The 55097-nt window shown below is 72.9% G+C and carries 54 protein-coding genes and 1 other RNA gene (2 of these 55 cut by a window edge); 19 read left to right on the top strand and 36 right to left on the bottom strand.

Annotated elements, in window-relative coordinates:
* The 5 genes from rph to clpS form a co-directional block, all read right to left on the bottom strand.
* Positions 1-438 carry the 5' portion of a ribonuclease PH gene (rph, locus tag BF93_RS12165; RefSeq protein WP_038372937.1) on the bottom strand. Its footprint begins 321 nt before the window's first position, so 438 of the gene's 759 nt are visible here — the first part of the coding sequence; its start codon is at positions 436-438; the stop codon falls past the left edge of the window.
* Between the two features lie 41 nt (positions 439-479).
* Positions 480-1277 (bottom strand): MBL fold metallo-hydrolase, encoded by a 798-nt coding sequence (locus tag BF93_RS12160; RefSeq protein ID WP_038372935.1) that lies wholly within the window; start codon positions 1275-1277, stop codon positions 480-482.
* Positions 1274-2089 (bottom strand): glutamate racemase, encoded by an 816-nt coding sequence (murI, locus tag BF93_RS12155; protein ID WP_038372933.1) that lies wholly within the window; start codon positions 2087-2089, stop codon positions 1274-1276. The genes BF93_RS12160 and murI overlap by 4 nt, the downstream gene beginning before the upstream one ends.
* An 81-nt stretch (positions 2090-2170) precedes the next feature.
* Complete coding sequence (locus tag BF93_RS12150) at positions 2171-2818, bottom strand: DUF2017 domain-containing protein (protein ID WP_038372932.1); 648 nt, start codon at positions 2816-2818, stop codon at positions 2171-2173.
* The gene (gene clpS, locus BF93_RS12145; RefSeq protein WP_084148513.1) at positions 2818-3207 is read right to left on the bottom strand and encodes an ATP-dependent Clp protease adapter ClpS; all 390 of its coding nucleotides are present in this window, start codon (positions 3205-3207) and stop codon (positions 2818-2820) included. Before clpS ends, BF93_RS12150 begins: the two co-directional genes overlap by 1 nt.
* A gap of 112 nt (positions 3208-3319) precedes the next feature.
* On the opposite strand from clpS, the gene BF93_RS12140 reads away from it, so the two are divergent.
* A complete protein-coding gene (locus BF93_RS12140) occupies positions 3320-4699 on the top strand; it encodes a nicotinate phosphoribosyltransferase (RefSeq protein WP_038372931.1) in 1380 nt (459 codons plus the stop codon).
* Between the two features lie 34 nt (positions 4700-4733).
* Here the strand turns inward: BF93_RS12140 and BF93_RS12135 are convergent, their stop codons facing one another.
* On the bottom strand, positions 4734-6596 hold the full coding sequence (locus BF93_RS12135) for a DEAD/DEAH box helicase (RefSeq protein ID WP_084148512.1): 1863 nt from the start codon (positions 6594-6596) through the stop codon (positions 4734-4736).
* Between the two features lie 118 nt (positions 6597-6714).
* On the bottom strand, positions 6715-7095 hold the full coding sequence (locus tag BF93_RS12130) for a DUF3039 domain-containing protein (RefSeq protein WP_038372928.1): 381 nt from the start codon (positions 7093-7095) through the stop codon (positions 6715-6717).
* A 72-nt stretch (positions 7096-7167) separates the two neighbouring features.
* Between BF93_RS12130 and BF93_RS12125 the strand changes: the two genes are divergently transcribed.
* Entirely contained in the window at positions 7168-7569 is a 402-nt protein-coding gene (locus BF93_RS12125; RefSeq protein ID WP_051486898.1) for a VanZ family protein, read from the top strand.
* On the opposite strand, the gene BF93_RS12120 is transcribed toward BF93_RS12125, so the two are convergent.
* Positions 7553-9010 (bottom strand): NAD-dependent malic enzyme, encoded by a 1458-nt coding sequence (locus tag BF93_RS12120; protein WP_038372926.1) that lies wholly within the window; start codon positions 9008-9010, stop codon positions 7553-7555. The two genes, BF93_RS12125 and BF93_RS12120, sit on opposite strands and share 17 nt — an antisense overlap.
* Positions 9011-9086: 76 nt before the next feature.
* Positions 9087-12971 (bottom strand): ATP-dependent RNA helicase HrpA, encoded by a 3885-nt coding sequence (hrpA, locus tag BF93_RS12115; protein WP_038372924.1) that lies wholly within the window; start codon positions 12969-12971, stop codon positions 9087-9089.
* Positions 12972-13592: 621 nt separating this feature from the next.
* Here hrpA and BF93_RS12110 point away from each other — a divergent pair.
* The 3 genes from BF93_RS12110 to BF93_RS12100 all read left to right on the top strand — a co-directional run bounded on the left by BF93_RS12110 (position 13593) and on the right by BF93_RS12100 (position 16981).
* Positions 13593-14498 (top strand): hypothetical protein, encoded by a 906-nt coding sequence (locus BF93_RS12110; protein WP_156954138.1) that lies wholly within the window; start codon positions 13593-13595, stop codon positions 14496-14498.
* A 155-nt stretch (positions 14499-14653) separates the two neighbouring features.
* Entirely contained in the window at positions 14654-15718 is a 1065-nt protein-coding gene (gene tdh, locus BF93_RS12105; protein WP_038373008.1) for an L-threonine 3-dehydrogenase, read from the top strand.
* A gap of 42 nt (positions 15719-15760) precedes the next feature.
* A complete protein-coding gene (locus BF93_RS12100) occupies positions 15761-16981 on the top strand; it encodes a glycine C-acetyltransferase (RefSeq protein ID WP_038372922.1) in 1221 nt (406 codons plus the stop codon).
* A 12-nt stretch (positions 16982-16993) separates the two neighbouring features.
* Here BF93_RS12100 and BF93_RS12095 read toward each other — a convergent pair whose 3' ends face one another.
* From BF93_RS12095 to BF93_RS12080, 4 genes are all read right to left on the bottom strand, one after another.
* Positions 16994-17959: a phosphotransferase gene (locus BF93_RS12095; protein WP_198025424.1), complete on the bottom strand. Its 966-nt coding sequence runs from the start codon at positions 17957-17959 to the stop codon at positions 16994-16996.
* Positions 17960-18047: 88 nt separating this feature from the next.
* A complete protein-coding gene (locus BF93_RS12090) occupies positions 18048-18935 on the bottom strand; it encodes a prolipoprotein diacylglyceryl transferase (RefSeq protein ID WP_038372921.1) in 888 nt (295 codons plus the stop codon).
* A gap of 287 nt (positions 18936-19222) precedes the next feature.
* Positions 19223-20557: an MFS transporter gene (locus BF93_RS12085; protein WP_038372920.1), complete on the bottom strand. Its 1335-nt coding sequence runs from the start codon at positions 20555-20557 to the stop codon at positions 19223-19225.
* 145 nt (positions 20558-20702) lie between these two features.
* Complete coding sequence (locus BF93_RS12080) at positions 20703-21908, bottom strand: Gfo/Idh/MocA family protein (RefSeq protein ID WP_051486896.1); 1206 nt, start codon at positions 21906-21908, stop codon at positions 20703-20705.
* Positions 21909-22190: 282 nt separating this feature from the next.
* Here BF93_RS12080 and BF93_RS12075 point away from each other — a divergent pair, with 282 nt between their 5' ends.
* The 3 genes from BF93_RS12075 to BF93_RS19060 are packed head-to-tail and all read left to right on the top strand — an operon-like array spanning position 22191 to position 24905.
* On the top strand, positions 22191-23018 hold the full coding sequence (locus BF93_RS12075; protein ID WP_038373003.1) for a sugar phosphate isomerase/epimerase family protein: 828 nt from the start codon (positions 22191-22193) through the stop codon (positions 23016-23018).
* Between the two features lie 42 nt (positions 23019-23060).
* Positions 23061-23930, top strand: a complete 870-nt coding sequence (locus BF93_RS12070; RefSeq protein ID WP_051486895.1) for a sugar phosphate isomerase/epimerase family protein — start codon at positions 23061-23063, stop codon at positions 23928-23930.
* A gap of 42 nt (positions 23931-23972) precedes the next feature.
* Positions 23973-24905 carry an aminoglycoside phosphotransferase family protein gene (locus tag BF93_RS19060; protein WP_051486894.1) on the top strand — a complete coding sequence of 311 codons (933 nt, stop codon included), beginning with the start codon at positions 23973-23975 and terminating at the stop codon, positions 24903-24905.
* 32 nt (positions 24906-24937) lie between these two features.
* Here the strand turns inward: BF93_RS19060 and BF93_RS12060 are convergent, their stop codons facing one another.
* The 3 genes from BF93_RS12060 to BF93_RS12050 form a co-directional block, all read right to left on the bottom strand.
* Positions 24938-25147 carry a hypothetical protein gene (locus tag BF93_RS12060; RefSeq protein WP_038372918.1) on the bottom strand — a complete coding sequence of 70 codons (210 nt, stop codon included), beginning with the start codon at positions 25145-25147 and terminating at the stop codon, positions 24938-24940.
* Positions 25148-25282: 135 nt separating this feature from the next.
* A complete protein-coding gene (locus BF93_RS12055) occupies positions 25283-25489 on the bottom strand; it encodes a CsbD family protein (protein ID WP_038372917.1) in 207 nt (68 codons plus the stop codon).
* A gap of 113 nt (positions 25490-25602) precedes the next feature.
* Positions 25603-26196 (bottom strand): TetR/AcrR family transcriptional regulator, encoded by a 594-nt coding sequence (locus tag BF93_RS12050; protein ID WP_051486893.1) that lies wholly within the window; start codon positions 26194-26196, stop codon positions 25603-25605.
* Positions 26197-26388: 192 nt separating this feature from the next.
* On the opposite strand from BF93_RS12050, the gene BF93_RS12045 reads away from it, so the two are divergent.
* On the top strand, positions 26389-28047 hold the full coding sequence (locus tag BF93_RS12045; protein WP_038372916.1) for an MDR family MFS transporter: 1659 nt from the start codon (positions 26389-26391) through the stop codon (positions 28045-28047).
* A 75-nt stretch (positions 28048-28122) separates the two neighbouring features.
* On the opposite strand, the gene ssrA is transcribed toward BF93_RS12045, so the two are convergent.
* Positions 28123-28494: a transfer-messenger RNA gene (gene ssrA, locus BF93_RS19360) on the bottom strand.
* A gap of 231 nt (positions 28495-28725) precedes the next feature.
* On the opposite strand from ssrA, the gene BF93_RS12040 reads away from it, so the two are divergent.
* On the top strand, positions 28726-29286 hold the full coding sequence (locus tag BF93_RS12040) for a hypothetical protein (protein ID WP_038372915.1): 561 nt from the start codon (positions 28726-28728) through the stop codon (positions 29284-29286).
* A gap of 84 nt (positions 29287-29370) precedes the next feature.
* On the opposite strand, the gene smpB is transcribed toward BF93_RS12040, so the two are convergent.
* The 13 genes from smpB to BF93_RS11975 form a co-directional block, all read right to left on the bottom strand.
* Positions 29371-29880: an SsrA-binding protein SmpB gene (gene smpB / locus BF93_RS12035; protein ID WP_038372914.1), complete on the bottom strand. Its 510-nt coding sequence runs from the start codon at positions 29878-29880 to the stop codon at positions 29371-29373.
* Positions 29881-29986: 106 nt separating this feature from the next.
* Positions 29987-31282 (bottom strand): M23 family metallopeptidase, encoded by a 1296-nt coding sequence (locus tag BF93_RS12030; RefSeq protein WP_038372913.1) that lies wholly within the window; start codon positions 31280-31282, stop codon positions 29987-29989.
* 3 nt (positions 31283-31285) lie between these two features.
* Positions 31286-32203 (bottom strand): permease-like cell division protein FtsX, encoded by a 918-nt coding sequence (gene ftsX, locus BF93_RS12025; RefSeq protein ID WP_038372912.1) that lies wholly within the window; start codon positions 32201-32203, stop codon positions 31286-31288.
* Positions 32200-33711 (bottom strand): cell division ATP-binding protein FtsE, encoded by a 1512-nt coding sequence (ftsE, locus tag BF93_RS20300; protein WP_415749462.1) that lies wholly within the window; start codon positions 33709-33711, stop codon positions 32200-32202. The genes ftsX and ftsE overlap by 4 nt, the downstream gene beginning before the upstream one ends.
* A gap of 196 nt (positions 33712-33907) precedes the next feature.
* On the bottom strand, positions 33908-35026 hold the full coding sequence (prfB, locus tag BF93_RS12015; RefSeq protein WP_038372996.1) for a peptide chain release factor 2: 1119 nt from the start codon (positions 35024-35026) through the stop codon (positions 33908-33910).
* A 97-nt stretch (positions 35027-35123) separates the two neighbouring features.
* Positions 35124-36254 carry a glycerate kinase family protein gene (locus tag BF93_RS12010; protein ID WP_038372911.1) on the bottom strand — a complete coding sequence of 377 codons (1131 nt, stop codon included), beginning with the start codon at positions 36252-36254 and terminating at the stop codon, positions 35124-35126.
* Positions 36251-36658, bottom strand: a complete 408-nt coding sequence (locus BF93_RS12005) for a pilus assembly protein TadG-related protein (RefSeq protein ID WP_232226367.1) — start codon at positions 36656-36658, stop codon at positions 36251-36253. Before BF93_RS12005 ends, BF93_RS12010 begins: the two co-directional genes overlap by 4 nt.
* 68 nt (positions 36659-36726) lie before the next feature.
* Complete coding sequence (locus BF93_RS12000; protein ID WP_232226363.1) at positions 36727-37236, bottom strand: hypothetical protein; 510 nt, start codon at positions 37234-37236, stop codon at positions 36727-36729.
* Positions 37236-37682: a TadE family protein gene (locus BF93_RS11995; RefSeq protein WP_084148510.1), complete on the bottom strand. Its 447-nt coding sequence runs from the start codon at positions 37680-37682 to the stop codon at positions 37236-37238. The genes BF93_RS12000 and BF93_RS11995 overlap by 1 nt, the downstream gene beginning before the upstream one ends.
* A 1-nt stretch (position 37683) precedes the next feature.
* Entirely contained in the window at positions 37684-37965 is a 282-nt protein-coding gene (locus BF93_RS19055) for a hypothetical protein (protein ID WP_051486892.1), read from the bottom strand.
* 104 nt (positions 37966-38069) lie between these two features.
* Positions 38070-39014: a type II secretion system F family protein gene (locus BF93_RS11985; protein WP_038372908.1), complete on the bottom strand. Its 945-nt coding sequence runs from the start codon at positions 39012-39014 to the stop codon at positions 38070-38072.
* Positions 39011-39886, bottom strand: a complete 876-nt coding sequence (locus tag BF93_RS11980) for a type II secretion system F family protein (protein ID WP_038372907.1) — start codon at positions 39884-39886, stop codon at positions 39011-39013. Before BF93_RS11980 ends, BF93_RS11985 begins: the two co-directional genes overlap by 4 nt.
* Positions 39883-41106 carry a CpaF family protein gene (locus BF93_RS11975; protein WP_038372906.1) on the bottom strand — a complete coding sequence of 408 codons (1224 nt, stop codon included), beginning with the start codon at positions 41104-41106 and terminating at the stop codon, positions 39883-39885. The genes BF93_RS11980 and BF93_RS11975 overlap by 4 nt, the downstream gene beginning before the upstream one ends.
* Positions 41107-41393: 287 nt before the next feature.
* On the opposite strand from BF93_RS11975, the gene BF93_RS11970 reads away from it, so the two are divergent.
* The 6 genes from BF93_RS11970 to BF93_RS11945 all read left to right on the top strand — a co-directional run bounded on the left by BF93_RS11970 (position 41394) and on the right by BF93_RS11945 (position 48969).
* Positions 41394-42566: a YihY/virulence factor BrkB family protein gene (locus BF93_RS11970; RefSeq protein WP_051486891.1), complete on the top strand. Its 1173-nt coding sequence runs from the start codon at positions 41394-41396 to the stop codon at positions 42564-42566.
* A 59-nt stretch (positions 42567-42625) separates the two neighbouring features.
* Positions 42626-43399, top strand: a complete 774-nt coding sequence (locus BF93_RS11965) for an SOS response-associated peptidase (RefSeq protein WP_038372905.1) — start codon at positions 42626-42628, stop codon at positions 43397-43399.
* Positions 43400-43467: 68 nt separating this feature from the next.
* A complete protein-coding gene (locus BF93_RS11960; protein WP_051486890.1) occupies positions 43468-44751 on the top strand; it encodes a sensor histidine kinase in 1284 nt (427 codons plus the stop codon).
* Positions 44748-45437: a response regulator gene (locus BF93_RS11955; protein WP_038372903.1), complete on the top strand. Its 690-nt coding sequence runs from the start codon at positions 44748-44750 to the stop codon at positions 45435-45437. The genes BF93_RS11960 and BF93_RS11955 overlap by 4 nt, the downstream gene beginning before the upstream one ends.
* 215 nt (positions 45438-45652) lie before the next feature.
* Positions 45653-46429, top strand: a complete 777-nt coding sequence (locus BF93_RS11950) for an ABC transporter ATP-binding protein (protein ID WP_038372902.1) — start codon at positions 45653-45655, stop codon at positions 46427-46429.
* Complete coding sequence (locus tag BF93_RS11945; RefSeq protein WP_038372900.1) at positions 46426-48969, top strand: ABC transporter permease; 2544 nt, start codon at positions 46426-46428, stop codon at positions 48967-48969. The genes BF93_RS11950 and BF93_RS11945 overlap by 4 nt, the downstream gene beginning before the upstream one ends.
* A 43-nt stretch (positions 48970-49012) precedes the next feature.
* On the opposite strand, the gene BF93_RS11940 is transcribed toward BF93_RS11945, so the two are convergent.
* Positions 49013-49513, bottom strand: a complete 501-nt coding sequence (locus BF93_RS11940) for a hypothetical protein (RefSeq protein ID WP_084148509.1) — start codon at positions 49511-49513, stop codon at positions 49013-49015.
* 284 nt (positions 49514-49797) lie between these two features.
* On the opposite strand from BF93_RS11940, the gene BF93_RS11935 reads away from it, so the two are divergent.
* Entirely contained in the window at positions 49798-50046 is a 249-nt protein-coding gene (locus BF93_RS11935; protein WP_038372899.1) for a WhiB family transcriptional regulator, read from the top strand.
* A gap of 100 nt (positions 50047-50146) precedes the next feature.
* Here the strand turns inward: BF93_RS11935 and BF93_RS11930 are convergent, their stop codons facing one another.
* A complete protein-coding gene (locus tag BF93_RS11930) occupies positions 50147-51640 on the bottom strand; it encodes a sensor histidine kinase (RefSeq protein WP_038372897.1) in 1494 nt (497 codons plus the stop codon).
* Between the two features lie 102 nt (positions 51641-51742).
* On the opposite strand from BF93_RS11930, the gene BF93_RS11925 reads away from it, so the two are divergent.
* Complete coding sequence (locus BF93_RS11925) at positions 51743-52249, top strand: DUF2505 domain-containing protein (RefSeq protein ID WP_038372895.1); 507 nt, start codon at positions 51743-51745, stop codon at positions 52247-52249.
* Here BF93_RS11925 and BF93_RS11920 read toward each other — a convergent pair.
* From BF93_RS11920 to BF93_RS11910, 3 genes are read right to left on the bottom strand one after another with little or no spacing between them, the layout of a single operon-like run.
* Complete coding sequence (locus tag BF93_RS11920) at positions 52225-52677, bottom strand: DUF6912 family protein (RefSeq protein ID WP_038372893.1); 453 nt, start codon at positions 52675-52677, stop codon at positions 52225-52227. The two genes, BF93_RS11925 and BF93_RS11920, sit on opposite strands and share 25 nt — an antisense overlap.
* A 4-nt stretch (positions 52678-52681) precedes the next feature.
* Entirely contained in the window at positions 52682-53893 is a 1212-nt protein-coding gene (locus tag BF93_RS11915) for a CpaE/TadZ family protein (protein ID WP_038372891.1), read from the bottom strand.
* Positions 53890-54537, bottom strand: a complete 648-nt coding sequence (locus BF93_RS11910) for an SAF domain-containing protein (protein ID WP_038372890.1) — start codon at positions 54535-54537, stop codon at positions 53890-53892. Before BF93_RS11910 ends, BF93_RS11915 begins: the two co-directional genes overlap by 4 nt.
* A 246-nt stretch (positions 54538-54783) precedes the next feature.
* Between BF93_RS11910 and BF93_RS11905 the strand changes: the two genes are divergently transcribed.
* The gene (locus BF93_RS11905; RefSeq protein ID WP_038372889.1) at positions 54784-55026 is read left to right on the top strand and encodes a helix-turn-helix transcriptional regulator; all 243 of its coding nucleotides are present in this window, start codon (positions 54784-54786) and stop codon (positions 55024-55026) included.
* Between the two features lie 39 nt (positions 55027-55065).
* Here the strand turns inward: BF93_RS11905 and BF93_RS11900 are convergent, their stop codons facing one another.
* A protein-coding gene (locus BF93_RS11900; protein WP_038372888.1) for a hypothetical protein crosses the window boundary here: on the bottom strand, positions 55066-55097 show its end. Its footprint extends 517 nt past the window's final position; 32 of the gene's 549 nt are visible here — the last part of the coding sequence; its start codon lies beyond the right edge, outside the window; the stop codon is at positions 55066-55068.

The raw sequence follows: 55097 nt of genomic DNA, 5'->3' as shown, positions 1-55097 counted from the left end.
GGCGACGTAGGCGCCGGTGATCGCGGCGGTGCGGGTGCCGCCGTCGGCCTGGAGGACGTCGCAGTCCAGCTGGATGGTGTTCTCGCCGAGGGCGTCGAGGTCGATGACGGCACGCAGGGAGCGGCCGATGAGGCGGGAGATCTCGTGCGTGCGCCCGCCGATCTTCCCCTTGACGCTCTCGCGCGGGGACCGGGAGTCGGTGGCGCGCGGGAGCATCGCGTACTCGGCGGTGACCCAGCCGGAGCCGGACCCCTTCTTCCAGCGCGGCACGCCCTCGGTGAAGGAGGCGGCGCACAGCACGCGGGTGCGGCCGAACTCGATGAGCGCGCTGCCCTCGGCGTGGTCGAGCCAGCCGCGGGTGATCCTCACCTCGCGCAGCTGGTCGGGGGTGCGTCCGTCGACGCGGTCGCCGGTGGTCTGCGGGGTGGTCTCGCTCATCGGGTGCCTTCCTGGTGGGTGTCCTGCTTGCTGCAGCCGGCCTACTGCAGCTGGCGCTGCGCGGCCACCTCGAGGATAGCCATCGGCGCTGCCAGCTCGATCGGCCCGGGGTAGACGGCGCGGGCCTCGGCCAGCGGGACGGCCGGATTGGTCCAGGCGGGGATGTGGGTGAGCACCAAGCGGCGGGCCCCGGCGCGATCCGCGGTGAGCCCGGCGCGGCGACCGGTGAGATGGATGCCCGTGAAGCGGTCGTCGCGGCCCTCGATGTACCCGGCCTCGCAGAGGAACAGGTCGCAGCCCTCGGCCAGCTCGTCCAGGGTGGCGCACTCGTCGCAGTCGCCGGAGTACACGAGGACCTCGTCGTCGGCGGTGATGCGGAAGCCGTAGGTCTCCACCGGGTGGATCACGGGGCGCGGGGCGAAGGTGATGGGGCCGATGCTGAACGGCTCGCCGTCCACCAGCGTCCGATGGGCGAAGGGCACGGCCTGCACGCCGTCGGGCACGTCGCAGCTGCGGCCCTGGATGGCGCGCAGCTTGGCGGGGAGGTCCGCCGGGGCGTACAGCGGCAGCTGCGGCAGGTCGCACCGCTCGTTATAGGCCCAGAACACCTCGAGGCCGGTGAGGTCGAGGTAGTGGTCGGGATGCAGGTGGGAGATGACCACGGCGTCCAAGGAGGCCGGGTCGAGCACCTTCTGCAGAGGGCCGAAGGCGCCGCTGCCCAGATCCAGGAGGACCCGCCAGGTGCGCCCGGCGGCGTCCTCGTGCTCGATGAGGTAGCTGGAGGCGGCGCCCTCCGGGCCGGCGAAGCTGCCCGAGCAGCCGATCACGGTGACTCTCATACCGTCACCGCCGGGAGCGTCGCGGTCATCGGCACGGCCGGGCCCAGGAAGCGCCGGGAGAGCGGGCCGAAGGTGGAGGTCCCGCCCAGCTCGGTGCCGGTCTCGGCGAAGACGTGCCGCGGGGCGGTGACGTCGGTGCGCTCGAGGCCCGCCTGGCGCAGCTGGCGGTACACGTCCAGGGCGGTCTCCTCGGCGGAGGAGACGAGGGTGACCTCGGGGCCCATCACGTAGCTGATCGGGCCGGTGAGCATCGGGTAGTGCGTGCAGCCCAGCACGAGGGTGTCGACGCCGGCATCGCGCACCGGGGCCAGGTACTCCTCGGCGATCTCGACGATGTCGTCCCCGCCGACCTCGCCGCGCTCGACGAACTCCACGAACCGCGGGCAGGCCGCGGAGGTGATCGTGAGGTCCGGGGCGGCGGCGAAGGCGTCCTCGTAGGCGCGCGAGCCGATGGTCGCCTGGGTGCCGATGACGCCGACGCGACGGTTGCGGGTGGCGGCGACGGCGCGGCGCACGGCCGGCTGGATGACCTCGACGACCGGCACGTCATAGCGCTCGCGGGCATCGCGCAGCACGGCCGACGAGGCGGTGTTGCAGGCGATGACCAGCATCTTCACGCCCCGCTCGACGAGGGTGTCCATGATGTCGAGCGCGAGGGAGCGGACCTGCGCGATCGGGCGGGGGCCGTAGGGCGTGTGCGCGGTGTCGCCGATGTAGACGATCTCCTCGCGGGGCAGCTGGTCGAGCACCGCTCGCGCGACGGTCAGACCGCCGACGCCGGAGTCGAAGATGCCGATGGGCGCGTTGTTCATCCGGTCCAGGTTAGGCACAGCTTTCCTGGTCGGCAGTGATGCCGCGCTCACTGCGGGGCACATCACACGCGCCGGGAGCGCTCAGAAGGGCTCGAGCACGCGGATCAGGCTCTCCTGCAGCCAGCTCAGCAGCTCGTAGATCGCGATCATGACGTCCCCGCCGGCGGTCTCGGAGGACTCGTCCTCGCCCTCGGCCGCCTCGGGGACCCGCTCGCCGATCTGCTGGAGCATGCGGACGGTCTCGAAGTCGCCGTCCCGCTCCACGCCGAGGCGGTCGGCGACGACCGTGCGCAGGGTGGTCAGGGCGCGCAGCCAGTGCATCGCCTCGTCCTCGGTGAGCGAGACCTCGGTGGTCCCCGGGCCGGTGCGGTCGATGCTCTCGCACAGCGCCGCGAGGTCCTCGAGCTTGATGGCCACGAGGTCCTGCTGCCCGAAGCGGCGGAACTCGGCGGCGAGGGCCTCGTCCGGGGAGGCCTCGGGGAACAGGCGGCGCACGGCCGGGTCGCCGGGCTCGCGGGCCTCGTGGGTCGCGAACTGCGCCTCGAGCCTCTCGAGGGGATCGTCCGATGCGGCGGCGCGGCGCACCGCCAGGGAGTCCTCCGTCACCGCGAGGTCGAGGCGGACGAGGTCGGAGACCTCCTGCGCGACCTGCACGATGACCGCCTTCTCCTCCCCCTCGAGACGGCAGGCGAAGCTGCCGTCCGCGCGGGGCCGGAACGCATGCGCCATCAGTCCTCGCCCTCCTGCTCCATGGTGGCGTGCAGACCGAAGGAGTGCATGGCCTGCACATCGGACTCGACCCGCTCGCGCGATCCCTGGGAGACGATCGCCCGGCCCTCGTGGTGGATGCGCCGCATGAGCACGTCGGCATGCTCGCGGGAGTACCCGAAGTAGCGCTGCAGCACGAACACGACGTAGCTCATGAGGTTGATCGGGTCGTTCCAGACCACCGTGCGCCAGGGGCGGGCGGTGCCGGCCTCCTCCCGCTCCTGGAGCCCGGTGGAGCGGGAGCGCTCGGGCGCGCCCTCGGTCTGCGCGAGGGACGGGGCGAAATCGGGCGAGGGGGCGTGCAGCAGCGAGGGGCCCTCGCTGCGCGGCGTCGTCCCGTGCTCCGACATGCTCAGCTCCGTCCTCCTGATCCGGCCGGTCGCCGGGATCGCATCGATTCTACGGTCGCGCGCGGCAGCGCGGGGAGACGGCGCGCGGCCCCGCACCCAGTACCGTTGACCCGTGACATCCTCACTGATGACGGATCTGTACGAGCTGACCATGCTGCGCGCCGCGCGCCAGGCCGGGATCGCCGATCGCCGCTGCGTGTTCGAGGTCTTCGTGCGGTCCCTGCCCGCGGGGCGGCGCTACGGAGTGCTCGCGGGCACCGGGCGCGTGCTCGAGGCGATCGCCGACTTCCGCTTCGACGCGGAGGACATCGCCTACCTGCGCTCCCTGGACGTGCTGGACGAGGACACCCTCGCCTTCCTCGCGGACTACCGCTTCGGCGGGACGGTGCTCGGGTACGAGGAGGGCGAGCTGTTCTTCCCCACCTCTCCCGTGCTGCGGGTGGAGGGCACCTTCGCCGAGGCGGTGCTGCTGGAGACGGTGATCCTGTCGATCATCAACCACGACAGCTCGGTCGCCTCGGTCGGCTCGCGCATGGTCACGGCGGCCCGCGGGCGGCCCTGCATCGAGATGGGCGGTCGGCGCGTGCACGAGGAGGCGGCGGTCGCCGCCGCCCGCGCCGCGGCGATCGTCGGCTTCGCGGCCACGTCGAACCTCGCCGCCGGGCAGCGGTACGGCATCCCCGTCCGCGGCACGGCGGCGCATGCCTTCACCCTCCTGTTCGACCAGGAGCGCGAGGCCTTCACCGCGCAGATCACCGCGCAGGGGGCGGGCACGACCGTGCTCGTGGACACCTATGACGTCGCCGAGGCCGTCCGCACCGCCGTGGACATCGCCGGGCCCGAGCTCGGCGCGGTGCGCCTGGACTCCGGCGACCTCGCCGAGCAGTCCCGCGCGCTGCGGGCGCAGCTGGACTCCCTCGGCGCGACCGGCACGAAGATCACCGCCACCAGCGACCTGGACGAGTACCGCGTCGAGGCGCTGGCCGGGGTGCCGGTGGACTCCTTCGGCATCGGCACCCGCCTGGTCACCGGCGGCGGGCACCCCGCGCCGGGATTCGTCTACAAGCTCGTCGAGCGGGAGGGGGCCGATGGCCTCATGCACCCCGTCGGCAAGCGGTCGGAGAACAAGTCCACCCTGGGCGGGGCCAAGCGCGCCTTCCGCCTGGGCGCGGCCGGCACCGCGCGGGCCGAGCTGGTGCTCCCCTCGGCCGCGGAGATCTACGAGTTCGAACGCGAGCTCATGGACGAGCTGGACCGCCGCGAGGCGTCGCCGCTGTGGACGGAGGCCACCGTCCGCGAGCTGCAGGTGCCGCTCATCGTCGACGGCGAGCCCGTCGAGACGCCCACCCCCGCCGAGCAGGTCGCCCGGGCGCGGGCCCGCCACGAGGCATCGCTCGCGGAGCTGGGCCTGACCGCCGAGGACGGCCCGGACGGCCATCTCGCGATCCCCACCATCACCGACGGGCTCCTGGCCGCCGCCGTGCTGGACTGACTCCGGAGCGGGCGCCGATCGGGCGCGGCGGCGCTCAGGAGCGGCCGACGAACCAGCCGCGGACGGTGTCGATGCGGACCTGGATCTGCTCGGCGCTCGCCTGGGCGACCGCCGGCCCGCCCGAGCGGGTGCGCAGCGTGGCATGGATCTGGCCGTGCGGGATGCCCGATCTGCGCGACCAGGCCCCCACCAGCGAGGACAGCTCCTTGCGCAGCTCCATGAGCCGGCGGTGGTCGACCACCGCCGGAGCCTCCTGGGCCGCGGGGGCGGGGCCGCCGCCGCGGCGGGCCTGCTGATCCGCCTGGCGCTGCTGGAGGACGGTGCGCATCTGCTCGGCGTCCAGCAGGCCCGGGATGCCCAGGAACTCCTGCTCGTCCTCGCTGCCGACCACTCCCCCGGCGCCGTACTCGCCGCCGTCGAAGAGGACGCGGTCGAAGGAGGCCTCCGACTCGAGCGCCTCGAAGGAGAAGGCCAGCTGGTCCTCGCTGGCGCGCTCCTCCCGGTTGGCCGCCTCCAGGAGCTGGTCGTCCAGCCCCGTCTCCTCGCTTCCGGTGTCGGGGCGCAGGTCCAGCACGTGGTCGCGCTGGGCCTCCATCTCCGCCGCCAGGGCCATCAGCACGGGGACGCTGGGCAGGAACACGCTCGCCGTCTCGCCGCGGGTCCGGGAGCGCACGAAGCGCCCCACGGCCTGCGCGAAGAACATGGGCGTCGCGGTGGAGGTGGCGTAGACGCCCACGGCCAGGCGCGGCACGTCCACCCCCTCGGACACCATGCGCACGGCGACCATCCAGCGGTCCTCGCTCTGGGAGAACTCCTCGATGCGCCGGCCGGCGCCGGCGTCGTCGGACAGGACCACGGTGGCGGGCCGGCCCGTGAGCTCCTGGAGCGTCGCCGCGTAGGCGCGCGCGGCCTTCTGATCGGTCGCGATGACCAGACCGCCGGCATCGGGGACGTGGCGGCGCACCTCCGACAGGCGCCGGTCCGCGGCGGCGAGCACCGCCTGGATCCACTCGCCCTCCGGGTCCAGGGCGGTGCGCCAGGCCTGCTGGGTGATGTCCTTCGTCTCCAGCGCGCCGAGCTGGGCGGAGACCTCGTCGCCCGTCTTGGTGCGCCAGTGCATGCGCCCCGAGTAGGTCATGAACAGCACCGGGCGCACGACGTGGTCGCGCAGCGCCTCGCTGTAGCCGTAGGTGTAGTCCGCCTTCGAGCGGAGGAATCCCTCGCCGTCCTCCTCGTAGGTGACGAAGGGGATCTGCGAGTCGTCGGAGCGGAACGGCGTACCGGTCAGCGCCAGCCGGCGCCGCGCCGGCTCGAAGGCCTCCCGCACGCCGTCGCCCCAGGTGAGGGCGTCGCCGGCGTGGTGGATCTCGTCGAGGATGACGAGGGTGGGCTCCGCCTCGGTGCGGGCGCGGTGCAGGCCCGGGTTCATGCCGACCTGGGCGTAGGTGATCGCCACGCCCTGGTAGCCGGCGCCGTGGCGGCCCTGGGCGTTGGAGAAGTTCGGGTCCAGCGAGATGCCGACGCGGGCGGCGGAATCGGCCCACTGCGACTTGAGATGCTCCGTGGGGGCGACCACCGTGACGCGGCGGACGATGCCCTCGGAGAGCAGGCCCGCGGCGATCTGCAGCGCGAAGGTCGTCTTGCCGGCGCCGGGCGTCGCGACCGCGAGGAAGTCGCGCGGGTCGGTGCGCTGGTAGAGGTCCATGGCCTCGGCCTGCCAGGCGCGCAGCTTGGTCGCGGTGCCCCAGGGGGCGCGGCGCGGGTATGCGGGAGGGAGGGACTGCGCGGCCGCCGGCGAGGGGCGGCGCGGGTCCTGATGGGCGGAGGCGAGAGTCGGCTGGTTGTTCACGGCGTGCCCCACAGTACCGCCGCCCCCGGACCTCCGGAGGACCGGCATGCCCGGGATCGCGGGGCGGGAACTGTGAGGATTCTGGCGCGCTCGCGGCCGACGGGCAGGGCGCCCACCGGCCGCGCGTGCGGACGCGCCGGAGACCTCGGCGGCAGGGCCGCGCGGGTCAGCGGCGCCCGCCGAACAGACCGCGGAACCCGCCGCGGCCGGAACCGCCGGAGCCGCTGCCGGAGCCGCCGCCCTCGCCGTCGTTCGGCTCGCGGATGCCGTCGTAGATCTCCTTGCACTGCGGGCAGACGGGGTACTTCTTGGGGTCGCGCCCGGGGACCCACACCTTGCCGCACAGGGCGATCACCGGCGTGCCGTCCAGGGCCGCCTGGGTGATGCGGTCCTTGCGCACGTAGTGGGCGAACCGGTCGTGGTCGCCGTCGTCGGTGGTCGCCTCCTTCTCGGCGACCTGCCGGTCCAGCACGGCGGTCGAGCCGGGGGCGGCCCCGGGGTCGGCGCGGTAGGGGTCGAGACGGTCGGGATCGGAGGTCGACGCCATCGCAGGCTCCTCGCTGTCGCGGTCGGGACGGATGGACCGAGCCTAGCGCCTCGACCTCCGTACCATCAGGGCATGCGCCCGCAGCCCACGCCCGCCCGACTGGCCGTCCTCGCCCTCGCCCTGGTGGCGAACATCGGCTTCTACCTGCCGCGCGTCCCGGACCTCCCCGGCGGCGGCGATGCCCTGCCGGGGACCGACAAGCTCGTGCACATCGGGGTGTTCGCGCTGACGGTGTGGGCGGCCGGCCGCGTGCTCGCGCCGCGGCGCCGCTTCCCGATGGGCTGGGTGGTGGTGGCCGCCCTCGGCCATGCCGTGCTCATCGAGGTCGTGCAGGCGCTGCTCGCTCCTCTGCGCAGCGGCGATCCCGACGACGTGATGGCCGATGTCGTCGGGATCGCGCTGGGCGTGCTGCTGTGGTGGCTCGAGCGCCGGGCCGCGGCCCGGCGCCCGGCGGCGATCAGCCCTCGAGGGTGATCTCGTCGGCGTAGACCGCCTTCATGGTGCCGGTGATCGTGTCCACCGTGCCGGCCTCCTCGCGGGCCACCTGCTCGACGGCGGTGGCGACCGCCTTCGTCACGCCCTCGTGGAAGACGCTGGGGACGATGTACGTCGGGTTCAGCTCGTCGGGGTGGACCACGTCGGCCAGCGCCTCGGCGGCGGCCAGCAGCATGCGGTCGCTGACGTCGGTCGCATGCGCGTCCAGCAGGCCGCGGAAGACGCCGGGGAAGGCGAGCACGTTGTTGATCTGGTTGGCGAAGTCGCTGCGGCCGGTCGCCACCACCTCGGCGTGCTTGGACGCCTCGATCGGGTCGATCTCCGGGGTCGGGTTCGCCATCGCGAAGACGACCGACCGCTCGGCCATGGTGGCGACGTCCTCCGCGGTGAGGATGTTGCCGGCGCTGACGCCGATGAACACATCGGCCCCCGCGATCGCGTCCTGCAGCGTGCCGGTGAGGCCGCGGCGGTTGGTGACCTCCGCGATCCACGGCAGGCGGCCGTCGAGCTGCTCGCGGTCCTCGTGGACGATCCCGTGGATGTCGGTGACGACGACGTCGCGCGCCCCGGCGGCCCGCAGCAGGCGCAGGATCGCGGTGCCTGCGGCGCCCGCCCCCGAGAGCACGATGCGCGCCGACTCGATGTCCTTGGACACCACGCGCAGGGCGTTGCGCAGCGCGGCCACCACCACGATCGCGGTGCCGTGCTGGTCGTCGTGGAACACGGGGATGTCCAGCTCGGAGCGCAGACGGTCCTCGATCTCGAAGCAGCGCGGCGCGGAGATGTCCTCGAGGTTGATCCCGGCGAACACGGGGGCGATCGCCTTCACGTGGGCGACGATCTCGTCCACCGTGTGCGCGTCCAGGCAGATGGGGAAGGCGTCGATGCCCGCGAAGCGCTTGAACAGCGCGGCCTTGCCCTCCATCACGGGCATCGCGGCCAGCGGGCCCAGATCCCCCAGGCCCAGGATCGCGGAGCCGTCGGTGACGACCGCGACCGTGTTGCGCTTGATGGTCAGGCGCCGGGCGTCCTCCGGGTGCTCGGCGATGGCCTTGACCACGCGCGCCACGCCGGGGGTGTAGACCATCGAGAGGTCGTCGCGGTGGCGGATCGGGACCTTCGACTCGACGGTGAGCTTGCCGCCGAGGTGGGCGAGGAAGGTGCGGTCGGAGACCTTGCCCAGCTCGACCCCGTCGAGCTCCTTGAGGGAGTCCACGACCTCCATGGCATGGTCGTGGCCGGCGGTGAGGACGGTGATGTCCGCCCGCATGCGCTCGGGCCCCGAGGCGGAGACGTCCAGCGCGGTGACCGAGGCGCCGTGCTCCTCGATCCTTCCGGTGATGTCGCTGACCGCGGCCGAGCGGGCGGCGAACTCGAGGCGAATGGTGATGGAGTAGCTCACAGATGGCGTCGGTGACATGTCCCGATGGTAGCGGCCCGGCGGGCCGTCCCGGACCCCGACGGCGCACCGGATGCCGACCCGTCGGAGCGCGCCGTCAGAGCGCGGCGATCGCCTTGCGGATCCGGGTGTCGGAGACGGTCCGGCGCGTGCCCAGGGTCTGCGCGAACAGGCTCACCCGCAGCTCCTCGAGAAGCCAGGGGATCTCCCGGGCGTCGGGCTCGGCCCGGCGCGCCGGGGACAGCTTCTCGCGGGTGCGGGCCCACAGCTGCTCGAGGTCGGCGACCTGCCAGGCGAGCTGCTCGTCGCGGCGCGGGTTGTCCTGCATCTTCTCCAGCCGGATCTCGTCGGCCCGCAGGTAGCGCTCCAGGTCCCCGATCCGCTCGGTGCCGGTGCGGGAGATGAACCCGTCCCCCAGCAGCGCCTCGGCATGGGCGCGGATCTGGGTGAGGCGGTCCAGCAGGGCGAGGGAGGACACCCGGGAGACGGACCGCTGCAGCCGCGCGTTGGCCGCGAGCGCCGCGGCCGCGCGGCGCACCGTCTCCGCGGCGAGGTCGGTGTGCTCGGCGCGGATCCGGGCGAGCGCCGCGTCGAAGGCGGCGCGGTCGCGGATCGGCTCCTGGCCCAGCAGGGCGTCGACGGCCGCGCGGGAGGCATCGGCCAGCAGCGCCGGGGTCGAGGGGTAGGGCGAGGACGCCACGGCGAGCTTCGTCGGGTTGGGCAGGGCGCCCAGCACCTCCCCGAGGTCCGGGTGCAGCTCCCGGTCGATGAGTGCGATCACGCCGTCGCGATGCTTCAGCGCCTGCTCCTCGGCGCTCGCGAGGACCTGCAGGTCCACGCGGTCCACGCGGCCGTCCGCGCCGCGCCGGGCCACCAGCGCCGGATAGCCGGTCACCGTCATCCCGCCCACGCTCGAGCGGTGCACCGCCGGGACGCCGTCGGCCGGGAAGGCGTCCAGCGCCGTGCGGGCGAGGTCGTCGCCCGCCTGGGAGACGGAGGTGCGCACACGCTGGGCGAGGCGCTTCTTCAGGGCGGCGAGGTCATCGCCGGTGCCGATCTCCTTGCCGCGGGAGTCCACCACGCGGAAGTGCATGCGCAGGTGCGCGGGCAGGCGGGACAGGTCGAACTCCCTGCCGTACAGGGGCAGGTCCTGCGGCACGCCCGGCAGGGCGACCAGCTCGTCGGCGACCGCCTCGACGAAGGGCTCCCCCGCATCGGGGTCGTCCTCGTGCAGGGTGGCGGCGACCGCCTTGGCGCGCTCGGGCGCGGGCACCAGGTGGCGGCGGATCGCCTTGGGCAGGGAGCGGATCAGCTCGGTGACCAGCTCCTCGCGCATCCCCGGGACCAGCCAGTCGAAGCCGCGCTCCTCGACGCGGTTGAGCACCGCGAGCGGGATCGTCGCGGTGACGCCGTCGCTGCCCTGCGCCCCGACCTCCCCGAAGGAGTAGCGCAGCGGCAGGGTCAGGTCGCCCTGCACCCAGGTGTCGGGGAAGTCCCGGGCCACGCCGGCGAGATCCGCATCCGGGTCCAGCAGGTCCTGCTCGGTGAGGGTCAGCAGGTCCGGGGTCTCGTGGCGCTGCTTCTTCCACCACGCGTCGAAGTGGCGGCCCGAGAGCACCGTGGCGGGGATCCGGGCGTCGTAGAAGCGGAACAGCTGCTCGTCGCTGATCAGCAGGTCGCGGCGGCGGGTCTTGGCCTCGAGCTCCTCGAGCCGGGCGATCAGCGCCCGGTTGTCGCGGAAGAAATGGTGCCGGGTCGTCCAGTCGCCCTCGACCAGGGCGTTCTGGATGAAGATGTCCCGGGAGAGCTCCGGATCGACCTTCCCGTAGCTGGTCACGCGGTCCGCGACGATCTGCACGCCGTAGAGGGTGACCTTCTCGTGGGCCATGGCGCTGGCACGCTTCGAGGACCAGTGCGGGGCGGAGTACGAGCGGCGCACCACATGCGCGCCGATCTCCTCGACCCATTCGGCGTCGATCTTCGCGGCGGTGCGCCCCCACAGCCGGCTGGTCTCCACCAGCTCGGAGACCATCACCAGGTCGGGACGCTTCTTGGCGAGCGCAGAGCCGGGCCACAGCGCGAACCGGGCTCCGCGGGCGCCGTCGTACTCGCGATGGCGCTCCTGGTAGAGGCCGATGTGGCTGAGCAGCCCCGCCAGCAGCGACTGATGGATCGCCAGGGAGCTCGCATCGTTCGAGCTGGTGTGCAGCTCGGCGTCCTTGGCCATCTCCCGCAGCTGCTGGTGCAGGTCCCACCATTCGCGGATCCGCAGGTAGTGCAGGTGATCGGCACGGACCTCGCGGCGGAAGGCGGAGCCGGACAGCTCCCGGCGGCGCTCCTCGAGATGGTTCCAGAGGTTGAGGTAGGACAGGAAGTCGCTGGTCTCGTCCTCGAAGCGCTTGTGCTTCTCGCGGGCCTGCTGCTCCTGGCCCAGCGGCCGCTCGCGCGGGTCCTGGATCGACAGCCCGGCGACGATGATGAGCACCTCGCGCAGCGCGCCGAGGCGGTCCGCCTCGATGAGCATGCGCGCCAGGCGCGGGTCCAGCGGGAAGCGGGCGAGGCGGCGGCCGATGTCGGTCAGGCGGCGCCCGCCGGGGGCCTCGGGCGCCGGCTCGATGGCGCGCAGCTCCTCGAGCAGGCGCACGCCGTCGGTGACGGCCCGCGAGGCCGGCGGCTCGACGAAGGGGAAGGATTCCACGTCCCCCAGGCCGAGGCTGGTCATGAGCAGCACGACGGAGGCCAGGGAGGTGCGCAGGATCTCCGGCTCGGTGTACTCGGGGCGGGTCTCGAAGTCCTCCTGCGAGTACAGGCGGATCGCCACGCCGGGGGCGGTGCGGCCCGATCGGCCCGAGCGCTGGTTGGCGCTGGCCTGCGAGATCGGCTCGATGGGAAGACGCTGGACCTTGGTGCGCTGGGAGTAGCGCGAGATGCGTGCGAGCCCGGAGTCGACGACGTAGGTGATGCCGGGGACGGTCAGCGACGTCTCGGCGACGTTGGTCGCCAGCACGATGCGGCGGGAGGTGCCCTGCGCGCGCGGGGTGAAGATCCGCTGCTGGTCGGCGGCGGAGAGCCGCCCGAACAGGGGCAGGACCTCCATCGGCAGCCGTCCGCGGCCGCTGCGCCCCGGCCGGGTCAGATGGGCCTGGAGGGTCTCCTGGATCTCCCGGATCTCCCGCTCGCCCGGGAGGAACACGAGGATGTCGCCGGGCCCCTCGGCCACCAGCTCGTCCACCGCGTCCGTGATCGCCTGGCCGAGGTCGCGCTCGACGGAGTGGACGTCCTCGAGCTCGTCGTCGTCCTCCAGCTCGGGCTCGAGCACCAGCGGCCGGTACCGGATCTCGACGGGATAGGTCCGCCCGGAGACCTCGACGATCGGGGCGGGACGGGTCTCCCCCGAGGGACGTCGCTCGGCGAAGTGCTCGGCGAACCGCTCCGGGTCGATGGTCGCGGAGGTGACGATGATCTTCAGGTCGGGACGCTCGGGCAGGATCTGCCGCAGGTAGCCGAGGATCACGTCGATGGTGAGCGAGCGCTCGTGGGCCTCGTCGATGATGATCGCGTCGTACCGCTTCAGCAGGCGGTCATGGGCGATCTCCGCCATGAGGATGCCGTCGGTCATGAGCTTCAGGCGGGCGCCGCGGGCGACCTCGCGGGTGAAGCGGACCTGGTACCCGACCGTGCCCTCGCCGAGCTTCTCCCCCAGCTCCGAGGCGATGCGCTGCGCCACCGAGCGGGCGGCGATGCGACGGGGCTGGGTGTGGCCGATGAGCTTCCCGCGCGTGCCGTAGCCCAGCTCGAGCAGCATCTTCGGGATCTGGGTCGTCTTGCCCGAGCCCGTGGCGCCGGCGATCACGACGACCTGGTGCTCGCGGATCGCCGCCTGGATGTCGTCCCTGCGCTGGGAGACCGGGAGGTCCGCCGGATAGGTGATCACGGGGGCGTCGACCCCCGGGGTCGTCGGGGTGGCGGGGCGCTCGGTCATGGTGCACCACTCTAGATCCCCGGCGCAGAGCCGCGCCTCCCGATATCCGGGCGCCGCCCGCGCGATGCGCAGACCGGAGCCCGAGGTGCGGGAACCTCGCACCCGAATGGTGGGCTCCGGCGACGCGGGAGATCTGTTCCGGGGAATTGGAACGACAACCTGCTGGGAGATGGCGGTCCTGCGAGCCAGCGAGGGATTCTCGGCGCCGCGAGCCTTCCTGGGGATGTCGGTGTCGAGAGCCTGGGGATGGCTGATCGATCACACCCCTCAAAACTGCGGGATGAGGGATGAAATCGATCAGTGATCCGAAGCGCGCAGGAACCCATCGCCTCGGCCAGCAGGCCCCGGCACGGTCCCGCTGGAGGCACAAGCTGGACGCCGGCGGGTGGACCGGCCGACCGCGAGAGGGGCACGCGACGAACCTGGTCGTGGACAGCACCGATGGCGAGCTCCCGACCTGCGCGATGTGGATGGTCCGCGGGAGCGTGGGGAGGGGCGTGGTCTGCTGGGGGCATGGCCAGGCCCCCAGCCCCGCTCCCTCCTCAGCTGATAGCCGCGGCATTCACGACCCGTCAGGCGCTGCGCCTCGGGGTGACTGCGAAGCGGCTGCAGAGTTCTGCGGTGGAGTCCATCGGTCGCGGACTGCATCGGGTCCGCGGTGAGACGACCGGCGAGGTCGATATCGCGATCGCGCTGCAGGCGGATCTGCCCGATGCCGTCGTTGCCGGGCTGTCCGCGGCGCGCCTGCACCGCATGCCGCTGCCCCCGGGGCTCGGACTGGACTCGTGGACCATCGAGACTCCGCTGGAGATGTGCATCCCCATGCTGGGGGCGCCGCTCCGGCGTCAGGGAATTCGTGCACGGCGCAGCGATGTTCCCCCGCAGCATCGGACCGAGGTCGATGGCGTGGTGGCGACCTCACCCGAGCGCACCTTCCTGGACCTCGCCTCGGTCCTCGATCTGGACGCACTCGTCGTGATCGGGGACTTTCTGGTGCGGCGGGCACCGGCCCGCCGGGAAGGGGCGCGGAGGACGATGCGCGACCTCGGAGCCATCCTCCAGGCCACGGGGCCCCGGCCGGGCTCCGTGGCCGCCGGCGAGGCGCTCTCCCACGTACGGATCGGTGCCGGCTCCACGGAACAGACGCTGCTGCGGCTGGCGCTCGAGCGAGCCCGACTGCCGGAGCCCGCCCTGAACATGACGATCCACGGAGCGGACGGGACGGCGCTCGCCGCTCGCCACCTGCGGTGGGACCGGTACGCCGTGGCCGCGCAGCACGTGCCGACCGAGGCGGAGGAGGAGACGCCCCATCAGCACCAGCAGCGGCTGCGCGGCTCCGATGCGCTGCGCCGGAACGGATGGGTCGAGCTGATGATCTGCGATGCGGACCTCGAGGTCCGCTGCCGTCGGGCGGTCCGGCGGATCGACGAGGCGCTGCGGGAGAACGGATGGGACGGGCGTCGGACGCTGTGGCCCGCCGGCCGCATCGACGCCCGTCGAGGCGCCCAGCCCGCTGCGTGGAGGTGACGGGCGGGGGCTGCACTGCGCAGCTGTGCGCAGCCAGTAAGCTCGGGTCGTCACTGGAGACACCACCCCTGGAGATGAGCCCGCCCATGTCGAGAACCGACGGCGCGCACGCCCTCACGACGCCCAGCACCCCGGGCGCCGCGACGGGACGCACCATGATCGCCCTCCGCAAGACCGGCCCCGGGCCGGGACTCGAGCTCGCCGAGGTCCCCCTGCCCGGCTGCGGGCCCTTCGACGTCACGGTGCGGGTGATGCGCACCGGGATCTGCGGGACGGACCTGCACATCCTTGCCTGGGACGCCTCCGCCCGGGCGATGTGCGACACCGTGCCCTTCACCCCCGGCCACGAGTTCTACGGCGAGGTCGTGGAGGTCGGCGCGGACGTCCACGACGTGCGCATCGGCGACCGCGTCTCCGGCGAGGGGCATGTCGTCTGCGGCACCTGCCGCAACTGCCGTGCCGGCCGCAAGCAGATGTGCATCCGGGTGCGTTCGGTCGGGGTCCAGCGCGACGGCGCCTTCGCCCAGTACGTGACGATCCCCCATTTCAACGTGTGGGTCCATGAGCACGACGGCGGCGAGGAGGTGATCGTGCCGGAGCTGGGCGCGGTCTTCGACCCCCTCGGCAATGCCGTGCACACGGCCCTGAAGTTCCCGCTCGTGGGCGAGGACGTGCTGATCACCGGCGCGGGGCCGATCGGCCAGATGGCCGTGGCTGTCGCGCGCCACGCCGGTGCCCGCTACATCACCGTCACCGATGTCGCCGCCCACCGCCTGGAGATGGCGCGCCGTGCCGGGGCGGACGTCATCGTGGACGTCTCGCGCACCCGTGTGCGCCATGCCCAGGAGGAGCTGGGCATGCGCGAGGGCTTCGACGTGGGGATGGAGATCTCCGGACAGGCGGCGGCCCTCCAGGAGATGATCGAGAACATGAACCACGGCGGGAGGATCGCCCTGCTGGGGCTGCCCTCGCGGCAGTTCGAGATCGACTGGACCGCCGTGGTCACCCGCATGCTCACCCTGCAGGGCATCTACGGCCGCGAGATGTTCGAGACCTGGAACGTCATGTCCGCGATGCTCACCACCTCCCGTCCCCTGCGCGAGACGATCCTCGCGACCGTGACCGACGTCCTGCCCGCGCAGGACTGGGAGCGCGGCTACGAGATCGCGCGCTCCGGCGCGGCCGGCAAGGTCGTGCTGGACTGGACCACCCTGGACTGACCGCCCCCGCCCCGACCCCGCCCCGGACCCGAGGAGACCCCCATGGCATACACCGCAATGAAGGACCAGCTGCGCCTCGAGCTCGACGAGATCCGCGAAGCCGGCACGTACAAGCACGAGCGGGCGATCCTCACCCCGCAGTCGGCGCACGTGGCCACCGCAGGCCCCGGCGGTGGGACCGCCCGGGTGCTGAACTTCTGCGCCAACAACTACCTGGGCCTGGCCGATCATCCCGCGATCATCGCCGCCGCCAAGGACGCCCTGTACGAGCGGGGGTTCGGGATGGCCTCGGTGCGGTTCATCTGCGGCACCCAGGACCTGCACCTCCAGCTGGAGCGCGCCGTGAGCCGCTTCCTCGGCACGGAGGGGACGATCCTGTTCTCCTCCTGCTTCGACGCGAACGGCGGGGTGTTCGAGTCGCTGTTCGGCGCGCAGGACGCGATCATCTCCGACGAGCTGAACCACGCCTCGCTGATCGACGGGATCCGCCTGTCCAAGGCGGCGCGGCTGCGCTACCGCAACGCCGACCTCGACGATCTGCGCGCCCGGCTCGAGCAGACCCGGGAGCTGAACGACGGCGCCGGGGCCCGGCGCACGATCATCGTCACCGACGGCGTGTTCTCCATGGACGGGTACCTCGCCCCGCTGCCGGGGATCTGCGACCTCGCCGACGAGTTCGGGGCGCTGGTGCTGGTGGACGACTCCCATGCGGTGGGCTTCCTGGGCGAGCACGGCGCCGGCACCCCCGAGCACTTCGGCGTCTCGGACCGGGTGGACCTGTACACGGGCACCTTCGGCAAGGCGCTCGGCGGGGCCAGCGGCGGCTACGTCTCCGGGCGCGGCGAGATCATCGAGCTGCTGCGCCAGCGGGCCCGCCCCTACCTGTTCTCCAACTCGCTGGCCCCGTCGATCGTGGCGGCGACGCTGAAGGCCCTCGAGCTGGTGGCGGGCAGCCGCGAGCTGCGGGCCCGCCTGATGCGCAACGCCGCGCAGTTCCGCACCCGCATGGCCGAGGAGGGCTTCGAGCTGCTGCCCGGGGAGCACGCCATCGTCCCGGTCATGTTCGGCGATGCCCGCCGGGCCGCCCAGATGGCCGATGCGATGCTCGCCCAGGGCGTCTACGTGACCGCCTTCTCCTACCCGGTGGTGCCGAAGGACAGGGCACGCATCCGCGTCCAGCTCTCCGCCGCGCACAGCGAGGACGATGTCGAGACCGCGGTGCAGGCCTTCGTCACCGCCCGCACCGCGATCGGGAAGTGCTGAGGCCGTCGGACCTCAGACGGACCAGGCGAGCAGCAGGTTCCGCGCGCACTGCGCGAGCGGTGCCTGCGCGTCCGCCTCCCCGCGCAGCGCGTGGGCGAGGATCATGACGGCGAAGCGCACGGCCCAGGCGCGCGAGCGCGCCTCGAGGGCGGCGACGTCCGCGAGCACCGCGGCGCTGCCGGCGCGCCCGCCCCGCACCGCGTCGAGGTAGGCGGCCAGTCCGTCGCCGCCGGGATCCAGCAGGAACAGCTGGGCGAGGTCGCTCGCGGGGTCTCCGGCGCTCGTGTCCCCCCAGTCGATCATCCCCAGCCGGCCGTCCCGGAGCATCACCAGGTTCGCCGGATGCGGGTCGCCGTGCAGGAGGAGGTCCGGCCCGCGCCAGGGGGCGGCGTCGAGACCGCGGCGCAGGATCTCCTCGACCCGGGCGAGCTGCTCCGCCCCGAGGCCCTCGGGCTGCGGCCGCTCGCGCAGGGCGGCGAGGTCGGACTCGGTGCGGCCCGGCCGGGAGGCCAGCGGCACCCCGCGATACGGGCTGCGCGGGTGCTCGGCCGGAGCGGGCCGATGCAGCTGCGCGAGCGCGCCCGCCAGGAGCCGCGCCGGCCGGGATGCCTCCCCCGCGTCCCGGCGCTGCAGCACATCGGCGACGACCTCCCCCTCCAGCCAGGTCATGAGCGAGGCCGGCCCCGCGGGCTCGTCCTCGCCGAGGACGGCGAGGAGCTGCGGGGTCGCGAACTCCGCGCACGGGACCATCGTGCGCAGCGCGGCGATCTCCTGCTGCAGCGCCCAGCGGCCGAGCTCCCGGTAGGGGCGACGCAGCACGACCCGGGTGCCGTCGTCCAGGGTGCCGACGTGCCACATGTCGTTGTCCCAGCCGCGTCCCAGCAGCACGGGCTCCGCGACGCGGCGCATGCCGGGCAGCTGAGGGATGCTCGAGGGATCCGGCGGCGCGTCGGAGGGAGCGGGAGCGGCATCAGGCATCGGCCCACCGTACCGCGGCGCCCCCGAGCAGGGATCAGGCAGCAGGGTCACGGAGCCCGGCGGCCGCGCCCGGGTCCGCACGGGCCGGTCAGGCGCCGGCGGCGGTGGCCTCCTCGGTGGGGGTCGGGGTCTCGCTCGGCGTCTCGGACTCCGCGACGGCGGGCTTCGAGGCGTCGGACTTCGGGGCATCGGAGGGCTCCTCGACCGGCGGGGCGGGCTCGCGCGCGGCCTTCGCCGTGTCCGCGGGCTTCTCGGCCTCGGTCTCCTCGGGCGCCGGGGCCTCGTCCTTCGCCGGGTCCTCCTCGGTCACGGGAGGCTTCTCCTCCGCAGGAGGCTGCTCCTCGGGGGCCGGCTCCTCCTCGGCCGGCGGCTCCTCCTCGACGGTCGCGGTCTCCTCCGGGGCGTCCTCGACGAGCGCGGCCTCCTCCTCGGGGAGGGCCTCCTCGGTCCGGGCCGCGGTCTTCGCGGCGTCCTCGCCCTTGCACGGCGGCAGGCCGCCGATGGAGATCGACCCGGAGACGGGCTGCTCGGCTCCGCCGCCGACCTTGCGGACCTCGAAGGTGAACACGGCGCTTCCGTTGGAGCTGTTGGTGCTCTCGTTGGAGATGAACGTGGCCGCGGTGCTGCCGTGGGCCGAGAGCGAGGTCCAGGCCGTCGGGAAGCTGTAGGGGAAGGTGATGTTCGATCCCGAGTTGGGGTCGACGTACAGCGAGGTCACCCTCCACTCGATGTCGTAGTCGCGGTTGTTCTCGATGTTGAAGATCAGCTTGTACGAGAAGGCGTTCGGCGTGCTCTGCCCGGGGTACTTGCACGAGTCCCCGTCCAGCGAGACGTCGATCGGCGGCGTCGGGGAGGTCGCGACCGCCGGCGCGGCGATGGACACGACGGCCACGGGGGTCGCCCAGGCGACGCCCTTCATGAGCGACCTGCGGGTGGTGGTGGATGCGGAATCGAGGGTGGCGATGTGTCGAGCCATGGGAATCTCTCCGTCCTGAGGGCCGGACCGAGCCACCCGATCGTCAAGGCGCCCCTGCCCGCGCACCGGTTCTCCCGAGCGGTGGTCTGCCGCCCGTCCCGGCGTGCCGACATCATAGATCGACACGTGTCCAGAACACGACAGTTGTCTAGAACTTGCCGAGATCGATGCATCCGCGCAGGTCGGAGGGCTGCCGACGATGCCTCATCGGCGCCGGACGCAGCAGAAGGGCCCGACCGGAGGTCCGGTCGGGCCCTTCTGGGCAGGTGCGGCGAGGCGCCGAGACGTCAGATGGCGCCGTCCAGCAGCGCCGCGGTGCGGGCGTCCTGCTTCGCCCGGTCGCGCGGGTAGGTCCGGTAGAAGCCGAACCAGAGCAGCGCGTTGAGCAGATAGGGGACGGTCATGAACCACAGGAACGTCCCGCCCAGGCCGATCGCATCGGCGATGCTGCCTGCGAGCATCGAGAAGATCGCGGCGATGCCGCCCTGGATGAACGAGAACAGCAGGGCGAACGCCGTCGCTCCCAGCTGCAGCGGGACGACGGTCGAGATCATCGGCAGGACGCAGCCGGAGAAGCCGATCGAGAACACCAGGCCGAGCACGAAGGAGGCGGGGTACACGAACCCGCGGCCGTCGAAGGGCAGCTGGGTCACCAGCGCCACGGTGATCGCGAAGGAGACCAGATAGATCTGCATGAGCATCACCCTCCCCTTCGCCCCGAAGCGGCGGTCGAACAGATCGCCCAGGAAGCCGCCGAGGAAGCTCGAGAGCATCACGCCGATCGAGTTGATCGCCATGATCACCGTCGACTCCGGGACCGAGTACCCTCGCTCGTCCACCAGGAAGGTCGAGTAGAACGGCAGCACCGCGACCGAGGTGACGAAGGGGATCATCGCCACCATCAGCGCGATCGTGGGGATGCGGAACAGCTTCATCGCATCGGCGACCCGGAACGCCCCGGAGGCGGAATCCCGGGAGATCCTCGAGGCCGTCCCGCCCACGCTCGGCACCCACAGCAGGATCATGATCCCCGAGAGGATCGAGACGGCGCCCATCGCCCACATCGCGTAGCGCCAGCCCTCGGGATTCGCGCCGAACAGGCCGATGGCCGGTCCCATCACGATGCCGACCCCGCCTCCGATCCCCCGCACGAGGCCATAGGCCTTTCCACGCTCGGATCTCGCGAAGATGTCCGGCAGGAGGCCGTTGAGGATCGGCTCCGAGGCGACGGTCCCGATCGCGGAGATGGCGAACAGCGCCACCAGCACCGGATAGTTCGGCGCGAACCCCGCCGCGACGGTGAACAGGCCCCACACCCCGGTGACCAGGAACAGGATCGGCTTGCGGCCGAAGCGGTCCGCCATCATCGCCCAGAAGGGGCCGAAGATCATCCGCGAGAAGCGCGGGATCGAGGTGAGCAGGCCGAGGGCGCCGTAGTCCAGGCCGAAGGCGGTGCGGATGAGCGGGAAGAAGGTGTTGATGAGCCCGGACTCGGAATTGTCCACGGCCTGGGAGAAGCCGAGGGCGGCGACGGTCCGCCCTCGTCCGCGGGGCGGGGCGGCGTCCCCGGCGGAGGGCGGGCCCGCTGCGGGGCCGGGGCTGGATTCGAGGGTCGTCGACATGGGGTGCCTCCTTGCTGTCGAGGGCTGCCGCGCGGGCGCGGCAGGGCATGACGACAGGGGCGTCGCGCCGCGCGGGGCGGCGGCGCACGCCTGTCGTCAGGTCGAGGAAGGGGCGGGGACGGCGTCCGTCCCCGCCCGGAGATCCTCAGCTCTGGGTGGGGTACACGCCTTCGGCCTCGATGCGCTTGTTGAGCTCGGCGAGGTACTCGCTCTCATCGAAGTCGATCGGCACCTCGCGGCCGGTCCAGGCCGAGAGGTGGATGGCGTTGGCCAGGCGCACGCCGTGGATGCCGTCGGTGCCGGGGGCCAGCAGCTCCGCCTCGCCGAGCACGGTCAGGGCGAAGTTCTCCAGCACGCCGGAGTGCTGGGCGCCCCAGGCGGAGGTGTCCTCGATGACCTCGGTGCTCACCACGCCCTCCAGGCCTGCGGAGTTGCCGCTCATGAGCTGGCGGGCGCTCTCGGGGGTGGATTCGTCGGAGATCTGCTTCTCCGGGCGGGCATAGCGCTTGACGGTCGCCTTCTTGGACCCCTCGACGACGATCTTGCCCTGGGTGCCGAGGATCTCGAGGCGGTCGGTGCCATCGAGGTCGTGGGTGCAGGTGGTGAAGGTGCCGGTGCGGCCGTCGCCGTAGTCCACCAGCGCGGTCACCTCGTCCTCCACGGCGATGTCGCGGCGGAAGCCGAAGCCCGCCTTGGCGAACACCTTCTGCGGCACGCCGCAGATCCACTGCCACAGGTCCAGCTGGTGGGGCGCCTGGTTGACGAGCACGCCGCCGCCCTCGCCGCCCCAGGTGGCGCGCCACGCGGACTGCTCGTAGTAGCCCTGAGGACGCCACCAGGTGGTGATGATCCAGTTCGAGCGGAGGATCTCGCCGATCTCCCCGCCGTCGACGATCGCCTTGATCTGCTGGTACAGCGGGTTGTTGCGCTGGTTGAACATGATCGCGAAGGGGACCTCGGGGTGCGCCTCGGCGACCGCGTTCATGCGCTTGACCTGGGTGGTGTGCACGGCGGCGGGCTTCTCCACGAGGGTGGCGACGCCGGCCTCGATCGCCGCGATGGCGACCTCGGGGTGCTGGTAGTGCGGGATCGTGGTGACGACCGCGTCGACCAGGCCGGAGGCCAGCAGCTCCTGGTGGGTGGAGAAGGTCGCCGCCCCGGGGTGCTTCTCCGCGGCGGCGGCGAGCTGGGCAGGGTCGGTGTCGGCGATGGCCGTCAGGGTCATGTGCGGGACCATGCCCTCGGCGATGAAGCGGGCGTAGCTCGACCCCTGGGTTCCTGCGCCGATGATGCCGAGGCGGACGGTGCGCTCGGCGGCGGGGGTCTCGGCGGGCTGGGACGTCGTCGTCATGGTGTGCCTTTCGTTCGCGTCCTCGCGGGGCCCGGCGCGCGGCGCAGCGGCCCGGAGGTGGGGGGTCCTCTCCGATGGTGGTGGTCGGGACGAGCGGCGGGCGGGAGTTGCCACGGGTTGCCAGCTCTCCGACGCGGGCAACCGACGGCAACCGCAGAGGTCAGCGGAACCCGCTCGATACTGTTCGGGACGACCCCGGGCACAGCGGCCCGCTCCCGGGCGCCGGTGGACCCGGCGCCGGCGGCCCGCGGCCCGTCCCTGTGACAGGAAGGCATGCAGCCGATGTGGACCCTCTCCGGATTCTCCGACGAGATCTCCTCCGACCTCGCCGAGCAGGTGCAGGTGGTGCGGGAGCTGGGCATGGACTGGATCGAGTTCCGTTCCGCCTGGGACACGAACGTCCTGGACCTCGATGAGCAGCAGCTGGCCGAGGCGAAGCGGATCCTCGACGAGGCGGGCGTCCGGGTCTCCTCCATCGGCTCCCCGATCGGGAAGATCAAGATCACCGACGACTTCGCCCCGCACCTGGAGCGCATGCGCCACGCGGCCGACGTCGCCGCGCACTTCGGTGCCGAGTACATCCGCATCTTCTCCTTCTTCCTCCCCGAGGGCGAGGATCCGGCGACGCATCGCGACGAGGTGCTGCGGCGCATGCGCGCCCTCGCCGACGTCGCCGAGGAGCGCGGGGTGACGCTGCTGCACGAGAACGAGAAGCACATCTACGGCGACACCCCGGCGCGCTGCGCGGACATCCTCGTCTCCGTCGGCTCGCCGCGCCTGCGGGCGGCCTGGGACGCCGCGAACTTCGTGCAGGTCGGCGTGCGCCCCGTGACCGAGGGCTACGAGCTGCTGCGCCCGCACCTGGAGTACGTGCAGATCAAGGACGCCCGGCTGGAGGACGGCGAGGTCGTCACCTCCGGCAAGGGCGACGGGGAGGTCCGCGAGTTCCTCACCGCGATCCGCGACGACGGCTTCGACGGGTTCTTCTCCCTCGAGCCGCACCTCTCCCTGGCCTACGCCACCGGCGGCTTCTCCGGACCGGATCTGTTCCGGGAGGCGCACGGAGCCTTCACCGGGCTGCTGGACGAGCTCGGCATCCAGTACCGCTGACCCGCCCCACCGACAGACCCCACCGAGAGACAGGACCATCCCATGGCTCGCATCGGCATCCAGCTGATGATGCTCAAGGACCACATCGCCGAGCGGGGCGTCGCCGACGTCCTGGCGCAGGTCAAGGACACCGGCTTCACCGTCGTGGAGGTCTCCCAGATCCCCATGACCGACGAGAACGTCGCCGCGATGGCGGCGGCCCGCGAGGACCTCGGCATCGAGTACGCCGCGATCTCCGCGAAGACCTCCGTCCCCGAGGGCAGCGGCGAGCTGTCGCTGGCGGCGGACTTCGACACGCACGTGGAGCATGCCCGCGCGCTCGGCACCGGCTTCGCGCGCATCGGCATGATGCCGATGGACGCCCTGCGCTCCCCCGCCGCCCTGGACGAGTTCTGCGTCGAGGCCAACGGCTACGCGAAGCGCCTGGCCGATGAGGGCATCAGCCTCAGCTACCACAACCACCACGTGGAGTTCGCGAAGATCGAGGGCCGCCGGATCCTCGACATCATCCGCGAGAAGGCACCGGACCTGCGTTTCGAGATCGACTGCCACTGGGTGGCGCGCGGCGGCCTGGACCCCCAGCGCACCCTGGCCGAGTTCGACGGCGTGCTCGACCTGGTCCACCTCAAGGACTTCCGCATCGCCCTGCCCGGACCGGACTTCTTCGAGCGCCTGGACTCCGGGGACCGCTCCGCCTTCGGCGACTACTGGTCGCGGGACATCGTCCAGTTCGCGGAGGTCGGCCAGGGCAACCTGGACTGGAGGCCCGTGATCGAGCAGGGCATCGCCTCCGGCGCCCAGCACCTGCTCATCGAGCAGGACCAGACCTACGGCCGGGACATCTTCGAGTCCCTGGCCATGAGCCGTGCACACCTGGTCGAGCTCGGCTTCGAGGACCTCATCACCGGATGACCGCCACGGCGGCCGGGACCCGGCCGGGACGCTGAGGTCCGCATGACCGGCTCCCCGGACATCCCCGCGGCCGTCCGGCACCGCCTGGTCAGCCAGGACCGGGCGGCCGCGGCATGGCTGGACGGGCTGCCGTCCCGGATCGGAGCGGTCCTGGAGCGGTGGGATCTGCGGGTCGCGGGGCCGCCGTCGTTCGGCGGCACCAGCGTCGTGCTGCCGGTGCGGTCCGGGGGCACGGGCTCCGCGGCGCTCAAGCTGGTCTCCCCGCTGGGCGATGCCGTGCAGGAGGCCCGTGCGCTCGAGGTCCTCGCCGGGCACGGGACCGTGCGCCGGGAACGGCACAGCCCCGAGGACCAGGCGCTCCTGCTCGAGCTGCTGCCCGGTCCGACCCTCGCGGACCTCGCCGACGAGCGGGAGGCGGTGGCGGCCGCCGGAGCGGTGGCCGCGAGGATCGCCGCCGTGCCCGCACCGCCGGATGCACCGCAGCTGGCGGCATCGGCCCCGGCCTGGCGCGAGGCCTTCGCCCGGCAGCACCGGCGCGCGATCCGCGAGGGCCGCGCGCTGCCGGCCGACGTCGTGCAGGCCGCCGATGCGACGATCGGGGACCTCGCCGGCGCGGCGGCGCCGGGTATGACGCACGGGGACCTGAGCTTCGCGAACGTCCTCCGCCGCGACGACGGGGCCTGGGTGGCGATCGACCCGCTGTACCGGAGCGGGCCGGCGGAGCACGAGGCGCACACCGTCCTGCGCAGCGTGACGCGGCCGCCCCTGTCCGAGGGGCTCTCCCGCGCGCGCGGGATGCGCCGGATGCGGGAGCTGCTCGGGATCTTCTGCGAGGCCGCCTCGCTCGACCCGCAGCGGGCGTGGAGGATCTCCCAGGCCCGCTTCGCGGCATCGGCCTTCTGGGAGGCCGAGCACGGCGGGGACGCTGCGGACATCGCGTGGCTGCGGGAGATGGCCGCCGAGATCGAGCTCTGAGCCGCGGCGGCGGAGACCTCCCCCGGGGGCGGTCAGTCGCCGCAGAGCGCGTGCCGCCCCGCGACGACGGCGGCGACCAGGCCTGCGAAACCGAAGCTCGCCAGCAGCGAGGGGACGAACCAGCCCCAGGTCAGGGCCGCGACCACGGCTCCGGCGAAGAAGAGCGCACTCAGGAGGACCAGGACCCGCGGCAGCGCCCCATCGGGCCGCCCGGCTGTGCTCATGTCGTCGTTCTCGTCCATCCTCCGAGAGTAGGACGGGGGCGATGGAGGAGGTGGCGAGGGGGCGTGGACGATGCGCGGGGTTCTGGTGAAGACCCCGTCAGCGCGACGCGCCCGCCTCCCCGGAGGGAGACGGGCGCGCCGGACGGGGAGAGCTCAGTCCTCGCCCTCGCGCTGGAGACCGCGCAGGGCTCCCCGGGCCGTGTCCTTCGCGTCCTCGATCTTCTGCTTGACCTCGGCCCCGGCCTGCTGGACCTTCCCCTCGGCCTCGACCTCCTTGTCGCCCGTGAGCTTGCCCAGCCCTTCCTTGGCCTGGCCTCCGAGCTTCTCTGCGCTGTTCTCGAACTTGTCATCGGTGCTCATGGGAGCCTCCTCGATGTCGTGACGGACTGCGGAGCGCCGAGTCTAGGACCCGTCCCCGGGAGCGCGTCCAGCCTCCGGACAGGATCCGTCCCGCGCATCCGGCGCCGAGGGGGTCAGCGGGCGAGGACCCGCTCGAGGACCCCGCGTGCCTCCTCGACGCGGGAGGCCATGCTCTCCCCCCGCCGGGCCGCGGAGGCCTCGGAGGTCGCGAACCGCATCATGCCGCCCATGAGACAGGTGATCAGCGCGGATTCGCTCTCCCGGGCGGCGTCGTCGCCCGCCGGGTCGGCGTGGGCGATGCGCTGGGAGATGATCTCCCGCAGCTCGGCCTCGAGCGTGCTGACCCGTTCGATCTGGCGCGCCAGCAGATGCGGATGCCCGGCGATGATCCGCATCCTCTCGTCCATGCGCGGCGGGGCGGCGTCGCCCTCGGGAACCGGGATCAGCAGCAGGGCGTCCAGCAGCAGGGGCCCGTCGGCGAGGACGAAGGCCCGGGCGGCCCGCTCGTCGATGCTGGGCATCTCCCGCCCCAGGATCGCGTCGTCCTTGGTCGGGAAGTGGTTGAAGAAGGTGCGCTGGCTGATCCCCACCTGCTCGCAGATCCGATCGACCGTCACGGTCTCGTAGCCGTGGGCGAGGGCCAGGTCCAGCGCCGCCTCCTCGATCGCCGCGGTGGTCGCGGCCGCCCTCGTGCCTGTCTGCGCCATGGTCCCTGCCTCTCGATCCGACCCGCCCACCGTACTCGGGACGCCGGCCCGCGGCCTGCGGGGGACGGTGAGGTCCGGCACATCGGCCGCGGATCCCAGCAACCTTTCATGCAGTGACTGCACACTGCCTTGCAGTTACTGCATATTGCGGAGTCCCGGGACCCCGCACCACCGTCCCTCCCCAGGAGCTCCATGAATGCCACCGCGGCCCCGCTGCTGCTGACCCGGCGCCGGATCTGGATCATCTTCTCCGCCCTGCTGGCGGGGATGTTCCTCTCCAGCCTCGACCAGACCATCGTCTCGACCGCCATGCCCACGATCGTCGGGCAGCTGGGCGGGGTGGACCATCAGGTCTGGATCACCACCGCCTATCTGCTGGCCACCACCATCGTGATGCCGATCTACGGGAAGCTGGGCGACATCATCGGCCGCCGGCGCCTGTTCCTCGTGGCCATCGCCCTGTTCACCCTCGCCTCCGTGGGCTGCGCGTTCGCCGGGGACTTCTGGACCTTCGTGGTCTTCCGCGCCATCCAGGGCCTGGGCGGCGGCGGGCTGATGATCCTGTCCCAGGCGATCATCGCCGATGTCGTCCCGGCCGACGAGCGCGGGAAGTACATGGGCCCCCTCGGCGCCGTCTTCGGCATCTCCGCCGTGCTCGGCCCGCTCCTCGGCGGCTACTTCGTGGACCACCTGACCTGGCACTGGGCGTTCTACATCAACATCCCCGTGGGCATCGCCGCCTTCGCGGTGGGCCTGTTCGCGCTGCGCCTGCCGGCGAAGAGGGCGACCCGCCGCATCGACGTGCTCGGCGTGGTGCTGCTCTCCGCCGCGACGACCTGCCTGATCTTCTTCACCGACTTCGGGGCCGATGCCGACCACGGCTGGACCTCCCCCACCACCCTGGCCTGGGGCGCCGGGCTCGTCCTCGCCGCCTCCGCGTTCGTCCTGGCCGAGTCCCGTGCGGAGGACCCGATCATCCCGCTGTCGCTGTTCCGCAACCGGCTGTTCGTCCTGACCACCGGGATCGGATTCGTGCTGGGCCTGGGCATGTTCGCGGCCATCGGCTTCATGCCCACCTTCCTGCAGATGGCCTCCGGGACCTCCGCCGCGCAGTCGGGCCTGCTGATGATCCCGATGATGGCCGGCATGATGGGCAGCTCGATCGTCTCGGGCATCCTCGTCTCCCGCAGCGGCCGCTACAAGGCCTACCCGATCGCCGGCATCGCGATCGTGATCCTCTCCCTGCTGGCGATGACCACGCTCGCCGCGACCACGCCGATCTGGCTGATCTGCGCCTTCCTCGCGGTGTTCGGCATCGGCCTGGGCCTGGTCATGCAGATCATCGTGCTGGTCGCGCAGAACGCCGTCCCCGCCGACACGATCGGCACGGCGACCAGCACCAACAACTACTTCCGCGAGGTCGGAGCCTCCCTGGGCACCGCCGTGTTCGGGGCCCTGTTCACCACGCGCCTGACCGAGCGCCTGCTCGAGGTGTTCTCGGGGGCAGGGGCGGATGCGGCCGATGCGCAGGCCAGCGCCTCGAGCATCGACCCGCAGACCCTCGCGAACCTGCCCGAGCCCGTGCGCGAGGGGATCGTCGGCGCCTATGCCGACGCGCTGGCGCCCGTGTTCTGGTACGTCATCCCGTTCATGGCGGTGGGCCTGGTGCTCGCGCTGTTCATCCGCGAGATCCCGTTGAAGTCCGAGTCCGGGCTGGTGGCGCGCGGCGAGGCGATCGGCGGCGAGGAGGCCGAGCGCCTGGCCGCCGAGCTCGAGGGCCGCGGGACGCCGGCGACCGTGGAGGAGCCCTCCGAACCGGCCGGTCCGTCGGCGCAGGCCGCCCCGCGCTGACGGGCCCCGGGCGCGGGAAAGGCCCCCTCCCCCGCGCATCTGCGCAGGGGAGGGGGCCTTTGTCGGTGAGTGCAATGGTGGAGACGGCGGGAATCGAACCCGCGTCCGATAGTGCGAAGCCAGGGCTTCTCCGGGCGCAGTCCGTGAAAGGCGTTTTCTCAGTCCCGACGCTCGCACGAACACGTCGTCGACGGACTCAGTCACTCTAGGTTGTTCACCCGACCCCGATGACGAAGGCCGGAAGCAGTGGCTCCTTAGATGATGGAACGATCCGGGTCAGGAGCAAGCCCGGGGTTCCAGACTGCTAACGCTGATCAGGCAGCGAGAGCGAAGTCAGTGCGCTTGGTTTCGGCACTTATTGGTTTCCAGAGGACATTAACGAGTTGACTCTGGGTTCTCGGCCCGCTTCCCCTCGCTGGACAACTACCGTCGAAACCGATCGTCCCCATGCGTGGGTCGCAGCACTGTGACGGCCTGGGCCGTCGTTGCACTCACTCTTCAGTTGTCAACCACACCGGCTCCGGATCAGCTCGTCGACTCAGCACATCGACCGGGCCACCCCTTCGCCGTCCGACCAGTCTACTCCTCTCCCGCTCCGGGGCGAAGCGATTATCTGTCTGCTCACCGCGAACGGGCCCGGCCCTGGTCGCCGCGGCGCGGAAGGAGCAGGATGGGAGGATGATCAGCTTCGATGCCGCCGGCGTCACGGTGCGCGTGGACGACGAGACCCTGCGCGAGGTCGTCGAGGACGCGGACGGGCTCGCCGCCTGGTGCGCGGCCCACCCGGAGGACCCGCGCACCGTCGCCTACCTGCGGATGCTGGGCCGGCTCGACGAGGCGGCCGCGGCCGCCCGCCGCACCCTGCACGGCTCGATGCCTCCGCTGGTGCGCGCGGTGCGCCGCACCCGCTACGCCCACGTGCTGCAGTGGCAGGGCGCCTACGCCGCCGCCGAGGAGCTGCTGGACCTCGCCGCGGAGGAGACGGGCCTGGACGACCCCACCTCCCCCAGCTCGCTGTCCGTGCTGGCCTCGGTGTTCCAGCATCGGGCGAAGTGCCGCTTCGAGCATGCGGCGCTGCTGCGCCGCTCCGGGCGGCCGATGGCGGCGCGGCGGCTGCGCGACCTGGCGCTCGAGGACGCGCGGCGCGCGCTCATGATGCGCGAGAACCTCGGGGTGGCCGACGAGGGACAGATCGCCTCGAGCCGGCAGACGGTGGCCCGCCTGGAACGGGCCGAGTGATCGCCCCGGCCGCGCAGGCTCGAGCAGCCACCCCGCGCCCGAGGCCGATCCATCGGCCCCGGGCGTGACCCATCCCTGACGGGTTCAGACGAGCTCGCGCTGGCGCATGGCGCGCTGGGCCTCGCGCAGATCCTGCTGCTCGCGCAGGGTCTGGCGCTTGTCCCATTCCTTCTTGCCGCGGGCCAGTGCCACGACGACCTTCGCGTGCGAGCCCAGGAAGTACATCTCCAGCGGGACCAGCGTGTAGCCCTTCTCGCGGGTCTTGCCGGCGAGCTTGGCGATCTCCGCCTTGTGCAGCAGCAGCTTGCGCTTGCGCCGCGCGGCGTGGTTGGTCCAGGTCCCCTTGACGTAGGGCGCGATGTGGACGGCGTCCATCCACACCTCCCCGCCCTCGAGATAGCAGTAGCCGTCCACGAGGGAGGCGCCGCGGTCGCGGAGGGACTTCACCTCGGTGCCGGTCAGGACGATGCCGGCCTCGTAGGTGTCGTCGATGTGGTAGTCGTGACGGGCCTTCTTGTTGGAGGCGATGAGCTTCTTGACCGGCCCGTCGTCCTTCGCGGCCTGCTTCTTCGCCGCGGACTTCATCCTCGACATGGCTCCTCCTCACCTCCCGGGATCTCCGGCACGGACCATCCAGCATACGAGGCGGTGCCGGGGATGCGCGAGCGGATTTCTCCGAGGGCGCAGGGGCGGACCGGGATCAGAGATAGTTCATCGGGTTGACGGCGGTGCCGTCCTCGTGGACCTCGAAGTGGAGGTGGCAGCCGGTCGAGGAGCCGGTGGTGCCGATGTAGCCGACGACCTCCCCGCGCTTGACGCTCTGCCCCTGCGAGACGGCGAAGCCCTGCAGGTGGTGGTAGGAGGTGGTGATGACGCTGCCGTTCATCGTGCCGTGGGTGAGGATGATCTTGTTGCCCGCGCCGGAGTTGTGGTACGCCCGGGACACGCGGCCATCGGCCGCCGCCCGCACCGGGGTGCCGCAGGCGGAGGGGAAGTCCACGCCCTTGTGCAGCTTGCGCGTGCCGTAGATCGGGTGGACGCGCCAGCCGAAGTTGGAGTTCAGCCGGCCGGCGACCGGCTGCAGGAAGCCCGATCCCGAGACGGGGCCCAGGGCCGCGCCGCCGCCCGACCCCCCGGAGCTGCCCCGCTCGCGCTCCTCGTCGGCGAGGGCCTGGATCTCGGAGTCGAGGGTCGTGCCCTTGTCCTCGAGGGCCTCGGCGTCGCCCTGGTACTGGACCTTCTTCGTCTCCAGCTCGTCGCGCTGGGCGATCTGCGCGGCGTAGAGGTCATCGAGGTCCTGCTTCTTCTTCTCGGCATCGGCCTCGGCCTGCTCGGCGGCGGCCTGCGCCTCCTCCGCCTCGACCTTGAGGTCGGCGATCTCCTGCTCGACGGCGGTGACGCGGTCGGCGGAGCTCTCGGTGACGGACTGCTCGTCGCGCAGCTCGTCCAGCCGCGTGCCCTGGGAGGCGAGGGTCAGCTTGTAGTTCATGGAGCGGTCCACCGCGTCCTGCGGGTTCTGCGAGCCGACGTAGACGCTCGCCGGGTTCGGGGGGCCGCCGCCCTTGTAGGCGTCCAGCGCCACCTGCGAGAGCTCCTCGCCGGAGGCGTCGACCTGCTGCTGGCCCGTCTCGACCTCGGTGGTCAGCCGGTCGAGCTCGGCCTGGGCCGTCTCCAGCCGCTCCCCGGCCAGCCGGTTCTCCTCCTCCGCGGCGGCCGCAGCGGCCTGCGCGTCCTCGAGGTCCTGCTGGGCCTGCGGGATGAGCAGCTCCGTCTCGGCGAGGGCGACGTAGGTGTCGGCGAGATCCTGGTTGGTGCCCTCGAGGGAGGTGCGGACGTCCTCGAGCTTCTGGTCGATCTCGGCGCGCTCGGCGACCTTGTCGTCCCGGTCGCCCTCGGCGAGGGAGGCCGGGGTCCCCAGCACCAGCAGCTGGGCCACCAGCATCGTCGCGGCGAGCGCGGCCAGCAGTGCACGGCGGGCAGGGAGGACGGCGTTCATGGCTCAGACCTTGAGGTAGCGGTTCAGGGAGACGACGCAGGAGGCGACCGACAGGGCGGCCCCCGTCGCGACCAGGACGGGCCCGGCCCACAGGAGATCCTGCGTGCCGACCGAGATGATCTGGGATCCGAGGGTCGGCGCGAGCCAGTCCTCGACCAGGTAGCGCAGGCCCAGCCAGAGCAGGGCGCTGGAGATGAGGCCGCCGATGATCGCGGCGACCGCCCCTTCCAGCAGGAAGGGGGCGCGGATGAACACGTTGGAGGCGCCGACCAGGCGCATGATCGCGATCTCGCGGCGTCGGTTGGCCACCGACATCCGGATGGTGGTGGCCACCAGCAGCACCGCGGCCACGAGCATCAGCACCGCCAGGCCCAGCGAGAACAGGGTCGACTGGTTCAGGGCGTCGATGAACGGGGCGAACACGCTGAGCAGGTCGGTGACCTCGTCGACGCCGTCGCGGCCCTGGAAGAACTCGACCACCGCCGCGGAGGAGTCGGAGTCCTTCAGCGTGATGTGGAAGGAGACGGGCATGTCCTCGGCGGTGAAGTTGGAGACGAACCCCTCCCCCGCGAACTGCTCCTGGTAGATCGCCAGCGCCTCCTCCTGGTCCCGCTCGGAGTAGGAGTCGATGTACCCCGACAGGACATCGCCCTCGAGGGCGTCGCGCACGGACTGGATCTGCGCATCGGTCGCCGGCCCGCCGGCGCAGGATGCGGCCGTCGAATGCGGGGAGCACAGGAAGATCGTCACCTGCGACTGCTCGACCAGGGTCGACTTCATGTCGATGATCTGCTTCTGCATGAGCAGACCGGTGCCCACGAAGGTCAACGACACGGCGGTGACGATCACCACCGAGACGACCATGGCGACGTTGCGCCACAGGCCGGTGAAGATCTCCCCGAAGATGTACCGCGCTCTCATCGCAGCACCTCCGGGTCGTCCTGGATCTCCTGGAAGGCGGCGGCGTCCTCGTCCAGGACGGTGTCCCGCTCGTCGTAGAGGTCCTCGTCCAGGACGTCGTCGACCACGGCGGGCTCCTCCGCCTCTGCGGGCAGCTCCGCGGCGATCTCGGCGCGGGGATCCTCGGCGTCCTCGAGCCACGGGGAGGCGGCGAGCACCGACGCGGCGGTCGGGCGGGCGCGGTCCTCGCCGTCGGACGGCAGGGAGCCGCCGGCCGCGGACGCCGGATCACCGGCGTATTCGGCCGGGCCGGCCGCGGCACCCGGCCCCTCGGCTGCGGCCAGGGTCGCTGCGGCGGCGCCGGGGGCGAAGGGATCCCGGGACCGGAAGCGGCGGCCGGCGGCGGCTCCTCGCGACGTGCGGGCTGCGCGGCCGGTCGCGGGAGCCGAGGGCTCGTGGGGAGCGTCGGAGGCCGGGGCATCGGCCGACGGCGCCGGCCCGGGGGCCGCCGGGGCATCCGGGGTGGCCGCGGCAGCGGGAGCCGTCGGGGCATCGGCGGGCACGGGGACGTCGGCGGTCTCCGGCTCCAGGAGCTGGGCGGCGCGACGACCGCGGCGCCGGCGCTCGGGACGACGCGGCTTCTCCTCCGGGGCCTGCGTCTCCTCCGGGCTCGGCGTGGTCGCGGGCTCCGGCGCGGGGGCCTCGGGCGCCGATGCGGGGCCGGTCGCGAGCACGACGGGTCCCTCCTCGCGCGGCTCCGGGGCGGCCTCGGGGCCGTCCCCGGCGGCGAGCTCCGCCGGCAGGGCGCCGTCGGGGAGGTTGCCGGAGATGACGCTGGCCTCGCTGGCGGACTCGTAGCCGCCGGCCTCCTCGTCGCGGACTACGTGCCCGCCGACCATCTCGACCACGCGCTTGCGCATGCGGTCCACCGCGGTGGCATCGTGGGTGGCCATGACGACCGTGGTCCCGCGGTCGTTGATCTGGCCCAGCAGGTCCAGGATCCCCTCCGCGGTGGCGGGGTCGAGGTTCCCGGTGGGCTCGTCGGCCAGCAGGATCGAGGGGCGGTTGACGTAGGCGCGGGCGATCGCGACGCGCTGCTGCTCGCCGCCGGATAGCTCATGGGGCAGGCGGCGGCCCTTGTCCGCCAGGCCCACCATCTCGAGCATCTCGGGCACGAGGCGCCGCACCACCTTGCGCGGGGTCCCGATCACGGCGAGGGCGAACTCGATGTTCTGGTAGGCCGTCTTCGACGGGAGCAGGCGGAAGTCCTGGAACACCATGCCGATGTCCCGGCGCAGCGTCGGAACCCGCCAGGAGGGGATGCGGGCGATGTCCTTGCCCGCGACGTACACGTTCCCGCGCGTCGGGGAGGTCTCCTTGAGCACCAGGCGCATGAGGGTGGACTTGCCCGAGCCGGAGGCGCCGACGAGGAACACGAACTCCCCGCGGGCGAACTCGAGGGTGAGGTTCTCCACCGCCGGCTTCTGGCCGCGCTGGTACGTCTTCGTGACGTTGTCGAATCGGATCACTGCTGCCTACGGGTCGAGTGGACGGACACGCTCAGGGTAGGCGCGAGGGGGCCCGGACCGCGACGGCCACGCGGCCGATCACCGGTCAAGCCTTGGTCAAGATTCGCGGCGCCACCTGCTGATGCGCCGCTTCCTGCGGGGCGGCCCGCCGCCGCAGGGAGCCCCGGGGCGCGCACGGCCCCGGAGCGGGTCCCGATCAGCTCGCGTTCTCGCGCTGCTGGCCCACGCGCCACCGGATCCCCGCCTCGAGCAGGGCGTCGATATCGCCGTCGAACACGGCCTGCGGGTTGCCCTCGGTGTGCTCGGTGCGCAGGTCCTTGACCATCTGGTACGGGTTCAGCACGTAGGAGCGCATCTGGTCGCCCCAGGAGGCCTTGACGTCGCCGGCGAGCTCCTTGCGCTCGGCGGCCTCCTCGGCCTTCTTCAGCAGCAGCAGGCGGGACTGCATGACCCGCAGGGCGGCGGCGCGGTTCTGGATCTGGGACTTCTCGTCCTGCATCGACACGACGATGCCGGTGGGCAGGTGCGTCATGCGCACGGCGGAGTCGGTGGTGTTCACCGACTGCCCGCCGGGGCCGGAGGAGCGGAAGACGTCGATCTTGAGGTCGTTCTCGTCGATCTCGACGGTGTCGGTCGACTCGATCAGCGGGATCACCTCGACGGCGGCGAAGCTCGTCTGGCGGCGGCCCTGGTTGTCGAAGGGGCTGATGCGCACCAGGCGATGGGTGCCGCCCTCGACGGACAGGGTGCCGTAGGCGTAGGGGGCGGAGACCTCGAAGGTGACGGACTTCAGGCCCGCCTCCTCCGCGTAGGAGGTGTCCATCACCTTGGTGGGGTAGCCCTTGCGCTCGGCCCAGCGCAGGTACATGCGCAGCAGCATCTCGGCGAAGTCCGCGGCGTCGACGCCGCCGGCTCCCGCGCGGATGGTGATCACGGCGTTGCGCTCGTCGTACTCGCCCGAGAGCAGCGTGCGCACCTCGAGCTCGTCGAGCGCCTTGCGGATCGAGGCGTACTCGGTCTCGGCCTCGTGGAGGGTGTCCTCGTCGGACTCCTCGGCGGCGAGCTGCACCATGATCTCGAGGTCGTCGATGCGGCTGGTCAGCTCGTCGATCCGGCGGCGCTCGGCCTGGGCGTGGGAGAGCGCGGAGGAGACCTTCTGGGCGTTGTCGACGTCGTCCCACAGGTCCGGCGCGGCGGCCTGCTCCTCGAGGTCGGCGATCTTCGCGTTCAGGGCATCGAGATCCGTCACCTTGGCGATGGACTCGAGGGTCGATCGCAGGTGCGGGATCTCTTCGGAGAAGTCGACGGTAGCCACGAGGAGCAAGTCTACGGCAGGGCCCGGGCGGAGCCGGCCGATTCCCGGGCGCGCGTCTCCCGGGAGCAGTCCGGGACCCCCGGGGCGCGCGGAGCGGTCAGCCCCTCCCGAGCGCCGCACCGATCTCGCGGCCGATGCCCTCCAACAGCTCGGGGCCGCGCCGCAGCGCGTCCTCGAGCCCGGCGGAGCGGCCGATCAGGTCGTAGGCGGCGCCGATGCCGGCCGCGCGCAGCTGCTCCGGCGCCAGGGTCACGGCGCCGGCGACGGCGAGGACCTCCCGCCCGGCCTCGCGGGCGCGGCGGGCGACCTCGGCAGGGCCCTTGCCGTGGAGGGTCTGCTCGTCGAGCTTGCCCTCGCCGATGACGACCGTGTCCGCCTGCTCCAGCGCCTCGTCGAAGCCGAGCAGGGCGAGCACCGCATCGGCCCCGGCCTCGAAGCTCGCGCCGAGGGCGTACAGGGCGAAGCCCGCTCCCCCGGCGGCGCCCGCCCCGGGGCGGTGGGCGTGCTGGCCGCTGGGGTCGATGCGCTCCCCCGCCGCGGCGAGGCGCGCGTCGATCTCGCCGATGCGCTCGGGCGCGATGCCCTTCTGCGGCCCGTAGACGGCGGCGGCGCCCTCCGGGCCGGTCAGCGGATTGGTGACGTCGCAGGCCGCGACCAGCTCGACGCCCTCCAGGGCCGTCAGGGCGGGGACCAGGTCGACGGAGGCGAGGTCCTCCAGGCCGTCCGCGCCGGGGGCGATGTCCTCCCCGCGCGCGGTGCGCAGGTGCGCGCCGAGGCCCTGGAGGATCCCGGCCCCGGCATCGGTGGTGGCGCTGCCGCCGAGGCCCACCAGAATCCGCCGCGCTCCCGCGTCGCGGGCGGCGAGGATCAGCTCCCCCAGGCCCCGGGTGCTCGCCCGCCCCGGGGCGAGGTCTCCGCCGGGAAGGACGCGCAGCCCGGAGGTCTCGGCCAGCTCGAGCACGGCATCGGCGCCGCGCAGCGCCCACCGGGCGGGGACCGGCTGACCGGTGGGGCCCTCGACCGTGGTCGTGCGGCCCTCGAAGCCGGCGGCGAGGGCGGCCTCGACGGTGCCGTCGCCGCCGTCGGCGATCGGGCAGCGCAGCACCCGGGCGTGCGGCGCGGCGGCGGAGATGCCGGTCTCGAGGGCGTCGCAGACCTCGGCGGCGGTGAGCGTGCCCTTGAACTTGTCCGGGGCCAGCAGGACGGTGCGGGGGGCGGGGTGGGTCATCGAGCTCGAGCCTCTCCGAGGGTGGTCAGGGGGATGGACATGTCCGTCGCGCTGGTGAACCAGCCCACGAGCGGCGGGTCGACGCGGCCGGTCAGCGTCACCGAGACGGTGCCGTCCTCGGCTACGTCCACGCGCGCGACGCCCACGTCGCGGAGGCGCCCGTCCCCGAGAGGGTAGCGGGCCAGGAAGTCCTCCGCGGCCCGGCGCGCGAGAGCCGGAGTCGTCGTGGCCTGGGCACCGGGCGTGTAGAGGCCCGCCTCGTCCACGGTCTGGGAGGCGGCGAGGGCCGCGCCGTCGGCGGCATGCTGGAGGCCGTTGCGCTCCAGGTGCACGCCGGTGATGGCGACGCCGAGAGCGATCACCATGAGCACCACGGCGACCACGCCGGTGGTCAGGATGGTCATCGTCCCCGAGTCCTCGGCGAGCGCGGCGCGCAGGGATCGCGCCCTCCGGCGGATCGGGCCGCAGGCGCTCATGCGGCGCCCTCGGGGCCATTCGAGCCGGGGGCGCGGTAGCGGTCCACGGGGGCGATGTGCTCGCTGCTGACCGCGACCGGTCCGGCGCCGCCGAGGACAGGGCCCAGCCCCGGGATCGGCACGGGGATGCGCACGCTCGCGGTGACGGTCCCGCCGGGGGTCGCGCAGGGGTCCTCGGTGCAGCGGATCTCGACGACGTCCCCGGGCTCGAGGCCGAAGTCCTCCAGCACCATCCGGGCATGCGCGGAGCTGCGGCCGGATGCGGCGACGGGATCGGTCTCGGTGGCGTGGATGCGGGCGGCGTCCCGGGCGATGACATCGGCCGCGAAGACGGCCGCCTGGACGGAGCCGAGCGTCAGCACCAGGTACAGCGTCGGGATCAGCAGGGCGACGGCGAGGACCACGAACTCGATCAGGGCGTTGCCCTCGGTGCCGCGCAGAGCCCGCCCGGCCTCGCGGAGCCGGGCACCGCCGCGGAGCCGGGGCCATGGGGCGCGCCGGCGCATCACCAGGTCTCCTCGGCGATGGCGCGCCCGTCCACCTGCAATGTCCCGCGGGGACCGTAGAGGCCCACCAGCGGGAAGGCGGCGCTGACGCGGACGTCGATGATCCCGTCCTCGCCCTGCACGGCGCTCACCTCGACGTCCAGGTCGCCGCCGAGGTTCTGGTCGATGAGCTGCCGGGTCCGCTCCTCCCCGTCCTGCAGATCGTTGCCCACCAGCGAGGCGTGGTGGGCGCCCTGGACGCTCGCATCGATCAGGGTGTTGCGGGTGTGCAGGATGACGGCGGCCTGGATCACCGCGAGGGCGATGATCAGGATCAGGACGGCGACCAGGGGGAACTCGACGACGGCGGAGCCGTCCTCGGCGCGCAGCGCCCGCCGCAAGCGGGCGAGGCGGCGCCGCGGCGGTCGTCGCTGCCCAGGAGGACCGGTCCGGCGGGTCGCGGCCATGTCAGCCGACGTTGCCGCCGAGGAACGGCTTCATCGCGTTGTTGAAGATGGCCACCAGCTGATCCGCCGCGACGGCCCACAGGGCCACCACGATCGCCGCGGTCATCAGGGTGATCAGGACCCAGCCGGGCACATCGCCGCGGTCCGCCGCGAGACGTCTCGCCGCGCCGTGCAGGGCACGGCGCGCGCTGCGGCTGCTCCAGGCGCCGGCCGCCGCCGCGGCACGGCGCACATGCGCTCGAGTGGTGGTGATGGCCTGTCCGGGGGTGACGCGCGTGCTCATGGGATTCTCCGATGCTCTCGAGGAGGGGTGGTGGGATGGGATTCGTGCGGGTCGGCGCCGACGGCGGTGGGGAGAGGCCCGCGCCGGCGCCCCGTCCGCCCCGCTCACAGCGAGATCTCCAGGACGGCGAGACCGGGGAAGATCGCGAACACGATCACCAGCGGGAGCACGAAGAAGACGACCGGCACGAGCATGTAGATCTCGCGGCGGCCGGCCGTCTCCAGCAGGTCCCGCTTGGCGGTCTCGCGGGCATCCTGCGCCTGGGCGCGGAGCACCTCCGCGAGCGGGGTGCCCCGCTCGATGGCGACCGCGACCCCTTCGCCGAACCGCCCCAGGGCGTCCAGCGGGGTGCGGGTCCCCAGGCTCATGAGCGCCTCGGAGACCGTCGATCCGGCGCGGATCTCGGCGACTGTGGTGGCGAACTCCTCCGGCAGGGCGCCGCGGGAGGTGGTGGCCACGCGCTCCATGGCGGCCACAGGGCTCTCCCCGGCCGCGACCGCGAGGGCGAGCAGATCCGCGACCGTCGGGAACTCCCGTGCCATGCGCCGCCCGCGCCGCGCGACCGCGATGCCGAGCAGGTAGTCCCGCAGCAGCACGCCGCAGATCCCGCCGATGAGGATGATCATGAGGCCGAGCAGCGGGCTCGCGCCGCGCAGGGTGACGGCGGCGACGGCCAGGACGCCGGCGACCGCCATCGCGCCGAGCCCCATCACCACCTGCTCCAGGCGGAAGGTGTCCACGGTGGTGCTGCGACCGGCCAGGCGCAGCCTCCGCTCGAGCTGCTCGGGACCGCCGGTGAGCCGCTCGAGGAGACCGATCACCCGGCTCACCATGGGACCCAGCAGGCGCCGGGCCACCTGCCAGCGGCGTCCACGCTGCTCGCGCGGGGCGAGCAGGGCGCTCTCGCGGTCGCGGCGCAGATACGGGTCGATCCTCTGCGCGAGGCGGCGCGGGCGCATGATCGGGTTCCCGTAGACGACCAGCAGCAGACCGGCCCCGAGCACGAGACCCAGGCCGGCGCCGAGCAGCGCAGGATGCACGGCGGTCATCGCAGCACCCTCTCGTCCTGGGGGAGCCGCGCGATCTGCAGCATCACCCGGTAGGCCACGAGGGAGACCGCCCCGCCGATGAGGATCAGCAGGATCCCCTCGCGGGAGTCGTAGGCCTGGGCGGCCTGCGGTCGCGTCGACATGAGCACGAGCACGATCCAGGGCGCCGCCAGCGCCAGACGGGCCGCGTTCACGGTCCAGGACTGGCGGGCCTCGAGCTCGGCGCGGGTGCGGGCGTCCTCGCGCAGGAACGAGGAGAGGGTGCGCAGCAGGACCCCCAGATCGGTGCCGCCCACGTCCCGGGTGATCCGCAGCGCTTCGACGATGCGGTCGCCGACGGGGTCCGCCAGGCGCACCTTGAGGCGGTCCAGGCAGCTGCCGAAGTCTCCGCTGGCCTGATAGTCGCGGGCGAACTCCACGAACGGCGGGCGCAGCGCCTCCGGGCCGCGCTCGCCGACCTGCACGAGCGCCTCGGGCAGGGACATGCCGGCCCGGACGGCGGAGTTGATGTGGTCCACCGCTTCGGGCCAGACCTCGCGCAGCTCGATGCGCCGCCGGCGTGCCGCGGAGCGCAGCACGAGGACCGGCAGCGCTGCGGTGCCCACGGCGATCGCGAACGAGGGCACGAGCGCGGAGGAGATCGACCACAGGGTCGCCAGCACGACGAGAGCTGCCCCGGCGCTCAGCGCCGGCACGGCGACCGGCGGCACGCTGCCGAGCCCCACCTGGACGAGGTCGTCGCGGATCCGGTCGCTCCACGTGCTGAGCCGGCCCGGGCCCGCGGCACGGGGCTCCGCGGTCTCCCAGCAGGAGCGCCAGATGGCGACCAGGCCCACGCCCATCAGCAGACCGAGCAGCGCTCCCTGGATCATGCCGCGTCCCGCCCCAGCAGACGGGAGAGGTCCGCCCCGGCACGGGCGAAGCGCTCGGCATGCGGCGGGAATCCGTCGCCGCGCACCAGCTGGTCCTCGCGCAGGTGGAAGATGTCGGAGATCTCGATGACGTCGTTCTCGACGCGCCCGGGCAGTCCCGCGATCTCCCGCACGCAGCGCCGGCCGTCGGGCCGGATGTCCAGGTGGACGACCAGGTCGATGCAGCTGGCCACGGTGGGGACCACGAAGCGGCTGGAGACGTTCTCGCCCGCCAGCAGCGGCAGCGTGCACAGCTTGGTGACGGCGTCGCGGGCGGAGTTCGCGTGCACGCTCGCCATCCCCGGCAGCCCGCTGTTGAGCGCGATCAGCATGTCCAGGCTCTCGGCCTCGCGGACCTCGCCGACGATGATGCGGCTGGGACGCATCCGCAGGGATTCCTTGACCAGGTCGCGCAGGGTGATGCGACCGGTGCCCTCGAGGTTCGGCTGGCGGGTCTGCATCCCGACGACGTCGCGCAGGTGGAGGTCGAGCTCGAACACCTCTTCCACGGTCACGACGCGCTCGCGGGCCCCGATGGATGCCGCGAGGCAGTTGAGCATGGTCGTCTTCCCGGCGCCGACCGCGCCGGAGACGATGATGTTCAGCCCGGCGGCGACAGCGGCGTCCAGGAAGGCGGCGGACTGCGGGGTCAGCGAGCCGAGCTCGACGAGGTCCTCCAGCCGGTGGGCACGGGCGATGAACTTGCGGATGTTCACCGACCAGTGGCGCCGGGTCACGCTGGGGATCACGACGTGCAGACGGCTGCCGTCGCTCAGCAGGGCGTCCACGAATGGAGTGCTGAGGTCCAGGCGGCGGCCCGAGGAGACGAGCATCCGCTCGACGATGCCGCGGATCTCCGGTTCGGAGAGGACGAGGGAGGTCAGCTCGCTGCGTCCGTGGCGGGCGCAGAAGATCTGCCCGGGGCCGTTGATCCACACCTCTTCGACGCTCGGGTCGTCCAGCAGCTCCTGGATCGCGCCGTAGCCGCCGATGCGGGCCGCGACCTGCGCGACGACGGTGTCGAGGTCGCGCACCGGCGGCACCGCGCCGCTCGCGGAGCGCTGGTCGTAGTCGGCGGCGACATCGCGGATCAGGGGCTCCAGGCCGCCGGTGCGCACGTCGAGGCCTCGCCGCCGGATGATCTCGCGGGTCTCCGCCTCGATGATCGCGTGGGCCTCCATCGACCGCTCCCCTCCTGCTCCGGCGCCGCCCTCCCTGGGGACCGCCGGTGTCTTCCCTGCATCTGCGCTGTGACTGCAGCCACTCTAGGGAGATCGGCCGGATCCCGCTCCCCCGTCCCGAGGATTGTGGACAACTCCGGCACGGCGCCCGCCGCGGAGGACGTCCGTCCCCGGGCCCCGGGGACGCGCCCGCGACGGCGCACCCGGTGCGCGCAGGCCTGCGACGTGCAAGGATGACATCGCCTGAGACCCGGCCCCCGGCCGGTCCCCGACATCGCGGAGGAACCATGACGGCGAAGGACGCATCCCCGGTGACGACGAGCGGCTCGGCCACGAGCCCGGCAGCGAAGGACCGGCCCCGCCTGACGCGGGCCACCGTGGTGTACATGGCCAAGCGCGTGCTGACGGAGTTCGGCCGCGACGGCGGCACCGACCACGCCGCGAAGCTCACCTACTTCATGGTGCTCTCGGTCGCCCCGACCCTGCTGGCGGTGTTCTCCCTGGCGACGCTGGTGCTGCAGGGCTTCCAGGAGCAGATCTCCCAGCTCATCATCGACATGATCGCCCGGTCGAACCCTGACGGCGGCCAGATGAACCTCGAACCCCTGGTCACATCGACCCTGGAATCGCTGATGGGCAGCTCCACCGGCGGGACGGTCGCCCTGATCATCGGTATCGCGACGGCCCTGTGGTCCGCCTCCGCGTACGTGAAGGCGTACGCCCGGGTCTCCAACGCCATGTACGACGTCCCCGAAGGCCGCGGGCCGATCCGCATGAACGGCACCATGCTCGCCGTGACCGCCGCCCTGGTCCTGGGCATCCTCGCGATCGCGATCTCCCTGCTGCTGAGCGAGTCGATCGTGACCTCCCTGCTGGGGCCGATCGCCGAGCCGATCGGGGCGACCGGGCTGCTCACCTTCCTGGTGGACTCCTTCCTGCCGATCTGGGCGTGGGCGAAGTGGCCGGTGGTGGTGCTGCTGATGTTCGTGCTCATCTCGCTGCTGTACTGGGCGACCCCCAACATCGCCAAGCCCTTCCGGCTGATCTCCCCCGGCGGCGTGTTCGCGATCCTGGGGATCGCCCTCGCGCTGCTGGCGCTGTCGCTGTACATGTCGACCCTGGCCTCCTACTCCTCCTACGGGGCGATCGGCTCGATCATGGCGGTCCTGTTCGCGCTGTGGGTCGTGAACACGGTCATCCTGCTGGGGGCGGAGGTCGACGCCGAGTACGAGCGGGCCCGCGAGCTGGCCGCCGGCAAGCCCGCCGAGGACTCCCTGGCCCTGCCGCTGCGCGCAGAGGCCGGCGCGGTCAAGGCGGAGGACAAGTACCAGCAGGTCGTCGACGCGGGCCGGGACATCCGCCTGCGCAACCTCCATCACGACGCGGCCTCCTACACCGGCCCCGAGCACCGCCTCACCCCGCCGGAGGACCGGGCCTCCGCCCCCGAGCGCGAGGACTGACGCCCTCGGCGTCGCGCCGGCCCGCAGCCCCGATCCCGCCGCCCAGAAGGAGGCCCGCCATGTGCGGTCGATTCGCGTTCTACCAGGAGATCGAGCCGCTGCTGGACGATCTCGGCGCCGTGGATCTCACCGAGCCCGGCTTCCGGGCCCGCTGGAACATCCCGCCCACCGTGCCGATCCACGTCGTCACCGAGTCGATCGACCGGGACTCCGGGGAGGTGCTGCGGGCGCTGCGGATGGCCCGATGGGGCCTGCTGCCTCCCTTCGCGAAGGACCTCTCCTTCTCGGCCCGCACCTTCAACGCCCGGCGCGAGACCCTCGCCGAGAAGCCGTCCTTCCGCGGCTCCCTGGCCCGCTACCGGGCCGTGGTCCCGATGAACGGCTACTACGAGTGGCGGCGCGATGCGAAGGGCCGGCGCACCAAGGAGCCCTTCTTCATCACCCCGGCGGACGGCTCCCTGCTGTACATGGCGGCGCTGATCTCCTGGTGGAAGGGCCCGGGCGGGCACGAGGGCCCGGCGGCGAGCGCCGACGGCGCCTGGCTGCTCAGCGCGAGCATCATCACCCGCGAGTCCCGGGGCGAGCTCGCCGACATCCACGACCGCACCCCGCTCATGCTCACCCGGGAGGCCGTGGACCGGTGGCTGGATCCGGGCATGGACCGGGCGGCCGATGCCCAGGCCTTCGCCCTGGAGGATGCGAACCTGATCGACGACGCCCTGCTCGAGGTGCGGCCCGTCGGCCCGGAGGTCGGCAGCGTCCGCCACGACGGACCGGACCTCATCGCCCCGGCGGGGACCGCCCAGGGCCGGATCCCGCTGCCGCCGGCGTGACGCATGGCGCACCCCGGCTCCGACCACGGGAGGACGCCGGCATGCCGCGTCATCCCTAGGCTCGAGGCATGAGCGCACCGCACGACCCCGCCGCGGCCCGGGCGGGAGGCCCCGACCTCCGGCCCGCGCCCCGGACCCGTTTCGACCCCTTCCGCTGGGTCGTCGAGCACCCCGGCTGGGTGGACCTGGTCGTCTTCGGGGGCGGCGCGCTGTTCCTGGCGGCGTTCTCGGTCCTGACCGGCTCGCTGGGATGGTGGCTGCTGTCGACCTTCCCGATGGTCGCCGCGGGCGCGTTCCTGCGCACCCGCACCGGCGGGGCGACCCTCGTGATCGGCATCCTCGCCGTGCTCCACTTCGTCGCGGGACAGCCCTACGTGCTGGGCGACGCGATGATCTTCTACGCCCTGTTCTGCGCGACCGTGCACGGCTCCGCCCTCGCCCGTCGCCTGGCGCTGGGAGCCGCCTTCTTCGGGGCGCTCCTGCAGGCCGGCGCCATGGCGGCGAGCCTGGCCGTGACGGTGCACTCGCTCGGGGAGCTGTACGAGATCGTCCTCGTCTTCGCGGTCTCGCTGTTCGTGGGCTGCGTCGCGGTGCTGGGGACCTGGGCCATCGGCCGGTACCAGCACGTGCGCGTGGACCAGCTGCGCCTGGCCCGGGAGCGGGCCGCGCAGGAGGTGCATCAGCGCGAGCAGCGCACGGCCCTGGCCGTCGCCGACGAGCGCGCCCGCATCGCCCGCGAGATGCACGACGTGGTGGCCCATTCGCTGTCGGTGATCATCGCCCAGGCCGACGGCGGCCGGTTCATCGCCGCCCAGCAGCCCGAGAAGGCGCAGGACGTGCTGTCCACCATCGGCGCGACCGGCCGCGCGGCCCTGGCCGACATGCGCAACCTGCTGGGGGTGCTGCGCCAGGACGAGGAGACGAGCTTCGGCCCGCAGCCCGGCATCGAGATGCTCGACGAGCTCGTCGCCCGGGTCCGCAGCGCCGGGGTGCGCGTCGAGCTGCGCCGTGACGGCGACCTCGCCACGGTCCCCCACGCCCTGGGCCTGACCGTGTTCCGCGTCGTCCAGGAGGCGCTGACCAACGTGATGAAGCATGCCGGCCCCGCCGCGAGCGTGCGCGTGGAGCTGGCCCGCACCGGCGACCTGCTGCGCCTGGACGTGCTCGACGACGGCCGGGGCCACGACCCGGCCTCCGACGGCCAGGGCCACGGCCTGACCGGCATGCGCGAGCGCATCGCCGCCTTCCAGGGCGAGCTGCAGACCGGCCCGCTGCCCGGCGGCGGCTACCGTGTGAGCGCACGCATCCCCCTGCGACCCGATGCCCCCGTCCCCGGAAGGACCGCCCGATGACCACGCCCGAGACCTCCCTGCCGCTGCGCATCGCCCTCGTCGACGACCAGCCGCTGGTGCGCGCCGGCTTCGCGATGGTCATCGACTCCCAGCCCGACCTCGAGGTCGTCCTCCAGGCCGACGACGGGGCCGCCGCCGTGGACTCCCTCGCCTCCCGGATGGTCGACGTGGTCCTCATGGACGTGCGCATGCCGCGGATGGACGGCATCGAGGCGACCCGGCAGATCCTCTCCCGCGCCCCCGCGGATCGCGCCCCGCGGATCATCGTGCTGACCACCTTCGACCTGGACGACTACGTCGTCGCCGCGATCCGCGCCGGGGCCAGCGGCTTCATGCTCAAGGACTCCCAGCCGGAGGAGCTGCTCAGCGCCATCCGGACCGTCCATCGCGGGGATGCGGTGATCGCGCCCTCGGCCACGCGGCGCCTGATGGAGCAGATGGTCTCCGCCGTCCCGTCCGCGACCCGGTCCACGGCCGTGCTGGACTCCCTCACCGACCGGGAGCGGGAGGTCCTCACCCTCATGGCCAAGGGGCTGTCCAACACGGAGATCGGGGCGGAGCTGTTCGTGGCCGAGGCGACCGTGAAGACGCACGTGGGCCGGGTGCTGTCCAAGCTCGGCGCCCGCGACCGGGTGCATGCGGTGATCACGGCCTTCGAGACGGGGCTGGTGCGCCCGGGCGAGTGATCCCGGGCGGGCGATCCGGGGCGAGCGATCCCGCGCTGGCGATCCCGCGCGGGTGATCGTGGGCGGATGATCCCGCGTCATACCGTGGGCGGACCTGTCCCTCCTGCTCAGGGCTCATGTCCCGCCGCGGCCTCACGACCTCGCGCCGATGTGCGCGGGGCCCGGCATGGCGGAGGCTGAGGGGGAACAGTCCACCAGCGAAGGAACGAACCTCCATGTCATCCTCTCCCGCCTCCCCCTCCTCGTCCCCCGCGCAGGGGCCCGCCCTGCGCGCCCGCGACCTGCGCCGCACCTACGGCAGCGGCACCTCGCAGGTGCTCGCCCTGGACGGGGTGGACCTCGACCTGCAGCGCGGGGCGTTCACGGCGATCATGGGCCCCTCCGGCTCCGGGAAGTCGACCCTGCTGCACGTGCTCGCGGGGCTGGATGCCGTGACCTCCGGCAGCATCGAGCTGGAGGGCACCGAGCTCACCGCCCTGGACGACGACGCGCTCACGCGGCTGCGCCGCGACCGGATCGGCTTCGTGTTCCAGTCCTTCAACCTGCTGCCGATGCTGACCGCCGAGCAGAACATCCTGCTGCCGCTGGACCTCGCCGGCGCCCGCGCGGACCGCGCCTGGCTGGACACCATCACCTCCGCCTTCGGCATCGCCGACCGCCTGGACCATCTGCCCTCCCAGCTCTCCGGCGGGCAGGTCCAGCGGGTGGCGATCGCCCGTGCCCTGATCGGCTCGCCCGCGGTGATCTTCGCCGACGAGCCCACCGGAAACCTCGACTCCCGCACCACGGAGGAGGTCCTGGACTTCCTGCGGCTCTCGGTCGACCAGTTCGGCCAGACGGTCGTCATGGTCACCCACGAGCGCGACGCGGCAGAGCGCGCCGACCGCATCGTCACCCTCGCCGACGGCCGCATCGCCAGCGACGAGCAGGGACCCTTCGGGCCCTCCGCCGCCCGCGCCGCCTCCGTGCCCGCCGCCGGGGGCGCCCGATGAGCCGGCCCGCACGTCCCCGCATCACCCCGGTGCGGCGCCATGTCGCCGCCATCGTCACCATCGCCCTGTCCACCGCGTTCGTCGCCGTGCTCGTGCTGGCGGGCAACCTCATGACCGCGTCCCTGGACCAGAGCGCCGAGTCGACCTACCGCGGCGCCGATCTGGTCATCGACACCGGCGGCGCGGAGCCGGTCGAGAACGCCGACGGCACCGTCAGCGCCCCGCCCGCCCCCGCGCTCCGGGACGTCGCGGCCATGTGGCCGGTCGCCTCGTACTACACGGAGCTGCGGTCCGCGGCGCCGGGAGGATCTCCCCGCTTCGTCGAGCTGCGCACGCTCCCGCCGCAGGAGGTGGCCCCCACCGCGGTCGGCGAGGGCCGCGAGGCCGTCGGCGATCACGAGATCACGCTCGCCCCGGAGACGGCGGAGGCCCTCGGGGTCGGCGTCGGCGACGCGGTCCTCGCGCAGACCTACGACGCGCAGGGCGAGGAGCAGCAGGTGTCCCTCGAGGTCACCGGGATCCTCGCTCCCTCGGCCTCCGGCTCGGACCTGTTCGCCTTCGACACGCCCTGGGCCGTGCTCACCGCGGCCAACGCCCCGGTCCTGACCGGCGGCGACCTCCCGGCGAGCACCTACACCTGGCATGCCGCCCTCACCCCGGGGGCCGATGCCGAGGCGATCGCGCGCTCCGGCTCGACCGCCGGTGTCGAGATCGTCACCGCCGAGCAGGCCATCGCCGAGGCGAAGTCCCAGGGCCTGTCCGGGATGGTCGCCATGGGGTCCATCTTCGGCGTGTTCGTCGTCATCGCCCTGCTCACCGCGGCCGTGGTGGTCGGCAACACCTTCACCGTCACCCTCGCCCAGCGCACCCGCGACCTCGCCCTGCTGCGCACCCTCGGCGCCACCCGCCGGCAGGTCACGGCGACCGTGCGCGGGGAGTCGCTGCGCGTCGGGCTGGTCGGCTCCGTCGCGGGGCTGCTGCTCGGGCACGTCCTGGCCCAGCTGGCCCTGCTCGCGGCCTTCCTGCTGGGGGCCACCCCGGGCCTCGGCATCGTCCCCGTCAGCGTGCTGTCGGTGGCGCTGCCGCTGATCGCCGGGGTGCTGGTGACCGTCTTCGCCGGGGTCTCCCCGCTGCGCCGGGCGACCCGGGTCGCCCCGCTGGAGGCGCTGCGCCCCGTCGAGGCGAGCTCCCGAGGGGCCGGGCGGCTGCGCGCCGTCGGCTCCGCGGCCGCGTTCGTCGCCGGCGTCGGCATGCTGCTGGCCGGGACCGGCATCTCCCTGGCCGGGACCACGGGCCCGGGGCTGCTGCTGGCCATCGCCGGCGGCGTCGTCAGCTTCGTGGCCGCGCTCGTGGGCCTGGTCGTGCTCACCCCGATCGCGACCTCCCTCATCGGCCGCGTGGTGCGGCGCCTGGGCGGGGTCCCTGCCACGGTGGCCGCGGCCAACACGCTGCGCCACCCCCGCCGCAGCGCGGCGACGATCTCCGCGCTCCTGATCGGCACCACCCTCATGACCATGATGGCGGTGGGCGCCCACACCGCGGAGGTCTCGCTGACCTCCGATCTCGACAACCGCAAGCCGATCGACATGGTCGTCCGGGCCGAGGCGATGCCGCAGGACGCCGTCGCCCAGGTCGAGGCGGTGCAGGGCATCGAGAAGGCCGTGGAGGTCCCCACGGCGGAGCTGGACGTCGACGCCCGCGACACGATGACCGTCTACGGCCCCACGCCCGAGGAGATCGACGACGTCGCCGTGCGCGGGGACATCTCCGCGAAGATGGCCGACGGCGTGCTGCTGACCGGCGGGGATCGCGCAGAGCAGTTCGGGCTGCACGACGGGCAGGTGCTCACGCTTCCCGCCGCCGACGGCGGCACCGTGCCGGTGACCGTCGAGCTCGACGGCAACCTCGCGATGAGCCTGCTGACCCCGGCGACCTTCGCGCAGCTGGCCGGCGGCGATCCGGCCACCGCCCTGTTCGTGGACATGGCCGCCCCCGGCGCCAGCGCCCGCGGCGGGCTCGACTCGACCACGATCCTGCTGAACCTGCGCGATGCGCTCGAGGAGGGCGGCTTCACCGACCCGTCCATGAGCGCCGAGGGCGTCGAGCGGGAGATGTACGGGCAGATCCTCGGCGTGCTGCTGGCGATCACCCTGGGCCTGCTCGCGGTCGCCGTGCTCGTGGCCCTGGTCGGCGTGGCCAACACGCTGAGCCTCGGCGTGGTCGAGCGCACCGGCGAGAACGCGCTGCTGCGGGCGCTGGGCACCACCCGCGCCCAGATGCGTTCCATGCTCGCCTGGGAGGGCCTGCTGCTCGCGGTGATCGGCGCGGTGCTGGGCGTGGCCCTGGGGATGCTCTACGGCACCACGGGGATCATGGCGATCTTCGGCTCGACCTTCCCGACCGTCGTCACCGTGCCCTGGGTGCAGGTCCTGACGGTGATCGTGCTGACCCTCGCGGCGGGACTGATCGCCTCGGTGCTGCCGGCCCGTCGCGCCGCCTCGACGGCTCCCGCACAGGCCCTGGCCGCGGCCGAGTCCTGATCCCCCAGGTCGCGGACGTCCTCCGGCTCCTCCGCCCCCGGCGTCAGCGCCGCGGGCGCGAGGGGCCGGTGCCGTCGCGGCGGTCCTCCGCCGCGGCGGCGAGATCGTGGGGCAGAGGGGTGGCCCGGGCGATCCGGGTGAGAAGCACGAAGGTCGCGACGGCGACGGCGATCGCCGCGAACCCCTCGGGGATCAGACCGGCGGTGAGCAGGCTGGCGCCCACCAGGGCCTGGAACAGCTGCCAGGTGATGCCGTAGCCGACGCCGAAGCGGGTGCGGGCCAGGATCGATCGGGCCGCGGCGAACACGGCCAGGGCGAAGGCGATGACGAAGATCCCCAGCCCGGTGCCGAACCGTCCGCCCTCGGGGACGCGGGCGATCACCGCGAAGGCGAAGGTCGCCACGCCCAGCAGGGCGAGGCCCTCCAGGGCCAGGAGCGCGGCCGCCGCGCGGCGGGTCCCGAGCAGGGCGGGCGCCTCGGGGCGGTCGGGACGGGCCGCACCCGGGCGTCCCGGGGCGCCCTGCGCGGGCTCGGACGTCGTCATGCCAGCACTGTATCGCCCGCCGACCAGGACGCCCGTATCGGACGTTTCGACGCAAGGCTCTGGGCTGTGGGAAGTGCCACCCACCTGACCTGCGCATCCCCTTGTGACCACCGGGTCACCCCGCAACAATGGAATCAGCCCGCCTTCGCGCCCCGGAGGGCATCTCACGCTCCGGCCGCGGCACGAAGAGGCCGTCCCACGAACATCGCCCGAACAGCGGGCGAGAGCACCACCGTGCCGCATCCTCCGGGTGCGGCGGGGTGATCCGGAAAGAGAGAGTGACGATGGACTGGCGCCACCGCGCAGAGTGCCTCACGCAGGATCCCGAGCTGTTCTTCCCGATCGGGAACACCGGGCCGGCGATCACGCAGATCCAGGAGGCGAAGGCGGTGTGCCAGCGCTGCGACGTCATGACGGCGTGCCTGAAGTTCGCCCTGGAGACCGGTCAGGACTCGGGTGTCTGGGGTGGTCTGTCCGAGGACGAGCGCCGCTCCCTCAAGCGCCGCAACGCCCGCGCCCGCCGCGCAGGCTGAGACCCGCCGCACCGCGGCCGTCGCCCCGCCCCCTCGGGTCCGCGGCCGATCTGCTCGACTTCCGAGGAGCCCGTCGCCGTCGCGACGGGCTCCTCGCGCGTCAGACGCCGATCGGGTCGAGGTAGACGTCGACCGTGGCCCGGGTCCCCCCGCCGCTGCGGTCCTCCCAGGTCAGCGTCCCGCCGAGCTCGCCCTGCACGAGCGTCTGGGCGATGTTCGTGCCCAGACCGGTGGGCGCGCCCCGGGATCCCATGCCCACGCCGTCGTCCTCGATGGAGATGACCAGATGGCTCCCCTTGCGCTCGCTGCGCACGGTGAGGGTCCCGCCGGTGTCGGACAGGCCGTGCTCGACCGCATTGGTGGCGAGCTCGGTGACCACGAGCGCCAGCGGCGTGGCCTCCTCGGCCCGGACCGCCCCGGCCTTGCCCTCCTTGGAGGTGCGCACCTCGACCTGGCTGCCTCCCACGGCCGGCGCGCCCACATGGCGCACCGAGGCGCTCGCGGCGTCCACGGCCAGGCGCAGGCAGCGGTCGATCACCTCGTCGAAGAACACGGTCTCCTCGCTGCCCTGCAGCAGGGACTCGTGCACCAGCGCGATGGTGGAGACCCGTCGCATGGCCTCGGAGAGGGCGTCGCGGGCCTCCTCCGACTTCATGCGCCGCGACTGCAGGCGCAGCAGCGCCGCCACCGTCTGCAGGTTGTTCTTGACGCGATGGTGGACCTCGCGGATGGTCGCATCCTTGGTGATGAGCTCCCGCTCGCGACGGCGCAGCTCGGTGACGTCCCGGACCAGCACGATCGCGCCGGTGCGCCGGCCCGCCTCCGTCAGCGGCACCGCGCGCAGCGACAGCGTCCCGCCGCGGGCCTGCATGTCCGACCGCCAGGCGGCCCGCCCCATGAGCACCAGCGGCAGCGACTCGTCCACCGGGGAACGGGTCTGGATGACCTCGGTGCTCAGCTCCGCGAGCGTGCGCTCGCGCATGTCCCCCTCGACCCCGAAGCGGTGGAAGGCCGAGAGCGCATTGGGCGAGGCCCACTGCACGGTCCCCGTCTCGTCGAGCTGGACGATCCCGTCGCCCACGCGCGGGGCGCCGCGCCTCGGCGGGATCGGAGCCCCCGCGATCGGGTAGGCGCCGGCGTCCATCATCTGCAGCAGGCGCTGGCCCAGCTCGTCCATGTGGGCCTCGGCGGTGCCGGCCGCGGTCTCCTGCGCGGAGGTCTCCACCGTGACGGCGGCCAGCAGCTTCCCCTCCTTGCGCACCGGCGTCAGGCGCACCCGGGCGGGGCGGTCCTCGCGCTGCACGGCGCGGGCCGTGCGGTCGACGGGATGGCCCGCCAGCAGCTGCGAGATGTCGCCGGCGATGTCCTCGGGGGCGGGGCTGCCGACGGGATCGTCGTAGTAGACGGACTGGCCGGTCGCGGGACGGCAGTGGGCGATGGCGAGGACCTCGCCCTCCCGCTCGATCCACAGCACCAGATCCGAGCGCAGCAGGTCCGCCACAAGGTTCCAGTCCCCCACCAGGAGCTGCAGCCACTCGGCGGCGGCGGAGAGGGAACCGGTGGAGTCGGAGAGGAACTTCGCGAGGCTGGGCATGCCACCAGCTTAGGGCCGCCCGGCAGCTGCCGGTGCCTGGCATAGAGTTGGCCCGATCGCCACATAGAGTTGGCCTCATCGCCGATGCTGGAGGAAGAGACCATGAAGCTGACGGAGACCCTGAGCCTGCCGATGCCCGCGCAGGACGTCGCCGCGATGTACGCCGATCCGCGCTACGCGACGGTCCGCGGCGAGGTGCTGGGCGCGCAGGACGCGTCCTCGAGCGTGGAGGGCGACGTGCAGGCCGCGTTCACCGTCTCGACGGACCTCTCCATGCCGACCGACCGCGTCCCGGACATCGCCCGCCCCTTCGTGGGCTCCTCGATCACGGTGCGCGAGGTCCAGCAGTGGTCGGCCCCGCAGGCCGACGGCAGCCGCACCGGCACCACGCATCTCGTCGTGGTCGGCACCCCGGCCTCGATGACCGCCTCGGTCTCCATGACCCCGGGCGCGGAGGGCACCACGGACATCGTGATCGACGGCGAGCTCGTCGCGAAGGTCCCGGTGCTCGGCAAGCGTCTGGAGAAGGCGGCCATGCCGTACGTCTCGCGCGTGCTGAAGGCCGAGCAGAAGGCGGCCCGCACCTACCGCGACGGCGCCTCCGCGTAGTCCAGCGCCGCGGCGCCCTCGCTGGCGTCGAACCACAGCAGGGCCGGGTCCGTGTCGTCGGCCTCGACGGCGCGCGCCCCCAGCTCGCTCACGTGGAAGGCGGCGATCCGCAGCGTGGCGGGCGCGGGGAGCTCGATGCCGTAGGCCCCGCCCTCCTCGGGGGACTCGACCACGGCCCGGTCGGGGACGTCCCCCGCCACCACCAGGGCGCGACGATCCGGGTCCTCCTGGGGGCCGGAGGTCAGGGCGACGTGCACGGCGTCCTGCAGGGCGTCGTACTCGAGATCCTCGGGGTCCTCCCCCGGGCGGTCCGTGCGCGCCGAGGCATGCACGGCCCAGGCGGAGCGTCCGGCAGGAAGCTCCAGGGCCCCGGCACCGGAGCGCAGCGCGGCGTGCTCGGCAGGGGTCACGGGCAGATAGATCCTCATGCGCTCATCCTGCCACCCGGGCGGGCGCGCCCTGCACCAGCGGCGAGCAGGCCAGCTCCTTCAGGGCACGGCGCAGCGGGCTGCGCGGGGCGGATTCGGCCAGCAGCGCCCCGTCCCAGGCCGCGCGATGGCATGCGGCCGAGTCCTCGGGCAGGGCGTGCAGGGACGCCAGCGGCATCCTCCCCGCCAGCAGCTCCTCCAGCCGCTGCGCCGGGATCAGGGAGGTCGTGCGGTTGACCAGGACGGCCAGATCGGACACCCCGAGCTCCTCGAGCCGCTCGCGCTCGCGGATCAGCCGGGTGATGCCGACGGGCTCGGCATCGACCACGGCCAGCACCTGGTCGGCCGCCTGCAGGGCGGAGAGCGCGGCGCCGTTGCGCTGCGGGGCGCTCGTGTCGTAGCTGAGCTCCTCGTCCTCCTCGAGGTTTGCGGCCACGTCGACGATCACGAGCCCGCCGCGGCGGCGCAGCGCGGACCACACGCCGTCCAGGCCGCTGGGCCGGACCTCCGCCCAGCGGGCGGCGACGCCGATCCCGGTTAGCAGCCGCAGCCCCGGCCCCAGCGAGGGAAGAAGCCCGGCCAGCGTCCGCGCATCCAGCGTGTCCCGGGCGCTCGCCCGGCACGCGGCCACGAGGCCGGGAGCCTCCTCCAGCACGCCGAGCATCTGCGCGAGGCTCGGGGCGTAGGTGTCGGCATCGACCAGGACCGTCTCCGTCCCGGCGGCCGCGGCCTCCGCGGCGAGGTTCACGGCGACGGTCGAGCGTCCCGGGGCTCCGGCGGGTCCCCACACCACGAGGATCCGGCCTCGCGGCTCGTCGTCGCTGGGATCGGCCGGAGGACCCTGGGTCCAGGCGTCGACCTCCTCCTCGTCCTCGCCGATGGCCGCCTCGATCGCCGTGAGGATCTCCTCGACCGACGCGGAGGAGTCGACGACGTGGCGCAGCCCCAGGTCGGTGCGGCCCAGGGCGGCGCTGTCGGGGCGCAGGCCCACCACGGCGGCGCCCGTGCGCAGCAGATCCGCGATCGCATCGCGGTCCAGGCCGCGCACGGTGAGGTCGATGACGACGACGTCGCCGATCCCGGCGGCCGCGGCGCCGCGGGTCTCCGCCAGATCCGCGCAGCGCCGGACGACCCGTGCCCGGGACCCCGTCGGGGCGAGGTCGTGCACGATGCGGACCTCGTCGCTCCCCGAGGCGCACAGCACGATGTCGATCATGAGCGCGCCCCCTGGGCGCCGGGGACTCCGATGACGTCCAGCCGGGCGTCCTCGGCCAGCGCCTCGAGGACCAGCGGCACGTCCTCGGCGGGCACGAGGACCTCGACGGTCATCGAGCGCATCCCGATCGCGCTGCCCTCGTCGACCCGGCGCACGACGGCGCTGTCGATGAGGAGCTCCGCGGTGGGCGGGGCGCCGTCGATCCCCTCGCGGGTGCGCCACAGCTCGACCTGCCCGCCGGGCGCGACGGACTGCGCGACCGACTCCTCGACGGGCAGCACGACGGGACGCAGCGGAACCTCCGTGCCCTGCCCCACCGCGGAGACGGTCAGCAGCTCCCCGGAGCGGACCGTCTGCATGGCCACGGACCCCTCGGGGATCGCCTCGAGATCGCGGACGTAGAGGCCCTCGAGCTCTCCGAGGCGCACGTCCACAGACGTGAGCTTGTCGGCGGTGATGACGTCGCCGGGAACGATGTCCACGCGGGCGGCGAGGACGGTGGTCGTCTCGGCCAGGCGGGAGACGAGCACGGAGCCGAGCAGGATGCTCAGCAGCACCAGGGCGATGCCGACCACCAGGCGCGGGTCCTTCCAGCGGGGTCTCCGCAGGCGCATCGTTGCGGGGGCGGGGGCGGCATCGGTCATCGGGACCTCCGGGGACGGCCGCGGCGTGACGGCCAGGGGCGGGGACGGGCGCGGCGGGCCGCGCTGGTTCGAGGGTAGACGAGCCCGCAGGCGGGCGGGCCCGGTGGTCATCGGCTGTGGACAACTGCCGCGCTCGCGGAGAATGCGCAGGCGAGCGCGTCGCAGGAGGGACGCGCGGGCGCTCGTCGCCTCCTCCCGCGGGCCCGGAGGTGCGACAATGGGCGTGCCCGACCCCGAGGAGTCCAGATGCCCCCACGGTTCATCCCGCTGTCCGATGTGGCGGAATCGCTGTCCATCTCCGCGTCCCAGGCCTACGCCCTGGTGCGCTCCGGGGAGCTGCGCGCCATCAAGGTCGGCGGCCGGGGGCAGTGGCGGGTCGAGATCTCCGAGCTCGAGGACTACATCCAGCGCAGCTACGCCGAGACGCGCACCCTGCTCGAGCAGGAACGAGCCGCCGAGTCCTCCGCCGGCGAGCGCACCTCCCGCTGACCTCCGCCCGCCCGCGCCCGGCGCGGGCCCCCGTCCGGCTCAGAGCACCTGCACCAGGACGAGCGCGGAGA

Source organism: Brachybacterium phenoliresistens (genome assembly GCF_000576425.1).
GTDB classification, from domain to species: Bacteria; Actinomycetota; Actinomycetes; order Actinomycetales; family Dermabacteraceae; genus Brachybacterium; species Brachybacterium phenoliresistens.
Note: the sequence above shows the minus strand (reverse complement) of the source record. Positions and strands in the feature narration are given on the sequence as shown.

Bases quoted from the DNA above. Each gene is read 5' to 3' on its own strand.
- BF93_RS11960 (WP_051486890.1), top strand. From the start codon at position 43,468: ATGAGCGCACCGCACGACCCCGCCGCGGCCCGGGCGGGAGGCCCCGAC.
- BF93_RS12095 (WP_198025424.1), bottom strand. From the start codon at position 17,959: ATGCCTGATGCCGCTCCCGCTCCCTCCGACGCGCCGCCGGATCCCTCG.
- BF93_RS12045 (WP_038372916.1), top strand. From the start codon at position 26,389: ATGAATGCCACCGCGGCCCCGCTGCTGCTGACCCGGCGCCGGATCTGG.
- BF93_RS11945 (WP_038372900.1), top strand. From the start codon at position 46,426: ATGAGCCGGCCCGCACGTCCCCGCATCACCCCGGTGCGGCGCCATGTC.
- BF93_RS12090 (WP_038372921.1), bottom strand. From the start codon at position 18,935: ATGGCTCGACACATCGCCACCCTCGATTCCGCATCCACCACCACCCGC.
- BF93_RS11910 (WP_038372890.1), bottom strand. From the start codon at position 54,537: ATGACCGATGCCGCCCCCGCCCCCGCAACGATGCGCCTGCGGAGACCC.
- BF93_RS12010 (WP_038372911.1), bottom strand. From the start codon at position 36,254: ATGACCCACCCCGCCCCCCGCACCGTCCTGCTGGCCCCGGACAAGTTC.
- BF93_RS11970 (WP_051486891.1), top strand. From the start codon at position 41,394: ATGACGGCGAAGGACGCATCCCCGGTGACGACGAGCGGCTCGGCCACG.
- BF93_RS12075 (WP_038373003.1), top strand. From the start codon at position 22,191: ATGTGGACCCTCTCCGGATTCTCCGACGAGATCTCCTCCGACCTCGCC.
- BF93_RS12000 (WP_232226363.1), bottom strand. From the start codon at position 37,236: ATGCGCCGGCGCGCCCCATGGCCCCGGCTCCGCGGCGGTGCCCGGCTC.
- BF93_RS12120 (WP_038372926.1), bottom strand. From the start codon at position 9,010: ATGTCACCGACGCCATCTGTGAGCTACTCCATCACCATTCGCCTCGAG.
- BF93_RS12030 (WP_038372913.1), bottom strand. From the start codon at position 31,282: ATGAACGCCGTCCTCCCTGCCCGCCGTGCACTGCTGGCCGCGCTCGCC.
- BF93_RS11915 (WP_038372891.1), bottom strand. From the start codon at position 53,893: ATGATCGACATCGTGCTGTGCGCCTCGGGGAGCGACGAGGTCCGCATC.
- BF93_RS12160 (WP_038372935.1), bottom strand. From the start codon at position 1,277: ATGAGAGTCACCGTGATCGGCTGCTCGGGCAGCTTCGCCGGCCCGGAG.
- BF93_RS11940 (WP_084148509.1), bottom strand. From the start codon at position 49,513: ATGACGACGTCCGAGCCCGCGCAGGGCGCCCCGGGACGCCCGGGTGCG.
- BF93_RS12070 (WP_051486895.1), top strand. From the start codon at position 23,061: ATGGCTCGCATCGGCATCCAGCTGATGATGCTCAAGGACCACATCGCC.
- clpS (WP_084148513.1), bottom strand. From the start codon at position 3,207: ATGTCGGAGCACGGGACGACGCCGCGCAGCGAGGGCCCCTCGCTGCTG.
- BF93_RS11965 (WP_038372905.1), top strand. From the start codon at position 42,626: ATGTGCGGTCGATTCGCGTTCTACCAGGAGATCGAGCCGCTGCTGGAC.
- BF93_RS11995 (WP_084148510.1), bottom strand. From the start codon at position 37,682: ATGGCCGCGACCCGCCGGACCGGTCCTCCTGGGCAGCGACGACCGCCG.
- BF93_RS12125 (WP_051486898.1), top strand. From the start codon at position 7,168: ATGCGCCCGCAGCCCACGCCCGCCCGACTGGCCGTCCTCGCCCTCGCC.
- BF93_RS11950 (WP_038372902.1), top strand. From the start codon at position 45,653: ATGTCATCCTCTCCCGCCTCCCCCTCCTCGTCCCCCGCGCAGGGGCCC.
- BF93_RS12005 (WP_232226367.1), bottom strand. From the start codon at position 36,658: ATGACCATCCTGACCACCGGCGTGGTCGCCGTGGTGCTCATGGTGATC.
- BF93_RS11930 (WP_038372897.1), bottom strand. From the start codon at position 51,640: ATGCCCAGCCTCGCGAAGTTCCTCTCCGACTCCACCGGTTCCCTCTCC.
- murI (WP_038372933.1), bottom strand. From the start codon at position 2,089: ATGAACAACGCGCCCATCGGCATCTTCGACTCCGGCGTCGGCGGTCTG.
- BF93_RS12080 (WP_051486896.1), bottom strand. From the start codon at position 21,908: ATGACGACGACGTCCCAGCCCGCCGAGACCCCCGCCGCCGAGCGCACC.
- BF93_RS12130 (WP_038372928.1), bottom strand. From the start codon at position 7,095: ATGGCGTCGACCTCCGATCCCGACCGTCTCGACCCCTACCGCGCCGAC.
- BF93_RS12060 (WP_038372918.1), bottom strand. From the start codon at position 25,147: ATGGACGAGAACGACGACATGAGCACAGCCGGGCGGCCCGATGGGGCG.
- BF93_RS19060 (WP_051486894.1), top strand. From the start codon at position 23,973: ATGACCGGCTCCCCGGACATCCCCGCGGCCGTCCGGCACCGCCTGGTC.
- ftsX (WP_038372912.1), bottom strand. From the start codon at position 32,203: ATGAGAGCGCGGTACATCTTCGGGGAGATCTTCACCGGCCTGTGGCGC.
- tdh (WP_038373008.1), top strand. From the start codon at position 14,654: ATGATCGCCCTCCGCAAGACCGGCCCCGGGCCGGGACTCGAGCTCGCC.
- BF93_RS12085 (WP_038372920.1), bottom strand. From the start codon at position 20,557: ATGTCGACGACCCTCGAATCCAGCCCCGGCCCCGCAGCGGGCCCGCCC.
- BF93_RS12135 (WP_084148512.1), bottom strand. From the start codon at position 6,596: ATGCCGGTCCTCCGGAGGTCCGGGGGCGGCGGTACTGTGGGGCACGCC.
- BF93_RS11935 (WP_038372899.1), top strand. From the start codon at position 49,798: ATGGACTGGCGCCACCGCGCAGAGTGCCTCACGCAGGATCCCGAGCTG.
- BF93_RS19055 (WP_051486892.1), bottom strand. From the start codon at position 37,965: ATGAGCACGCGCGTCACCCCCGGACAGGCCATCACCACCACTCGAGCG.
- BF93_RS11975 (WP_038372906.1), bottom strand. From the start codon at position 41,106: ATGGAGGCCCACGCGATCATCGAGGCGGAGACCCGCGAGATCATCCGG.
- BF93_RS12050 (WP_051486893.1), bottom strand. From the start codon at position 26,196: ATGGCGCAGACAGGCACGAGGGCGGCCGCGACCACCGCGGCGATCGAG.
- BF93_RS12150 (WP_038372932.1), bottom strand. From the start codon at position 2,818: ATGGCGCATGCGTTCCGGCCCCGCGCGGACGGCAGCTTCGCCTGCCGT.
- BF93_RS11920 (WP_038372893.1), bottom strand. From the start codon at position 52,677: ATGAGGATCTATCTGCCCGTGACCCCTGCCGAGCACGCCGCGCTGCGC.
- hrpA (WP_038372924.1), bottom strand. From the start codon at position 12,971: ATGACCGAGCGCCCCGCCACCCCGACGACCCCGGGGGTCGACGCCCCC.
- BF93_RS11925 (WP_038372895.1), top strand. From the start codon at position 51,743: ATGAAGCTGACGGAGACCCTGAGCCTGCCGATGCCCGCGCAGGACGTC.
- BF93_RS12100 (WP_038372922.1), top strand. From the start codon at position 15,761: ATGGCATACACCGCAATGAAGGACCAGCTGCGCCTCGAGCTCGACGAG.
- BF93_RS11955 (WP_038372903.1), top strand. From the start codon at position 44,748: ATGACCACGCCCGAGACCTCCCTGCCGCTGCGCATCGCCCTCGTCGAC.
- BF93_RS12040 (WP_038372915.1), top strand. From the start codon at position 28,726: ATGATCAGCTTCGATGCCGCCGGCGTCACGGTGCGCGTGGACGACGAG.
- BF93_RS11980 (WP_038372907.1), bottom strand. From the start codon at position 39,886: ATGATCCAGGGAGCGCTGCTCGGTCTGCTGATGGGCGTGGGCCTGGTC.
- BF93_RS11985 (WP_038372908.1), bottom strand. From the start codon at position 39,014: ATGACCGCCGTGCATCCTGCGCTGCTCGGCGCCGGCCTGGGTCTCGTG.
- BF93_RS11905 (WP_038372889.1), top strand. From the start codon at position 54,784: ATGCCCCCACGGTTCATCCCGCTGTCCGATGTGGCGGAATCGCTGTCC.
- smpB (WP_038372914.1), bottom strand. From the start codon at position 29,880: ATGTCGAGGATGAAGTCCGCGGCGAAGAAGCAGGCCGCGAAGGACGAC.
- BF93_RS12055 (WP_038372917.1), bottom strand. From the start codon at position 25,489: ATGAGCACCGATGACAAGTTCGAGAACAGCGCAGAGAAGCTCGGAGGC.